The sequence below is a fragment of the Dictyoglomus sp. SSW genome (assembly GCF_055181335.1).
Map to the genome: position 1 here is coordinate 461,372 of NZ_CM143705.1, position 57,671 is coordinate 519,042.

At 33.2% G+C, this 57,671-nt stretch carries 57 protein-coding genes and 1 CRISPR repeat array (2 of these 58 running past the window's edge); of the genes, 39 read left to right on the forward strand and 18 right to left on the reverse strand.

Annotation, left to right across the window (positions count from 1 at the left end; genetic code table 11):
* Positions 1-1,949: a CRISPR direct-repeat array (repeat unit 30 nt; unit sequence GTTTCAATCCCTTATAGGTACGCTACAAAC) (it extends 2,025 nt beyond the left edge of the window).
* 419 nt (positions 1,950-2,368) lie between these two features.
* From ACY3JM_RS02095 to ACY3JM_RS02115, 5 genes are read right to left on the reverse strand one after another with little or no spacing between them, the layout of a single operon-like run.
* On the reverse strand, positions 2,369-2,518 hold the full coding sequence (locus tag ACY3JM_RS02095) for a YvrJ family protein (RefSeq protein WP_148805627.1): 150 nt from the start codon (positions 2,516-2,518) through the stop codon (positions 2,369-2,371).
* A gap of 3 nt (positions 2,519-2,521) precedes the next feature.
* Positions 2,522-2,857 (reverse strand): YcbK family protein, encoded by a 336-nt coding sequence (locus tag ACY3JM_RS02100; RefSeq protein ID WP_463111582.1) that lies wholly within the window; start codon positions 2,855-2,857, stop codon positions 2,522-2,524.
* Positions 2,850-3,080, reverse strand: coding sequence for a hypothetical protein (locus ACY3JM_RS02105; RefSeq protein ID WP_463083140.1), 231 nt, complete (start codon positions 3,078-3,080; stop codon positions 2,850-2,852). The genes ACY3JM_RS02100 and ACY3JM_RS02105 overlap by 8 nt, the downstream gene beginning before the upstream one ends.
* Before the next feature lie 50 nt (positions 3,081-3,130).
* Entirely contained in the window at positions 3,131-3,361 is a 231-nt protein-coding gene (locus ACY3JM_RS02110; protein WP_463083141.1) for a DUF2922 domain-containing protein, read from the reverse strand.
* A gap of 18 nt (positions 3,362-3,379) precedes the next feature.
* Positions 3,380-3,601: a DUF1659 domain-containing protein gene (locus tag ACY3JM_RS02115; RefSeq protein WP_463083142.1), complete on the reverse strand. Its 222-nt coding sequence runs from the start codon at positions 3,599-3,601 to the stop codon at positions 3,380-3,382.
* A gap of 105 nt (positions 3,602-3,706) precedes the next feature.
* On the opposite strand from ACY3JM_RS02115, the gene ACY3JM_RS02120 reads away from it, so the two are divergent.
* The 7 genes from ACY3JM_RS02120 to pstB all read left to right on the forward strand — a co-directional run bounded on the left by ACY3JM_RS02120 (position 3,707) and on the right by pstB (position 11,013).
* Positions 3,707-4,822 carry a DUF4139 domain-containing protein gene (locus tag ACY3JM_RS02120; RefSeq protein ID WP_463083143.1) on the forward strand — a complete coding sequence of 372 codons (1,116 nt, stop codon included), beginning with the start codon at positions 3,707-3,709 and terminating at the stop codon, positions 4,820-4,822.
* A gap of 26 nt (positions 4,823-4,848) precedes the next feature.
* Positions 4,849-5,622, forward strand: a complete 774-nt coding sequence (locus ACY3JM_RS02125; protein WP_463111583.1) for a 4Fe-4S binding protein — start codon at positions 4,849-4,851, stop codon at positions 5,620-5,622.
* A 16-nt stretch (positions 5,623-5,638) separates the two neighbouring features.
* Positions 5,639-7,186, forward strand: coding sequence for an MBL fold metallo-hydrolase RNA specificity domain-containing protein (locus ACY3JM_RS02130; RefSeq protein WP_463083145.1), 1,548 nt, complete (start codon positions 5,639-5,641; stop codon positions 7,184-7,186).
* Positions 7,183-8,430, forward strand: a complete 1,248-nt coding sequence (locus ACY3JM_RS02135; RefSeq protein ID WP_463111584.1) for a M28 family metallopeptidase — start codon at positions 7,183-7,185, stop codon at positions 8,428-8,430. Before ACY3JM_RS02130 ends, ACY3JM_RS02135 begins: the two co-directional genes overlap by 4 nt.
* Before the next feature lie 68 nt (positions 8,431-8,498).
* The gene (gene pstC, locus ACY3JM_RS02140) at positions 8,499-9,407 is read left to right on the forward strand and encodes a phosphate ABC transporter permease subunit PstC (protein ID WP_463083147.1); all 909 of its coding nucleotides are present in this window, start codon (positions 8,499-8,501) and stop codon (positions 9,405-9,407) included.
* Positions 9,404-10,240 carry a phosphate ABC transporter permease PstA gene (pstA, locus tag ACY3JM_RS02145; protein ID WP_463111585.1) on the forward strand — a complete coding sequence of 279 codons (837 nt, stop codon included), beginning with the start codon at positions 9,404-9,406 and terminating at the stop codon, positions 10,238-10,240. Before pstC ends, pstA begins: the two co-directional genes overlap by 4 nt.
* A gap of 14 nt (positions 10,241-10,254) precedes the next feature.
* Positions 10,255-11,013: a phosphate ABC transporter ATP-binding protein PstB gene (gene pstB, locus ACY3JM_RS02150; RefSeq protein WP_463083149.1), complete on the forward strand. Its 759-nt coding sequence runs from the start codon at positions 10,255-10,257 to the stop codon at positions 11,011-11,013.
* Between the two features lies 1 nt (position 11,014).
* On the opposite strand, the gene phoU is transcribed toward pstB, so the two are convergent.
* Positions 11,015-11,671, reverse strand: coding sequence for a phosphate signaling complex protein PhoU (phoU, locus tag ACY3JM_RS02155; RefSeq protein WP_463083150.1), 657 nt, complete (start codon positions 11,669-11,671; stop codon positions 11,015-11,017).
* A gap of 147 nt (positions 11,672-11,818) precedes the next feature.
* Here phoU and ACY3JM_RS02160 point away from each other — a divergent pair, with 147 nt between their 5' ends.
* The 6 genes from ACY3JM_RS02160 (at position 11,819) to ACY3JM_RS02185 (ending at position 18,070) form a co-directional block, all read left to right on the forward strand.
* Positions 11,819-12,526 (forward strand): SDR family NAD(P)-dependent oxidoreductase, encoded by a 708-nt coding sequence (locus ACY3JM_RS02160; RefSeq protein WP_463083151.1) that lies wholly within the window; start codon positions 11,819-11,821, stop codon positions 12,524-12,526.
* 42 nt (positions 12,527-12,568) lie between these two features.
* Positions 12,569-13,561, forward strand: coding sequence for a hypothetical protein (locus ACY3JM_RS02165; protein ID WP_463111586.1), 993 nt, complete (start codon positions 12,569-12,571; stop codon positions 13,559-13,561).
* 15 nt (positions 13,562-13,576) lie between these two features.
* Positions 13,577-14,338: a hypothetical protein gene (locus ACY3JM_RS02170; protein WP_463111587.1), complete on the forward strand. Its 762-nt coding sequence runs from the start codon at positions 13,577-13,579 to the stop codon at positions 14,336-14,338.
* 171 nt (positions 14,339-14,509) lie between these two features.
* The gene (locus tag ACY3JM_RS02175) at positions 14,510-16,399 is read left to right on the forward strand and encodes an ABC transporter substrate-binding protein (protein ID WP_463092152.1); all 1,890 of its coding nucleotides are present in this window, start codon (positions 14,510-14,512) and stop codon (positions 16,397-16,399) included.
* A 174-nt stretch (positions 16,400-16,573) separates the two neighbouring features.
* Positions 16,574-17,323 carry a class I SAM-dependent methyltransferase gene (locus ACY3JM_RS02180; RefSeq protein WP_463111588.1) on the forward strand — a complete coding sequence of 250 codons (750 nt, stop codon included), beginning with the start codon at positions 16,574-16,576 and terminating at the stop codon, positions 17,321-17,323.
* Positions 17,324-17,341: 18 nt separating this feature from the next.
* Positions 17,342-18,070, forward strand: coding sequence for a tetratricopeptide repeat protein (locus ACY3JM_RS02185; RefSeq protein WP_463111589.1), 729 nt, complete (start codon positions 17,342-17,344; stop codon positions 18,068-18,070).
* 44 nt (positions 18,071-18,114) lie between these two features.
* On the opposite strand, the gene ACY3JM_RS02190 is transcribed toward ACY3JM_RS02185, so the two are convergent.
* Together ACY3JM_RS02190 and ACY3JM_RS02195 are read right to left on the reverse strand one after the other, a co-directional pair.
* Positions 18,115-19,521, reverse strand: coding sequence for a glycosyl hydrolase (locus ACY3JM_RS02190; RefSeq protein WP_463083157.1), 1,407 nt, complete (start codon positions 19,519-19,521; stop codon positions 18,115-18,117).
* Between the two features lie 400 nt (positions 19,522-19,921).
* A complete protein-coding gene (locus tag ACY3JM_RS02195; RefSeq protein ID WP_463111590.1) occupies positions 19,922-20,695 on the reverse strand; it encodes a C-type lectin domain-containing protein in 774 nt (257 codons plus the stop codon).
* 794 nt (positions 20,696-21,489) lie between these two features.
* Between ACY3JM_RS02195 and ACY3JM_RS02200 the strand changes: the two genes are divergently transcribed.
* Entirely contained in the window at positions 21,490-22,362 is an 873-nt protein-coding gene (locus tag ACY3JM_RS02200) for a cation diffusion facilitator family transporter (RefSeq protein WP_463083159.1), read from the forward strand.
* Positions 22,362-24,134: a YgiQ family radical SAM protein gene (locus ACY3JM_RS02205; RefSeq protein ID WP_463083160.1), complete on the forward strand. Its 1,773-nt coding sequence runs from the start codon at positions 22,362-22,364 to the stop codon at positions 24,132-24,134. Before ACY3JM_RS02200 ends, ACY3JM_RS02205 begins: the two co-directional genes overlap by 1 nt.
* 1 nt (position 24,135) lies before the next feature.
* Here ACY3JM_RS02205 and ACY3JM_RS02210 read toward each other — a convergent pair whose 3' ends face one another.
* The gene (locus ACY3JM_RS02210; RefSeq protein ID WP_463111591.1) at positions 24,136-24,888 is read right to left on the reverse strand and encodes a glucose 1-dehydrogenase; all 753 of its coding nucleotides are present in this window, start codon (positions 24,886-24,888) and stop codon (positions 24,136-24,138) included.
* 82 nt (positions 24,889-24,970) lie between these two features.
* Here ACY3JM_RS02210 and nadE point away from each other — a divergent pair, with 82 nt between their 5' ends.
* From nadE to lpdA, 9 genes are all read left to right on the forward strand, one after another.
* The gene (gene nadE / locus ACY3JM_RS02215; protein WP_463083162.1) at positions 24,971-25,861 is read left to right on the forward strand and encodes an NAD(+) synthase; all 891 of its coding nucleotides are present in this window, start codon (positions 24,971-24,973) and stop codon (positions 25,859-25,861) included.
* Between the two features lie 25 nt (positions 25,862-25,886).
* Complete coding sequence (locus tag ACY3JM_RS02220) at positions 25,887-28,151, forward strand: glycoside hydrolase family 3 C-terminal domain-containing protein (protein ID WP_463083163.1); 2,265 nt, start codon at positions 25,887-25,889, stop codon at positions 28,149-28,151.
* Positions 28,152-28,238: 87 nt separating this feature from the next.
* Complete coding sequence (locus ACY3JM_RS02225; protein ID WP_463083164.1) at positions 28,239-29,549, forward strand: DUF3887 domain-containing protein; 1,311 nt, start codon at positions 28,239-28,241, stop codon at positions 29,547-29,549.
* A gap of 119 nt (positions 29,550-29,668) precedes the next feature.
* Positions 29,669-29,905 (forward strand): sulfurtransferase TusA family protein, encoded by a 237-nt coding sequence (locus ACY3JM_RS02230; RefSeq protein ID WP_463083165.1) that lies wholly within the window; start codon positions 29,669-29,671, stop codon positions 29,903-29,905.
* Between the two features lie 18 nt (positions 29,906-29,923).
* Positions 29,924-30,919, forward strand: a complete 996-nt coding sequence (gene tsuA / locus ACY3JM_RS02235) for a thiosulfate transporter TsuA (RefSeq protein ID WP_463083166.1) — start codon at positions 29,924-29,926, stop codon at positions 30,917-30,919.
* 19 nt (positions 30,920-30,938) lie between these two features.
* Positions 30,939-31,292 carry a DsrE/DsrF/TusD sulfur relay family protein gene (locus ACY3JM_RS02240; protein ID WP_463083167.1) on the forward strand — a complete coding sequence of 118 codons (354 nt, stop codon included), beginning with the start codon at positions 30,939-30,941 and terminating at the stop codon, positions 31,290-31,292.
* Positions 31,293-31,303: 11 nt separating this feature from the next.
* On the forward strand, positions 31,304-31,663 hold the full coding sequence (locus ACY3JM_RS02245) for a DsrE family protein (RefSeq protein WP_463083168.1): 360 nt from the start codon (positions 31,304-31,306) through the stop codon (positions 31,661-31,663).
* A gap of 15 nt (positions 31,664-31,678) precedes the next feature.
* Positions 31,679-31,957, forward strand: coding sequence for a sulfurtransferase complex subunit TusB (gene tusB, locus ACY3JM_RS02250; protein WP_463083169.1), 279 nt, complete (start codon positions 31,679-31,681; stop codon positions 31,955-31,957).
* Positions 31,958-31,971: 14 nt separating this feature from the next.
* Positions 31,972-33,363, forward strand: coding sequence for a dihydrolipoyl dehydrogenase (gene lpdA, locus ACY3JM_RS02255; RefSeq protein WP_463083170.1), 1,392 nt, complete (start codon positions 31,972-31,974; stop codon positions 33,361-33,363).
* A 36-nt stretch (positions 33,364-33,399) separates the two neighbouring features.
* Here lpdA and ACY3JM_RS02260 read toward each other — a convergent pair whose 3' ends face one another.
* The 4 genes from ACY3JM_RS02260 to ACY3JM_RS02275 form a co-directional block, all read right to left on the reverse strand.
* The gene (locus ACY3JM_RS02260) at positions 33,400-34,266 is read right to left on the reverse strand and encodes a Clp1/GlmU family protein (protein WP_463111592.1); all 867 of its coding nucleotides are present in this window, start codon (positions 34,264-34,266) and stop codon (positions 33,400-33,402) included.
* A gap of 13 nt (positions 34,267-34,279) precedes the next feature.
* A complete protein-coding gene (rsfS, locus tag ACY3JM_RS02265; RefSeq protein WP_463111593.1) occupies positions 34,280-34,630 on the reverse strand; it encodes a ribosome silencing factor in 351 nt (116 codons plus the stop codon).
* The gene (locus ACY3JM_RS02270) at positions 34,630-35,553 is read right to left on the reverse strand and encodes an LCP family protein (protein WP_463111594.1); all 924 of its coding nucleotides are present in this window, start codon (positions 35,551-35,553) and stop codon (positions 34,630-34,632) included. The genes rsfS and ACY3JM_RS02270 overlap by 1 nt, the downstream gene beginning before the upstream one ends.
* A gap of 113 nt (positions 35,554-35,666) precedes the next feature.
* On the reverse strand, positions 35,667-35,948 hold the full coding sequence (locus ACY3JM_RS02275; protein WP_148805220.1) for an RNA-binding protein: 282 nt from the start codon (positions 35,946-35,948) through the stop codon (positions 35,667-35,669).
* A gap of 323 nt (positions 35,949-36,271) precedes the next feature.
* Here ACY3JM_RS02275 and ACY3JM_RS02280 point away from each other — a divergent pair, with 323 nt between their 5' ends.
* Positions 36,272-37,165, forward strand: coding sequence for a fumarylacetoacetate hydrolase family protein (locus ACY3JM_RS02280; RefSeq protein ID WP_463111595.1), 894 nt, complete (start codon positions 36,272-36,274; stop codon positions 37,163-37,165).
* Positions 37,166-37,167: 2 nt separating this feature from the next.
* Here the strand turns inward: ACY3JM_RS02280 and ACY3JM_RS02285 are convergent, their stop codons facing one another.
* The 4 genes from ACY3JM_RS02285 to ACY3JM_RS02300 all read right to left on the reverse strand — a co-directional run bounded on the left by ACY3JM_RS02285 (position 37,168) and on the right by ACY3JM_RS02300 (position 40,319).
* Entirely contained in the window at positions 37,168-37,626 is a 459-nt protein-coding gene (locus ACY3JM_RS02285; protein WP_463083175.1) for a peroxiredoxin, read from the reverse strand.
* Complete coding sequence (locus ACY3JM_RS02290) at positions 37,623-38,696, reverse strand: NAD(P)H-dependent flavin oxidoreductase (protein ID WP_463083176.1); 1,074 nt, start codon at positions 38,694-38,696, stop codon at positions 37,623-37,625. Before ACY3JM_RS02290 ends, ACY3JM_RS02285 begins: the two co-directional genes overlap by 4 nt.
* An 18-nt stretch (positions 38,697-38,714) precedes the next feature.
* Positions 38,715-39,479, reverse strand: coding sequence for an enoyl-ACP reductase FabI (locus ACY3JM_RS02295; protein WP_463111596.1), 765 nt, complete (start codon positions 39,477-39,479; stop codon positions 38,715-38,717).
* Between the two features lie 66 nt (positions 39,480-39,545).
* Positions 39,546-40,319, reverse strand: a complete 774-nt coding sequence (locus ACY3JM_RS02300) for a DeoR/GlpR family DNA-binding transcription regulator (RefSeq protein WP_463111597.1) — start codon at positions 40,317-40,319, stop codon at positions 39,546-39,548.
* A gap of 361 nt (positions 40,320-40,680) precedes the next feature.
* Between ACY3JM_RS02300 and ACY3JM_RS02305 the strand changes: the two genes are divergently transcribed.
* From ACY3JM_RS02305 to ACY3JM_RS02325, 5 genes are all read left to right on the forward strand, one after another.
* On the forward strand, positions 40,681-41,703 hold the full coding sequence (locus ACY3JM_RS02305) for a LacI family DNA-binding transcriptional regulator (RefSeq protein WP_463111598.1): 1,023 nt from the start codon (positions 40,681-40,683) through the stop codon (positions 41,701-41,703).
* A 22-nt stretch (positions 41,704-41,725) separates the two neighbouring features.
* Positions 41,726-43,546 carry an L-fucose isomerase gene (locus ACY3JM_RS02310; RefSeq protein ID WP_463083180.1) on the forward strand — a complete coding sequence of 607 codons (1,821 nt, stop codon included), beginning with the start codon at positions 41,726-41,728 and terminating at the stop codon, positions 43,544-43,546.
* A 51-nt stretch (positions 43,547-43,597) separates the two neighbouring features.
* Positions 43,598-45,100 carry a sugar ABC transporter ATP-binding protein gene (locus tag ACY3JM_RS02315; protein ID WP_463111599.1) on the forward strand — a complete coding sequence of 501 codons (1,503 nt, stop codon included), beginning with the start codon at positions 43,598-43,600 and terminating at the stop codon, positions 45,098-45,100.
* Complete coding sequence (locus ACY3JM_RS02320) at positions 45,101-46,087, forward strand: ABC transporter permease (RefSeq protein ID WP_463083182.1); 987 nt, start codon at positions 45,101-45,103, stop codon at positions 46,085-46,087.
* 68 nt (positions 46,088-46,155) lie between these two features.
* Positions 46,156-47,094 carry a substrate-binding domain-containing protein gene (locus ACY3JM_RS02325; protein WP_463083183.1) on the forward strand — a complete coding sequence of 313 codons (939 nt, stop codon included), beginning with the start codon at positions 46,156-46,158 and terminating at the stop codon, positions 47,092-47,094.
* 69 nt (positions 47,095-47,163) lie between these two features.
* On the opposite strand, the gene ACY3JM_RS02330 is transcribed toward ACY3JM_RS02325, so the two are convergent.
* A complete protein-coding gene (locus ACY3JM_RS02330) occupies positions 47,164-47,658 on the reverse strand; it encodes an ureidoglycolate lyase (protein WP_463083184.1) in 495 nt (164 codons plus the stop codon).
* Positions 47,659-48,026: 368 nt separating this feature from the next.
* Here ACY3JM_RS02330 and rhaS point away from each other — a divergent pair, with 368 nt between their 5' ends.
* From rhaS to ACY3JM_RS02375, 9 genes are all read left to right on the forward strand, one after another.
* Positions 48,027-49,028, forward strand: coding sequence for a rhamnose ABC transporter substrate-binding protein (gene rhaS / locus ACY3JM_RS02335; protein WP_463083185.1), 1,002 nt, complete (start codon positions 48,027-48,029; stop codon positions 49,026-49,028).
* Between the two features lie 67 nt (positions 49,029-49,095).
* Positions 49,096-50,607: a sugar ABC transporter ATP-binding protein gene (locus ACY3JM_RS02340; protein WP_463111600.1), complete on the forward strand. Its 1,512-nt coding sequence runs from the start codon at positions 49,096-49,098 to the stop codon at positions 50,605-50,607.
* Positions 50,608-50,626: 19 nt separating this feature from the next.
* On the forward strand, positions 50,627-51,631 hold the full coding sequence (locus ACY3JM_RS02345) for an ABC transporter permease (protein ID WP_463083187.1): 1,005 nt from the start codon (positions 50,627-50,629) through the stop codon (positions 51,629-51,631).
* Complete coding sequence (locus ACY3JM_RS02350; protein ID WP_463083188.1) at positions 51,628-52,584, forward strand: ABC transporter permease; 957 nt, start codon at positions 51,628-51,630, stop codon at positions 52,582-52,584. The genes ACY3JM_RS02345 and ACY3JM_RS02350 overlap by 4 nt, the downstream gene beginning before the upstream one ends.
* 18 nt (positions 52,585-52,602) lie before the next feature.
* Positions 52,603-52,977, forward strand: coding sequence for a sensory rhodopsin transducer (locus tag ACY3JM_RS02355; RefSeq protein WP_463083189.1), 375 nt, complete (start codon positions 52,603-52,605; stop codon positions 52,975-52,977).
* A gap of 112 nt (positions 52,978-53,089) precedes the next feature.
* Positions 53,090-55,474, forward strand: a complete 2,385-nt coding sequence (locus tag ACY3JM_RS02360; RefSeq protein ID WP_463111601.1) for an alpha-ketoacid dehydrogenase subunit alpha/beta — start codon at positions 53,090-53,092, stop codon at positions 55,472-55,474.
* 18 nt (positions 55,475-55,492) lie between these two features.
* Complete coding sequence (locus ACY3JM_RS02365) at positions 55,493-55,753, forward strand: biotin/lipoyl-containing protein (protein WP_463083191.1); 261 nt, start codon at positions 55,493-55,495, stop codon at positions 55,751-55,753.
* Positions 55,754-55,766: 13 nt separating this feature from the next.
* Positions 55,767-56,462: a dihydrolipoamide acetyltransferase family protein gene (locus ACY3JM_RS02370; RefSeq protein ID WP_463083192.1), complete on the forward strand. Its 696-nt coding sequence runs from the start codon at positions 55,767-55,769 to the stop codon at positions 56,460-56,462.
* A 13-nt stretch (positions 56,463-56,475) separates the two neighbouring features.
* On the forward strand, positions 56,476-57,671 hold the 5' portion of the coding sequence (locus ACY3JM_RS02375; RefSeq protein WP_463111602.1) for a zinc-binding dehydrogenase. It continues 76 nt past the right edge of the window; 1,196 of the gene's 1,272 nt are visible here — the first part of the coding sequence; it begins with the start codon at positions 56,476-56,478; its stop codon lies off the right edge, out of view.

Consider the following 57,671-nt stretch of genomic DNA (forward strand, 5'->3'; position numbering starts at 1 on the left):
CCAACTTGAAGTAGTGTTTAAGGTAGGAGGGAATGGAGGTTTCAATCCCTTATAGGTACGCTACAAACGGAATACCCCTCGAGAATTTTTCAACATTCCTAATGGTTTCAATCCCTTATAGGTACGCTACAAACATACTCCTGCACCAAGTTCCCTAACCTGTTGGGTAAGTTTCAATCCCTTATAGGTACGCTACAAACAAAGAAAGAAGTTTATTATTGGGATCATAAAAAAAGAGTTTCAATCCCTTATAGGTACGCTACAAACCTCTTAGAGAGAATTACAAAAAGATACAATAGTTTTTAGTTTCAATCCCTTATAGGTACGCTACAAACAAATAGAAGAGATTTCAGAGGAAGCAGGAATAGACGGTTTCAATCCCTTATAGGTACGCTACAAACTTTTACCCATATGTTATCACACCCACATTTCATATGTGTTTCAATCCCTTATAGGTACGCTACAAACCACGCCAGGACTTCTTTGTCTTCCGAGGAGGTCTCGGGGTTTCAATCCCTTATAGGTACGCTACAAACCAAGATTTCGAAAAGGAGTTTCGGGAAAATAAAAGAGTTTCAATCCCTTATAGGTACGCTACAAACTGGGAAAAGGCGGATGAGTATGTAAGGCGCTCCAAATGTTTCAATCCCTTATAGGTACGCTACAAACTTTGTTTTTAAGCCTGAATAGTAAACTTCAAATAACGTTTCAATCCCTTATAGGTACGCTACAAACCGGTTGAGCATAGACTCGCTGATCTCTTCAAAGCTTTGTTTCAATCCCTTATAGGTACGCTACAAACATCAAATGTCTCTTCTACAAAGTCTAAGAAATAGTTGTTTCAATCCCTTATAGGTACGCTACAAACCAACTTGAAGTAGTGTTTAAGGTAGGAGGGAATGGAGGTTTCAATCCCTTATAGGTACGCTACAAACATAACAAAGTTTGGGATATTTCTGTAGAGTTCGAACGTTTCAATCCCTTATAGGTACGCTACAAACATGCGTTTCCTTTTTCCGCCCAGACAGGCGGAAAAGGGTGTTTCAATCCCTTATAGGTACGCTACAAACCATAAATACGGAAATGGGGCGTCATATGTAGCCGGGCGGTTTCAATCCCTTATAGGTACGCTACAAACAAACGCGGTGCAAGGTAATATCTATATTCGCGAGTATGTTTCAATCCCTTATAGGTACGCTACAAACCATTTTTCTATCCCTCCTTGTTTTTTTGTTTCTGTCAAGTTTCAATCCCTTATAGGTACGCTACAAACTTGAAGGGATGTGTGGATTTCTACAGGGAAGGAGGATAGTTTCAATCCCTTATAGGTACGCTACAAACGAGAGTGGAAAGATATCATTCACGGTAGCAAGAGAGAGTTTCAATCCCTTATAGGTACGCTACAAACGGGTACGAGGGTATACAGAGTCAGATTACGAGTTGCGTTTCAATCCCTTATAGGTACGCTACAAACTGTCAAGTCTTAAAATCCAAGTGCCTTTGTGATATGTGTTTCAATCCCTTATAGGTACGCTACAAACTGCTATAGAATAGTTGTAGAACAACTAAGAGGAGGGTTTCAATCCCTTATAGGTACGCTACAAACCTGGCGCAAAATCTATAAGATCTACTTCTCGGTTCATGTTTCAATCCCTTATAGGTACGCTACAAACTCTTCCATATTGCAACACTAAAAGTATTAAAATTATGTGTTTCAATCCCTTATAGGTACGCTACAAACTACTACATTTCCATTCTTCAAAATGCGCATCTGTACAGTTTCAATCCCTTATAGGTACGCTACAAACAGTAAAAAAGTAAAATATGAATATAGCATTTCGAGGATGCACGAGTTTCAATCCCTTATAGGTACGCTACAAACATGCCCACTTTTACACACCTCCTTTAGGCATGGGTATGTTTCAATCCCTTATAGGTACGCTACAAACCCGTAGAAAGGGCTAAAAAAGATCTCTCTAAAAATCACTACCCTTATAGGTACGCTACAATTTTGTTGGTAGTATAGCATGAGAAAAATTAGATGTAAATAGGTTTTGATGTGAAAATTTACATTTCTGTCGATCCTCCAGGGTTTTGGGGTTATCGGGGGTAGACTGTAAAAATAGTTTTTAAGAATAAGCTAAAATATTTTCTAATAGGGTAAAGAACTATTTATGAAAAATTTTTAGGTTAAAAATCATTAAGAAGTTAGTAAATATCAATTCTAGCAATAAAAGTGTGTTGCTCTTAATTGTTACATTTTTTGTCGATCTTAAAGAGTTTTTGAGAAATCTTATTTTTCTTTGAGTTTATATGTAACAAAATATCAGCCTGAGATATTTAATTGATCCCAGGCTGATTTTATGGTTTAATTTTTAGATAAGCTAAGTATTGCTTGGGATAGTTCATTGATAGCTTTTGTTAGGTTTTCAAGTCTTGTCTCTATTCTTAATAAAAGTATTAAAGACACAACTATGGGAAATCCAAGATTGCTTATTAATTGATATATATCTTCCAAGGCTTACACCTCCATATGGATATATTTCTTTTTTTCGTCAAGTTTAACGAAGGAGAATTTTAATTTTTTTGCTATGTTATATACTTCTTGTAGATCTGTGGCTGTGATATCACAAGCAAGTCCTTTCATATGTTTTGAATTTGGTACTCCTCCTACTTCTTTGTTGTGTTTTTCACAACGATATCCACTTGTAATTTTTATTTTACCTTTTACCATGGCAGATAATTTTTCCATTTCATCAAGAAGAGATGGGTGTATTATTACCTTTTTACAACATGGGCATTGAAAATCTTTAAGGTAGAAGTTTTTAGATATTTTAATATCATTTATTTCAGGCATTTTTGTCCTCCTTATGTTCAAGTCCTATTATTACTTTTGAGATAATCAATGGGATTAGATGTTTTTCAAAAAATATGGGTAAACATTCTGGACATACAGGATTTTCATCTATAAAAAATACAAAATTTTTCTTTTGGCCACATATTTTGCATGTATAGCTTGGAAAGGTTTGATATAAGAAGCTAAATTTAAATTGTACTCTTTTTACTAAGTTTTCAAACATATTTAACTCTCCTTTTTTTTGGGTGGAGGTATTACCTCCACCCTTTAATTTTAGTCGTAGTAATCGCTAATATTCGTTTCTATTATTCTTGCGTCAACTTTTTCTACCAGATCTCCTGTTTTTCCTTGAAATATATTTTGATTTATTATTGTGTCCATAGCGCTTAAAATCTGGGATTCTGTTAAGTCATCCTTAGGATCAGAAATTCTTATGGTAAAGTTGCTTCCTCCACTGTCTCTAAATATCATTCTCACATATTTTCTTGTGGAATAAGTGGCCATCTTTATACCTCCTTATTTTTAGATTTCAGATAACTCTTCATCATTGGTTCTTACAACTTTAACTAGTGGAAATTTTTGAAGGGATCCCAAAGCTTGAGCTACTGTATATACTGCCTCATCTGGTACATCTGCTTTTACATTGTTGAAGCTTCTGTTTCTTAATACGGGGTTTCCTTGCTGGATTCCTACCTGTACTCTAAGAATAAGTCGGGAATTATAAGGTAAACTTTGTACTGCCATTTTTTTACCTCCTTTCTTTTGGGATTCTATTAAATAAATCCTAAGAGTGGGTGACATAAAAATATGTTATAATTTAGAAAATTTCTTTATAGGGGGTAAATAATAATGAAAAAAATATCCATATTTTTGATTATTTTTATGCTTTTTATTCTCTCCTTTTCCTTTTCTCAGAATTTAATTGTTTATCAGAGAAATTTTGCTGTAGTATCTCTTGAAAAAGAGGTAAAACTAACAAAAGGAGTCAATTTTATAGCCTTAGATGAAGTTCCTCAGAGCGTAGGTGCGGGGAACTTTTTTATATATTCAAGTAAGGGAAATAGAATTTTGGAGGTATTGTATCCTCCATCTGGTATTTTTATCTATTCTTCTGAAGATATGATTGATACTTTAAAGATTGTTTATATTCTTCCAAATATTAATTGGAATGCTGTTCATTCCTTTTTTATTGATAAAGATAAATTAAGATTTTCTTCTGATATTTATCTACAAAATAAATCTGATATGAGTTTTCAAAAAATAAAGCTTTCTGTTTTGGCAGGGGAAATAAATATAGAGAGAGGACCTCAGGAAATGCTACAGGAAAAAGGTTTAAGCGTTCTTGCTATGCGGGTTCCCTCTGAGACAGAGTTAAAAGAAGTAGAAGGTTATAAATTATTTGATCTTTCAGGTGAATATAGTTTAGCTAAAGGGGGTACGAAAATTATCCCTATTATAGATGCAGAGATAAATAATGCTATTAAGAGATATGCTTTTCAAAATGGAAAAGTTTATATTTTATGGAATATAGAGAATAAAAAAGAGAATGGGCTTGGGATTCCTATACCTATGGGAAGTCTTAAAATTTTTGAAATGGTAGGAAATAAGGTAATCTTTTTAGGGGAAAGCAGTATACCCAATATAGCAGTTGGAGAAAAAATAGAAGTAATACAAGGAATTGATTTTGATATAAAAGGAGAGAGAAAGGTTTTGGAGAGTAAGCAGAGAGTTGAAGGAAAATATGAGATAAAGGAAGCAAAGGTTTCAGTAGAGATAAGAAATAGTAAAAAGGAGGATGTGACTGTAGAGGTAAAGGAATATATTTATGAAGATAGTGTGGAGATTGTTTCTTCTAATTTCTCTTATGAGAAGATAGATAAAAATACTTTTGTATTTTATGTAAAGGTGAAGGGAGAGAGTTCTGCCACATTGATTTATAATTATACTTCAAAAAGGCTTAGATAATGACTTTTTGTAGTATAATTTATCTCATGAAGAAAAAGAGTATATCTAAAAAACGGAGTCTTTGGCAGATAATAAGTCTTCTTATTGTGAATTCCTATTTTTTAGCTCCTTGGGGTAAGCATATACCTGTGCCAGTTTTTAATTGTTATTCTTGTCCATTAGCAAGTTTTGCTTGTCCTATTGGTACTCTTCAGCATTTTATAGTGCTTCATCAATTTCCCTTTTTTACTCTTGGTATTCTTTTTCTTTCGGGTTTACTTCTTGGGAGATATTTTTGTGGCTGGCTTTGTCCCTTTGGTTTTATTCAAGACCTTCTTTATAAAATTCCAGTGAGAAAGATAAGGATAGAAAATAGATTTGCTACTTTTATAAGATGGAGTATTCTTATTATTCTTGTAATTTTGATCCCCTATTTTACTCTTGAACCATGGTTTTGTAAGCTTTGTCCTGCAGGCACCTTGGAGGCAGGAATACCTCAAGTCTTAATACATCCACCTCTTAGAAATCTTATTGGTTTTTTGTTTGCCATTAAGATTCTATTTCTTATCTTATTTATTGTTTCTTCCATGTTTATATCTCGTCTTTTTTGTAGATTTATATGTCCTCTTGGTACTATCCTTTCTGTTTTCAATAAAATTTCCTTTTATCATTTAGAAGTAAAGCCCACCTGTCCTTCTTGTAGTTTATGTAAGACAAAATGTCCTGTAAATATAGAGGTTAATAAGGATCCTAATTCTCCTCATTGTATCAGATGTCATGAATGTTTCATTTGTGGACAGGTAGAATGGAAAATTAAATAGTAAAGAGGGTGATACTTTGATAATAACTTTTTTAGGGGCTGCAGGCGAGGTTACAGGCTCTTGCTTTCTCTTGGAGAATAATAAGAAATATATTGTAGATTGTGGTATATTTCAGGGAAAATCTGAAAATGAAAATGCAGTACCTTTTACTTTTGATCCTAAGGAGATTTCTGGAGTAATTCTTACTCATGCCCATTTGGATCATTCGGGAAGGATTCCTAAGCTTGTAAAGGAAGGATTCAAGGGTAAAATATACGCTACCTATCCTACTATAGAACTTTGTGAAATTCTATGGCTGGATACTGTAAAACTTATGAAAGAGGAAGTGGAAAGAATAAATAGGAAAAATCTTAGATCGGGTAAGCCTCCTATAGAGCCTCTTTATACAGAAAAAGAAGTAGAAATGGCCATGAAGCTTTTTGAACCAGTGCCTTATGATGAAATGTTAGATCTTAATGATATAAAGGTTAGGTTTAGGGATTCTGCCCATATTCTTGGCGCATCCTCCTTAGAGGTATGGGGAGATAATACTAAGATAGTTTTTTCTGGAGATATAGGGCCACAAAACAATGTAATGGAAGGAACTCCACCTATTATTGAGGGAGCAGATTATGTAGTAATTGAATCTACCTATGGTGATAGACTTCATAAGTCTTTGGAAGATACGAGAAAAGAATTTGAATCAGTTATCTTAGATGCTTTAAATAGTGGAGGTAAGGTACTTATACCTTCCTTTGTGGTAGATAGGGCTCAAAGGGTAATATATGAAATTATGCTTTTATCCTATAAATACCCAATCTTAACAAAAATTCCTATATTTTTTGATAGTCCTATGGGAAAAAAGGTAACAGAAGTTTATGAAAGGCATAGTAATCTTCTTTCGGGAGAAATTCAGAAATATTTTCTTGAAGGAATAAGCCCTTTTCAATTAAAAAATTTAAAATTTTTGTCTACTCCTGAGGAATCAAAAAGTATAAATGATCTTGATATAGGAGTTGTTATTGCAGGAAGTGGAATGTGTACGGGAGGAAGAATTCTTCACCATTTGAAACATAATTTGTGGAAAGAAAATACCCATTTGATTTTTGTAGGTTATCAGGCAGAGGGGACATTGGGAAGAAGGATTGTAGATGGCGAGAGGAAGGTACATGTGATGGGAGAGGAAATAACAGTTAGGGCTAAAATTCATACCATAAATGGATTTTCTGCTCATGCAGATCAAAAGGATCTTTTAACTTGGACAGATAATTTTCAAGGTGATCCTACTTTTATCATAGTTCATGGAGAGCCTAAGGCTTCTCAAACCCTTGGACAGTTATTACAACTTAGAGGAAGAAAGACTATTATTCCTACCTATGCCCAAACCTTAGATTTAGAAAAGAAAGAAATTATAACTCCAAGGGTTACTCCTAAAATTGATGTGTATTCTTTGATCTCTGATTTAGAGAATTACATTGAAAAATTTAAGTCTCAGACAATTCCTCAGGATATGGATACCTATTCTCTTTTAAATTCTGCCTTGATACTTCTTAAAGAGATAGATAAAAGGAGTACAAACGCATGAGAATTATAATCTTGATTTTATCCTTTTTTCTTCTTTTTATTTCCTCTTTATCTTCTTATGTTAAGGGAGATTATGCACTAAATGTGATTTATGAACTTTCTGATAAAAAATATATGGGTAGACAAGCAGGTACATTAGAAAATAGGGAGGCTATTAATTTTTTGTCTTCGGAATTAGATAAGATAAATGTTAGTAATTATTTTTTGCAAGATTTTCCTGTAGAAGTTTATGAGCTAAGGGATATGCCCGAATTTGCTATAAAGTATAATCAGGAGTTAAAGAAATTTAAATATAGGGAAGATTTTAGAGATAGATTTTCGGGAAGCTGGAAAGTAGAAGCTCCTATTGAAGGGGATGTTAAAAATATTAAAGATAGTTTTTGGCTTACAGATTATAGGAATGGAGTTACGAAGTCTCAGGTTGTTGCCTCTATTTATGGTGCAAAGGGAGTAATATTGGGTATACCAAAGGATATGACGGAATTGATTTTTGAAAAATCCTTGTTCTTTCAAAATAGTAATCTACCTGTAATCTATATTTCTTCTCAAATATTTCAGAATATAAAGGATCTTTTAGATAAGAAACAAAAAGTAATAGGTTATTATAGGATTGAATATGATAAAAGATTAGAGAAAGCCTATAATCTTATTTTTTATGTACCATCAAAGATAAAAAGTGAGAAAGTTTTATTAATTTCTGCCCATGTAGATCATGTGGGAAAAGAGCCTGATAACACCTTTTTTCCAGGTGCCAATGATAATGCCTCAGGCGTTGGGGTTTTAATGGAGATAGCAAAATTAATATTGGAAAAAGGTAATGATTATCCTTTTAATATATTATTCTTAGTGACAAATGCAGAGGAGAAGGGACTTTTAGGAGCAAAATACTTTGTGGAAAATTCTCCTATTCCTCTTGAAAATATATTTTTAAATGTAAATTTAGACTGTGTAGGAAGGGGAAAATTCTTAATAGTAGGTTATAATACGTATGCTGAGAAATATATTAAAAAATTGAGTGTACCTGCAAATTTTGTAGAGAATTATTATCTGTCCGATTCGGATCAATATATCTTTCATCTTCTTAAGATTCCTGTTTTCTTTTTTATAAGAAGTGATTCAGAGGGATATATTCCTGATCTTCATCAAAAGTCTGACACAAGAGAAAAGATAAAAAGAGAAAATTTGGTGGAGACAATGGATTTGTTTTTTAACATATTAGATGATATTACTTTAAAATTTTTTTAATTTACTTTACGATTGATTTTTCTAAAATTAAAATAAGGGTAGTTTAGTTTTTATGGGTGAAGAAATATATGAGTAAAAGTATAGGAGATAAAATTTTTAAAGGTCTTGCCATTTTTGCAAGTCTTCTACTTGTTATTCTTGTTATATCCCTCTTTATATCATTAGTTATTTATTCTATCCCCAGTATAAAGAAATTTGGATTTAAATTTGTAATAGATAAGATATGGGACCCTGTGGCAGATAAGTATGGTGCTTTACCTGCTATATATGGTACATTGGTTACATCTTTTCTTGCTCTTCTTATTGCCTTTCCTATAAGTATTGGAATTGCTATATTTATCTCGGAGCTTGCTCCTATTTTTTTAAAACGTATTTTTTCTTTTATTATTGAGCTTTTAGGGGCAATACCAAGTTTAATTTATGGTATGTGGGGACTTTTTGTTTTAGCTCCCTTACTTCAACTTAAGATAGGTCCTTTTATTCAAAGAATCCTTGGATTTTTACCATTCTTCCAAGGATATCCTATGGGAGTAGGTTATCTTACTGCTGGAGTTGTTCTTTCTATTATGATCATTCCAACCATATCTTCTTTGTCTCGTGAGATATTAATGGCAGTCCCTATGGATCAGAGGGAGGCAGGATATGCTCTTGGTATGACTAAATGGGAGGTTATATCAAAGGTAGTTTTGGGTAATGCAAAGTCAGGAATTTTTGCAGCAGGAATTTTAGGGCTTGGTAGGGCTCTTGGTGAGGCTGTAGCTGTAACTATGGTAATTGGAAATTTTCATGATATATCCATATCCCTCTTCTCTCCTGGAGTTACTATAACCAGTGTAATTATAAATCAGTTTGCAGAGGCAACAGGTGAGTTAAAGCTTTCTGTACTTATGGAACTCGCTTTAATTTTATTCTTAATCACTTTTCTAATAATGGGGTTTGCTCGATACTATATATTGAAGAGGATTGTTAAAGAATGAATTATAGGACAAGAAAGATAATAAATAGAGTAATGTTAACCATAAGCATGATAACATTCCTTATTGGATCTTTATTTCTTTTTTGGATTTTAGGGGATGTATTTATAAAGGGTATTAGATATATAAATTTCAGTCTTTTTTTAGAGCTTCCCAAGCCTCCAGGTGTTCCGGGTGGTGGAGTTGCAAATGCTATTGTAGGTACATTAATTCTTACTTTAGTGGCATCTTTAATTGGAGTGCCTATAGGTATGATGATTGCTATAGCTATTACAGAATATCATTTAGGAAAGCTTGCATGGTGGGCTAAATTTTTAACAGAGGTACTTACCAGTTTTCCAACTTTAATCATAGGTGTCTTTGTTTATACTATAATTGTTATCCCTATGAGGACCTTTTCAGCTCTTGCCGGAAGTATAGCTTTATCTATAATAATGCTTCCTGTTATAGCTAAATCTACAGAAGAATCTTTAAAAATGGTGCCTATCTCTGTAAGAGAAGCAGCTTATGCCTTGGGAGTGCCAAAGTGGAAAACAATTTTGAGAGTGGTTATTCCTTCTGCATCCAGTGGTATAGTAACAGGAATAATGATCGCAGTAGCAAGAGTTATGGGAGAAACTGCGCCTTTACTTTTTACTTCATTTAATAATGTATATTGGAGTCTTAGCTTGACTAAGCCAATTGGAAGCCTTACTGTAACCATCTTTAATTATGCCACATCTCCATATGATGATTGGAGAAATAAAGCTTTTGCATCAGCCCTTGTTCTTGTTACTATTATTTTGATTTTAAATATAATTGCCCGAATATATGCGAGTAAAAAAGGAAAACATTAAGGGAGGAATGTGCATTGGATAAGATAAGGGTCGAAAATTTAAATGCATGGTTTGGGTCTATGCATGTCCTTAAAAATATTAATCTTTCTATTAAAGAGAAATATATTTCAGCTATTATTGGACCATCAGGTTGTGGAAAGACCACTCTTCTTAGATGTTTTAATAGATTGCATGAATTGTCTCCTGGTGCAAGAGTTGAAGGTAACATCTTTTTGGGTAATTTAAATATATATGGTAAGGATGTGGATCCTGTTATTGTAAGAAGAAGAATTGGAATGGTTTTTCAAAGACCAAATCTTTTTTCTAATATGACTATTTATGATAATGTAATTGCAGGATATATCTTGAACAATAAAAGACTTTCAAAATCAGAAAAGGATGAAATTGTGGAAAGAAGTTTAAGACTTGCTGGAATTTGGGAAGAGGTTAAGAATAGATTAAGGGAGTATCCTTCTAGCCTATCAGGCGGGCAACAACAAAGAGTTTGTATAGCAAGAGCCTTAGCTGTGCAACCCGAGGTATTACTTATGGATGAGCCTACATCAGCTTTAGACCCCATATCTACATATAGAATAGAAGAGACTATAAGGGAATTGAAAAAGGAAGTCACAATAATAATTGTTACTCACAATATGCAACAAGCAGCAAGAGTATCAGATGAGACGGTATTCATGTACCTTGGAGAAGTTATTGAGATAGGACCTACTGCTGAGATTTTTACAAATCCAAAGAAAAAGCTTACTGAAGAGTATATTACAGGAAAGTTTGGCTAATTTATTCGTGAAGCTCTTTTAATTCTCCTGTTTCCATATAATATATTCTTTCTGCTATATTGGTTATATGGTCTGCTATTCTTTCTAAGAATCTTGCAATCATAAGATATTTTACTTGCTGAGGGGCAGTCTCAGGTGCATGTTCGATCTCTTCTATAACCTCATCATATATTCGGTAATATGTTCTATCAATAGCGTCATCTTGGTCTACCACACTTAGTATAAAGTTAATATCTCTGTTAATAAAGGCATCCAGTGAATCACAGAGCATTTTTTCAACTAGTTCAAACATGTTTGTTAAATTTTTGTTTAATGGCAATAGGGGTAACTTGATTAGTTCAATAGTGAATTTGGCTATATCTACACAATAATCTCCCATTCTTTCTATATCACTTATAATTTTCATTGCAGCAGCAATTACTCTAAGATCATGAGCCATAGGTTGCTGAAGAGCAAGAAGCTTGAGACAGTTGTTCTCTATACTCCAATTGTATTTGTCTACAATATCATCCATATCTATAACTTGTTTTGCTAAAGCCTCATCTTTATCTATTATGGCTTTTTTACTTTTTTCAAGCATATCCTTTACAGTAGAGCCCATTTCTACAAGTGAGTTTTCTAATTTTTTAAGTTCTTCTAAGAAATTCTGTCTAAGCAAAGCTTCTTATCCTCCTTAGAACCCATTTTGAATTTTAGTAATTATACCAATAAGATTTTATTTTTTCAATTGTAAAAGAAATTATAAGGTAATGTGTTATAATGATGTTAGTATATAAGTTAGAGAATGATTGGAGGTAAATATATAATGGGTAGAGTACTTGAGGGGAAAAGGGTGTTGATAACAGGAGCTTCCCGAGGTGTTGGTTATGAGATTGTAAAGTTATTTTTAGAAGAAGGGGCAAGTATAATTGGTATTTCGAGGGATGAGAAGAGATTAAGAGAAGCAGAGTCAGAATTTAAGAAATTGGGGGATTTTGAAGGTCTTGTATTAGATATATCCCAAATGGGTTTTGAAGAAAAGGTGGTAGAGTTTGTCAAAAATAAATGGAATGCTTTGGATATTCTTATTAATAATGCTGGGGTAATGTTAGCTTATGGAGGATTTTTAGAAGAAGATAAGGATATATTGGAAAAAACTTTTCAAGTGAATCTTTATGCTCCGTATTATCTTATAAGGGCTATGGTACCTTTTCTTCTTAAAGGTAATGAGCCAAGAATAGTGAATGTTAGCTCTGGAGCAGGTACTTTTTCAGCTTTAAGAGAGATGTATGATATTGCAAGCTATAGATTAAGTAAATTTGCACTAAATGGTCTTACCGTGCTTCTTGCTAATGAATTGAAAGGAAAGGTTGCTGTCAATGCTTTAGATCCTGGATGGGTAAAGACGGATATGGGTGGGCCTAATGCCCCTGGAAGCCCAAAAGATTCTGCAAAGGGAGCTTTGGCTCTTGTTACTATGCCTTTTGAAGTAACAGGAAAATTTTTCAAAGATGGTAAGGAAATTCCCTTTTAGGATATAGATATTTATTGAATAAGGGGAAGGGGATGTATTAAGGTGAAGTTTCCTATTGGGAAAGAGATTTATATTAAGACCCCTGCATTTCTGATAAATATTAAAGAACTTATTTCATGGTTTAGATTGGAAAAATTTAATGGTGTGCTTTGGGGGGAAAGCTCTAATTTTATAACAGAGATATTAATTTATAATGGTGTTGTACCTAAAGCATACACTATTAGAGAAACAGAGATTTTGGCAGAAGATAATGCTTCTATTGAGATATTTGTAAATGATTTTATTGCAAGATCCAATTTAATATCTCTTTATTCTCTTGAAAAAGAGATAGTTTTGTCTATTTTAATAAGTTATTTTTCTACTCCTAAAATTTTTCAGGAAGAAACCTATCTCTTTGTGGCCGATAAATTAGTGGAGGAAGCCAAAAAAGAAAACACCATATCTCATATATTGATTGAAAGTCCTTCTGATAAGATTCATTTTTTATTTAGTAAAGGTAAATTTTTAGGTTGTTATCAAGAAAGGGATGGGATTTTAAAAGATGAACTTTCTATTTCTGAGTTTTTTGAGAATAAAGAAAATCTTCTTAGTTTCTATCAAGTAAGAGAAGAGGAATTTGAAAGATTAAATATTCCTTCTTTGAAGTTTAGCTTTATAGAAGAAGATATAACTTCTTGGACAAAAAAGTTATTGGAATATGTTAATTACGTGATTAATTACTACACTGAATTTGGAATGTATATTAAAAATATGGAAAGTTTATTAAAAAATTTAAAGATATTAGAGAAATCATTAATATGTTCAAATAACAATTTTACAGTTAAAAATGAAATTATGGAAAGTTATGATGAGGTAGAGAAGGAGGTTGTTGAACTTATAGCAAGAATAAATAGAGAGCTTGCTGGTATATGGGGTGAGAAATTCGTTAAGCAAAAATATATGCAAGCTTATAAGAAGTTTTTGGAAGGAAATCAGAATGATAAGGTAATAATTGAGCTTCTTGATAGGTTGAATCCAGAGAATATTGAGTTTTGAAAGGGGGAAGGGATTTTGAATACGACATATAAAAGGCTTAGTATTTTATTTATTATTCTCTTTTTACTTCCATTTTTAGTATTTTTAGGTGTAAGTTTCTTGTTGGTGGAACAAAGATTCTATCCAATTCTTTATCAGTTTTCCATTACTCTCTCTTTGGGAATTGCCCTTTATTACTTTCTTAAAGTGGACCGTAGATGGAAAGGTTGGATTGGCTGGTTTTTCTTGGTTTTGAGCTTAATCTTTCTCTTCGTAGGTGATACAATTTGGAATTTTTATGCCATATTTTTGAATCAAGAGGCTCCTTTTCCTGGTATATCTGATATTTTTTATGCTCTTTTTTATCTTCTTGCCTTCATGTTTCTTTCCTATTTTATAAGGCTTTTGAGGATTGAGTTAAATCCTTCTGAAAAGTTTATGATTATAATAATATCATTGGTATTTTTAGGCCTTCTTATTCAGCAAGTTGTACTTCCGATTTTAGTTTCTAACACTCATTGGCTTGAGAAGACCTTAAATGTTTTTTATCTTCTTGGTGATTTTATTTTACTGGTTTTAGCTTTTGTGCTTATGATTCAATTTTGGGGTGGTAAAGTAGCGAAGAGTTATGCTTACTTTATTCTTGGTATATCTGCATGTACAATTGCTGATATTGTTTTTTCATATATATTTGGGAATTATGGTATATCTAATTGGGTAGATATTTTTTATCTTTTATCCTTTCTTTTACTTTCCTTTTCTGTAATTATTGAGAGTATGTTGTATATAAATAAGTAAAGTATTTTTTGATTAAAAATTTTATTGTATTTTTTTAATTTTAGGTATATAATATTCTACAAACGATTGCGTATAAGTTTTTAAAGGGAGGTGGAAAAAGAAGAAAAAAAGGTTTTTTCTCTATGTATCAAAACGTTTCTCAAAAAATTAAGTTAGGGGGTTAGTGATTTTATGAAGAAGTTAGTTTTCTTGAGTTTAGTGTTGTTAATGGTATTCACATTATCTCAAACAGCCTTTTCACAATTAGGACCAAATGTACCAAGAAATGAAACTATAGTAGCTAATATATTGAGTGGAAGAATTGGATCACCAGACAACTTCAATGTATGGCCAGCCACATGGAGATCACCCGATAGAGGAATACAACAATTAATGCTTGAACCAATATGGATAGTAGATCCAGCAACTGGAAAGGTTATAAATGCTCTTGCAAAAGAAAAGCCAATATATAACAGTGATTTTACAAAGATGGTAGTAAAATTAAGAGAGGGATGCTACTGGAGTGATGGAGTAGAATTCACAGCTGATGACTTGGTGTATACTGTAGAACTTATTATGAAATATCAGGAATTAGGATACAATGCTACTTTTACTGAATATGTAAAAAGAGTATACAAAACAGACAAATATACTGTAGTATTTGAATTGAAGAAGCCCAATGCCAGATTCCATGCCTATTTCTTAGATAGATGGGGAGCTTGTAGGCCATTACCCAAACATGTTTTTGAGAAAGTAAAAGATCCTATATCCTTTGATTTCAAACCACCAATAAGTTCTGGACCATATGTATTACATAGCTATGATCCAGGTGGATACTGGGTACTCTGGCAGAGAAGAGAAGACTGGCAAAGGACACCAACAGGAAAACTCTTTGGAATGCCACAACCTAAATATGTACTCTTCTATTACTATGGACCAACAGAAAAACAAGTACTTGCAATGAATAACCATCAATTAGACATGGCAGATCTAACTATGGAAGGATTGAGATCGGTATTATCAACAAATAAATATGCAAGGGCATATAGAAAAGAATTTCCATACATAGTGAACGTAGACCCATGTGTAAGTGGAGTAATATTTAACAATGCAAAGGCTCCATGGAATAATAAGGAAGTGAGATGGGCATTAACATTAGCAATAGATATAGTAGAGTATGTAGGACTTGCTTATGACGGAGCAGTAACAGTATCAGCCTTACATATACCTGCAACTCCAGCTTATATGGAATGGTACTTCAAGCCACTTGAACCATGGTTAAAGAATCTAACAATTACAGTAGACGGAAAACCATTTAAAGTATATGATCCAGATGTACCAATGAGGATAGCAGAATATGCAAAGAAGAGAGGATACAATGTACCAAGTGATCCTAATGAAATTAGAAAGATATTTGGATTAGGTTGGTATAAGTATGCACCAGATGTGGCGGAGAAATTACTTATAAAGAATGGATTCAAGAGAGATAAAGATGGAAAATGGTTAACACCAGAAGGTAAACCATGGAAGATCACCATATTAACACCACCCAACCCAGCATCAGTTAACTTCAGGAATGCCTTTGCATTATCTCAAGTGTGGAAGAAGTTTGGAATAGATACTGAGGTATATGCTACAGAAAATGACGGAACATTAATGAACGTAGGTGATTTTGAAGTATCCACATCAGGACAATGGCCAGCAAGAGAGCCATGGGGTGGACATCCAGACTTATACAGAACTCTTGAGCAATTTGATTCAGCATATTACAGACCACTTGGTGAATACTATCCAGGCCATCAATGTAGATGGACCAATCCAAAACTTGACCAAATCATAAAAGAAATGCAAAAAGTAAGTTGGGATTCTCCAAAGAACAAGGCATTAGGAATGGAAGGATTAAAGATAGTAGCTCAAGATATGCCAACAATTCCAACATTCACATATCCAGGAGTAGTAGGGTATGATGAATACTACTGGACCAATTATCCAACAGCGGAAAATCCATATTGTATACCATATCATCATTGGCCTAACTTCAAGTACATGTTACCATTCTTGAAGCCAACAGGAAGGAAGTAAAAAATAAGCCCCCCGAAAGGGGGGCTTTTTATTTTTGCCTCTCTATAAAGAACCTTTTACACCTTAAAGTGTATAAATAGTTAATATACTCATTAATAGAATAGATGGTTTTTTATAGTTTTTATTGTATAATTTTTTAGAATTATAGCCTTCAAAAGGGAGGTTATTTTTTTTATGGAGAAAAGTTTTAAGCCTAACTGGGAGGAAATTTTCGACCCAGAAGACTACATATATTTTTATGAAGATATGCTTAATGAGGAAATGACACAAATAGAGGTAGATTTTATAAGAAGGGAACTTGATTTAAAAGAACAAAAAAAGATTCTTGATATGGCTTGTGGATATGGAAGGCATGCAAATAGACTTGCATTATTAGGGCATGATGTTACTGGATTGGATATAAATGAGAAATTTTTGGATATGGCAAAAAAGGATGCAGAAAGGTTGGGAGTGAAGGTTAATTATATTTTAAAGGATGTTAGAGATATGGATTATAATGAAGAGTTTGATGTGATAATATCTATGTTTACTTCCTTTGGATATTATGAAGATGAGGAAAATTTTAAGATTCTTAAAAATACTGCAAGATCACTTAAAAAAGGTGGAAAATTTTTGCTTGATATAAGTAATAGGGATTTTATTCTTAGGAATTTTTTACCTTATACTGTTATAGAAAAAGAAGGGAATTATATGATTGATTTTAATTTTATAGATATTACGGAGAGTAGAATTTATGCAAGGAGAATAATAATAAGAGATGGTAAGATAAAGGAAAAGCCATTTTTTATAAGAGTATATACACCTACAGAGATTAAACTACTTTTGGAGATGGTAGGATTAAAAGTGATAAAATTCTTGGGAGGATATGATAGTAGTTCTCTTTCTATTTCTTCCCGTAGAATGATTGTTATCTCTGAAAAATAGTTTAGGGGGAGGTAGTATATGAGAAAAATCTTTTTTGTAATTCTCTCTTTAATATTACTTTTTAATATCTCACTTTCTATGGATTTTCAGACTGCTAATAATCTTTTTTATGAGGCAAGAAGAGATAGAGATGTAAACAAAATCATATCTCTTATCTCTGAACTTGAAAAGGACTCTAATCTTCAAAAAGATTCTTATCTTCTTACGGTACTTGCAGATGCATATTTAGAGTATGGACATTGGGGAGTTATTGGAAAGGATAAAGAAAAAATGTATGAAAAAGCAAGGAGTTATGCGGAAAAAGCAATAAAACTTGATGACAAAAATGGAAGAGCCTGGTATATCGCAGGTGCAGCTATTGGTAGGCTTGCCCAATATAAAGGTATTATACAAAGCCTTTTTATGTTGGGAGACTTTGATAGGTATATAAGCAAAGCAATAGAGATTCTTGAAGATCCTTTATATAAAACTTTTGCCCTTCTTGCTATGGGAATGAGATATAGGGATGTACCATTTCCCCTATATAATTATGGAAAGGCAGAATATTATATGAAAGAAGCCTTAAAATATACTCCTATTTATCCTAATATTTACTTAGAGCTTGGTTATTTGTATCTTAAAAATAAAAAGGATCTGGCAAAAGAAATGTTTCAAAAGGTTATAGATAGCCCTCCTCATCCATGGCTCTTAAAAACTCATGAAGAGTCAGTATCTTTAGCAAAACAAGAACTTTCTAAATTAAAATAGATTAAGAAAAAGTTCCCCAAGGCTAAAAAGCCTTGGGGATTTTTTTATTCTTCTATAAATTTAGGAAGCTCGTCTTTTGTTATAACGAAAGGATGATTGAAGACTTTTTTGATATGAGAGGGCTCATTTTTATTTGGATCACTTTCGAATCCACTCCAAGTCATAAACCATGCCCAGTAAGCTTTCTCCTTAACCATAGCATCAGGATCTGGTATAGTTCCTGTTTCCGTCATGGCTACTAATTTTTTACCACCAAAAAGTTTTACAATATTGTAGAACATGCCTGTAGAGGGTGAATAATCTTTGTCTTTTAGATATATATCAGCTCCGACTATATCTACGTATACATCTCCAGGGTACCAGTCAAGGGCAGAAGGAGAATCAGTAGTGGTCCAGATCCATATTAGATTGTTTATTTTATGATAATTAACAAGTCTATCAAAAAGAAGTCTCCATAATTTTTTGCATGGTTCTGGACCTTTTGCTCCCCACCAAAACCATCTTCCTTCAGCTTCATGGAGAGGTCTCCAAAGGACGGGAACCTTTGCTTCTTGTAGTCTCTTTAGTTGTACTGCTATAGCATCTATATCTCTTATTAAAAGCTTGTAATCTTCAGATTCTGGATGATTCATCGCATATTCAAGATCGAAACTTGTGGCTTGCGTATAAAAGCCTCTCCACCATTCCTTTCCAGGTACATCATAGAGTCCCTTTGGAGCATTCCAATGCCATTGAAATTGTACAATTCCTCCCATTTTCCACCAATCTATAGCATCTTCAACATCCCTGGAAGATGCTCCTCTTTCAACTCTTGAGGGAGAGTAATCTATCATATCAAAACCACATATGGCTGGAAATTTATCAGTTAAGGTCCAGATATAAAAGGAGTCTTTATAGCCTTGTTGTCCTGATAAGGTATATTTTCCATAAATATTTATTAGGTAATCCATTAATTTCTGAGCTTCAGGAGATGGATTTGGAGTTATCAGCTTATTAGTAGGATTTAATGCTGGGATTTCCGCCTTTTTTATCTTAAAATAATCCAGCAAAAACCATCCCCAACTTTTTACAATACTTATGGTATTTTTCCCTTTCTTCAATGGTATTAATCCTCCTGATACAGTAGTGAAGCTTTGAGATGGGTTAAATTTTATATTTGTTTGGAAGGCTCCATTTACGTAGAGGGAATTTTCTTTATATCCATATGGAGCTGCATATCCAATTATAATCTCATACATACCATCTTCTGGTACCTCTACAGTGACGGTGCAAGAATCACCATCTTGATCGAACCCATCCACATATCCACTGCCTTGATATCCTGAAATTGTTTTTGCTACGAAAGTACCTTTCAATATTCCATTTTCTGCTTGGATAGTTATTTCTGATTGAGAAATAGATATGGAAATAGTTAAGAGCAGTATAAAGATAAGAGTAATATATTTTTGCAATAAAATGCCCCCTTTCTTTTTTTTGTAATTATTTTACATTTAATAACACATTTATACAATAATAAATATTTATTTTATATAATTGTAACCGTTATTATAAAAAGAAAGCCTCGGATTTGAATCCGAGGCTTTATAATGATTACAAATTTCGCTTGTTATCTATTCCCATTCACAGATAAAGCCCTTTTGGATAGTTGGCACATTTCCCCATTTTCCAAATTTTTCTAACGTTTTATATATTATTAAATATTTTTCTACTTCCAAGTTATTGGGCTCCCCAGTGTCCCAATTGTAGAATACAAATGGTTCTTCAGTTACCCATTTAAATTTTCTTTCTCTTTCTTCATATTTAGCTCCTAAGAAGTAATCATTTTGTTTACCATAAATAGATAGGAGAAATTCAATAAATCTTTGTTCTTCTTAAGGATGTAATAGTGGCGAGATGTCCTCCCATATTTTCGCAAAAATCTTTTGCTTCTTCCCAGCTTAGATTTTTATCTATAACTGCATATGTATGATTATTGATAGGATTTGTTATTTTTATTATATTTGCTGTTTCTTCTTCTGCTTTTTTAGGAGTTTCTATAAAAAGGGATGGAACTTGTCTATTTAATCCTATGTAGTATCCACCATAAAGGTGGTTTCCTATGCTATTTACTTGTATATAGTATGTGCCAGGTTTTAATTTTAAAGAGATTTGGTAATCAGAAACTCCTATGTCATTTCTTGCTATTTCTTGTTTATTTTCATTATAAATGAAGATGTAAGTAATCAATGTGGGTTCTTCTGTAAGATATATATCTAAGTCCATTTCTTGAGGAATATGGAATTTGAAGAAGTCATCTCTATCTTGTTTTTCATTTCCATAATATCCTAAAGTTCCTGAGATTACAGATGGAATACTTACATCTACAGCATTATTAATGTTATCGTTTGGTTCTTTGTCTCCTTTAATGTTTTGAGGTATAAATTTATTTTCTATAGTATAGCCACCGTAATGGATGTCCCAAAGACTTGATATTAATAAATAATATGTTCCAGCTTTTAGATTGGGATATATTAGTTTATAACTCCTATTTCTTGTTTCATTTCTCAAAATTTCTCTTTTTCCATTTACATCATAGAGGAAAGCATAAGTAGTTAAAGAATCATCGTTTGTGATAGTTATTTCCAAATAACCATCTGAAGGTAGGGTTATTTTAAATCTATCATTTCTATCCTGACTACCATTTCCATAATATCCTAAATGCCCTGTGATTTCGGAATTTATTTCAATATTTTTTGCCTCGTCTATTCCTTGTTTTAGGTCTACATTATCATTGGGCTCAATATCATTTTTTAAAGGATCCTTTTCGAATTTGTTTGTTAGCGTGTAATTTCCTTGATGTTCTTCATACCATCGGGTTACCTTTACATAATACTTACCTTGTTTTAAAGCTTTTCTTATTACCAGTTTTTCATTTCTTATACTATCTTCTGCCCGAGCAATTTCTTTTTTACCATCAGTATCATATAAGAATATATTTACATTTAGAGTTTTGTCCGATGTTAATGTTAATATAAGGAGGCCATCAGAACTTAGGGAAATTTCCCATATGTCAGTTTTTATGGGTGATTTTAAATTACTTATAACAGCTCCATTTAAAGGTAAATTCCCTTTAATTATTTCCTGGGTCTGAGCTAAAGAAAGTTTTAATGATAGGGAGAATAGGATTAGAATAATTAAGACAAAAAGAAAAAATTTTTAAACATTTTAAATTTCCTCCTTTTAATAGTGATATTTCAATAGGGTAATAGGAGAAGAGAAATTAATTTTTCACCTCCCCCTAAAATTCTTAATACTATCATAACATAATTTTTTTTAATGGTGAAAAATTAAATTGGTATATAATAAAAGAATCTCTTGATTACAAAGAGAATATTTGTAGATAATACTAAGGAATATTTACAATATTGGAGGTAAATTTTATGGCAAGAAAGATTTTAATTGCTATGTTTTTAAATCTGTCCATGGCACTTTTAGAGATTATAGGGGGTGTTATCTCTGGAAGTCTTGCTTTAGTAAGTGATGCTTTACATAACGTAAATGATTTTTTTGCTTTAGTGATAAGTTATCTTGCAGAACTTATTTCAAAAAATAAAAAGAGTAACAAATACCATACTTACGGATACAGAAGGATTGAAATTCTTGCTGCTCTTTTAAATGGGATTTTACTAGTTATTATATTTTTATTTTTGATTTTAGAGGCTTTTCATAGATGGAGATCTCCCAAGGAAGTACAGGGTTTACAAACATTTATTATAGGTATTATTGGACTTGTAGGTAATATTTTGGGAGCTTATGTTCTTCATGAGGATTCCAAACGTAATTTAAATGTTAAAGGGGCTTTTTTACATCTTTTATCTGATGCTTTGTCTTCTGTTGGAGTTATAGTTGGAGCTATTTTTATAATTTTTTATAAACTATATTATATAGATACTATAATATCTCTTCTCATAGCAGTTTTCATTTTTTATAATTCAATATATCTTTTAAAGGATACTATTCATATTTTGATGGAAGGTACTCCAAAAGGCATAAATATAGAAAGTGTTGTTTCAGAGATATCAAAGATACCAGGAGTTAAGAATGTACATCATATTCATTTATGGCAGATATCAAGTAAAGATTTGCTTTTTTCTGCTCATGTAGTATTAGAGGATCAAATGCTTTCTAAGGCTGAAAGGATTGCGGAAGAGGTAAGAAAGCTTTTAAAATGTAAATTTGAGATAGATCACTCAACTATTGAACTTGAGACTGAAGATAGAAACATAGATAAGAATTGTAGGTGTGAGTACTGATGTTTAATTTTTTACCTGTAAATCTTGATGAGGTAAGGAGAAAAGGTTGGGATGAATTGGATGTAATAATTGTTACAGGAGATGCTTATGTGGATCATCCTTCTTTTGGATCTTCTGTGATTGGTAGAGTTCTAGAGTATCATGGCTTTAAGGTTGGTATAATTCCTCAGCCTGACTGGAGAGATAAAAACTCTTTTAAAATACTTGGGAGGCCAAGACTTTTTTTTGGTATTACTTCAGGTTCTGTAGATTCTATGGTGGCTAATTGTACTCCAAATAAATTAAGACGTAAGGAAGATGCCTATACTCCATCAGGAACTTATGGTAAAAGGCCTGATAGAGCAGTTATTGTATATGCTAATGTAGTACATGAATTGTATCCTGATGTACCTATTGTATTAGGGGGACTTGAAGCAAGCTTAAGACGATTTTCTCATTATGATTATTGGGATGACAAGATTAGACATTCTATTTTGTTAGATTCGAGAGCAAAGATTATTGTTTATGGAATGGGGGAAAAACAAGTAGTAGAGATTGCAAAACTTCTTGCAAAGGGTAAATCTTGGCATGATATATATATTGTGCCAGGAATTCTTTATTCCCTTAGTGAGAAAGAGTTTAAAGAGTTTGTAGAAAAAGGAATATTAAAAGATTATGTAATGCTTCCCTCCTTTGAAGAGGTCTCTCAGGATAAAGATAGATATCATGATTTTAATAGAATGTTATTAAATGGGATGAAAAAGAGAAAGACTTTGATACAAAGGGATGGAAAAAGATATATTGTACAAAATCCTCCTATGGAATATTCGGAGAAAGATTTAGATTTAATATATTCTCTACCTTTTCAAAGACTTCCTCATCCTTCATATAAAGAAAAGATTCCAGCTTTTGAAACAGTAAAAACTTCTATAATTTCCCATAGAGGTTGTTTTGGAAGTTGTACTTTTTGTTCTCTTAATCTTCACCAAGGATGGCAAGTAATATCTCGTAGTGAAGACTCTATATTAAAGGAAGCCTATAATCTTTCTCAACATAAGATATTCAATGGAACAATTTCAGATGTTGGTGGACCTACTGCCAATATGTATAGTTTGAGATGTAAGGTTTATGGTATACCTGGATCTTGCACTAACAGAGATTGTTTATTTCCTGAGATATGTCCAAGTCTTGTAGTTGACTTTTCTCCTCAGCTAAGACTTCTTAAAAAGATAAAAGATATTCCTAAAATAAAACATGTCTTCATAGCATCAGGAATAAGATATGATCTTGCATTAAAGGATACAGATTATATAAGAGAGATCATAAAAGAAGGATATATTGGAGGACATATGTCTGTAGCACCAGAACATGTGAAAAATAATGTCCTTGAGATTATGAAGAAGCCTAAGTTTGAGGTTTATGAAAGTTTTATAGCAGTATTTGAAGGAATAAAAAGAAAATTGAAGAAAGAGATATATGCTATTCCATATTTTATATCTTCTCATCCTGGAGCTACACTGAAGGATGCATGGGATCTTGCTATTTATGTGAAAGGATTGGGCCATTATTTAGAGCAAATTCAGGATTATACTCCATTGCCACTAACTCCAGCATCTTGTGCATTTTATACGGAGTATCATCCTGATAGAAAGGAAAAAATATATGTGGCAAAAACCTATGAAGAAAGAAGACTTCAAAGAGCTTTGGTACAATATAGAGATAGGAAAAATAGGGAATTTATTTTGAAAAATAAAAACAAGATACCTTTTCCCATTGATAAGTTGTTAAAGTAGTTCATAAATAAATCATTTTTCTTGTCATTCCACCATCAACTATAAAGTTTGCTCCTGTAATAAATCCTGCGTCATCTGATATTAGGTATAGGACAAGACTTGCTATATCTTCAGGTCTTCCTACTCTTCCTACGGGATGTTGTTTGTGATCAAGCTCTGTAAGCTCTGCGGGTTTTCTTAAGCTCTTTTTCTTCCACTCTGATACTTCAATCCAGCCAGGACTTATACAATTTACCCTTATATCAGGACCAAGACTTATAGCAAGGGCGTGAGTTAATGCATAAATTCCACCTTTTGAGGCTGAATAAGCTTCCGTATTTGGCTCTGACATAAAAGCTCTTGTGGATGCAATATTTATAATTACCCCTTTTTCCTTTTTGAGATAAGGATAGGCATATTTACTACATAAAAAGGCTCCTGTTAGGTTTACTCCTAAGACTCTATTCCATTCTTCTAAAGTGAGTTCTGATATATGTTTGTTTATTCCAATTCCAGCATTATTGATAAGATAGTTAATCCTTCCAAAGATTTTGATAGTCTCTTCTATCATATTTCTGACTTCTTCTTCATTGGATACATCAGTCTTAATAAATTTTATCTCTCCCAAGGATGAATATTCTTCTTCCGTTTCTCTTCCTGCTTCTTCATCAATCTCTGCGATTACTACTGAGATGCTATTTTCCAAGAATTTTTTGGCTATGGCTTTTCCAATTCCTTGCCCTCCTCCAGTTACAATAGCAACTTTTTTATACATACTTTCCAAACCTCCTTATTGTGGTTAAGAACTTTCAATATTATATTATTGTTAAAGGGAAGATATAAAGAGATTTCTTAAGATGAATTTATTAGAAGAGAAAAACAGAATAATAAAGTTTTTAAGAGAAAAGTTAGACGAAGAGGGAAAGAATGGATATGTTATAGGGGTTAGTGGAGGACTTGATTCTGCTGTTGTATTGTATCTTTTATTGGAAGCTGTAGGCAAAGATAAGATTTTTGCTCTTATTATGCCTGAAATGGATTCTGAGCCTTCTTCCCTTAGAGATGCCTTATTTTTAGTTAGAAACTTAGATGTTCCCTACAAAGTATTTAGTTTGACAAATACTCTTTGGGTGCTAGGGGTATACAAGATTATTCCTCTTTTTTGGCTTCTTTTAAGACCACTTAAGAAAAAAGCGGTAAGATATCTCTATGAGGAGTATTCTAAATCCTTAGGTAAACCTATATTTTTTGCCCAAAGAGGTAAAGTGAATAGTAAAAGATTTAGGTGGTTTTATGAGGGTATTGCGTACTATAGGATAAAGCATAGATTGAGGATGATTCTCCTATATTTTTATGCAGAAAAAAAGAATTTTCTCGTAGTAGGTTGTACTAATCTTACAGAGGAACTTTTAGGATACTATGTAAAGTATGGGGATGATGCTGCTGATGTAGCACCATTATCTCATCTATATAAGACGGAAGTCAGAGAGCTCGCAAAGTTGTTGAAGGTCCCAGAAAAGATTATTAATAAACCTCCTTCTCCAGATCTATTACCAGGAATTACAGATGAATTTTCTTTGGGAGTTGACTATGAGACTATTGATAAAGTTTTAGTATCTTTTGAAGAAGGTATAAGCCCAGAGTATGTTGAGGGGGTTGATAGATCTTTTGTAGAGCTTATTTATGATCAATATATTTTTATGAAAAAAGAAAAGAGCAAACCTTTAAAGTTAGCAAGAAAAGAATAGTTTAAATTGTAAGGAGGTATATTAAATGGAGAGGGATATAAAAAAACTTATCTCACAGATGACTCTTGAAGAAAAAGCCTCTTTATGCTCTGGACTTGATTTCTGGCACACAAAACCCATTGAAAGACTTGGCATACCATCAATAAGAATGTCTGATGGTCCCCATGGACTTAGAAAAGAAGAGACCATGTTCAGCAAGACTGTACCTGCCACCTGTTTTCCACCAGCATCATGCCTTTCTGCCTCTTGGGATAGGGATCTAATTGAGAGAGTAGGAAAAGCTATTGGAGAAGAATGCCAGGCAGAAAATGTACAAATTCTACTTGGACCTGGAGTAAATATAAAAAGATCTCCCCTTTGTGGAAGAAACTTTGAATACTATTCTGAAGATCCACTTCTCTCATCAGAGATGGCCAAACACTTCATAAAAGGAGTACAAAGTGAAGGAGTAGGAACATCTATAAAACACTTTGCAGCTAACAACCAAGAACACAGAAGACTTACAGTAAGTGCAGAAGTAGATGAAAGAACATTAAGAGAGATCTACTTAGCCAGTTTTGAGAAGGCAGTAAAAGAAGCAAAACCATGGACAGTAATGTGCTCTTACAACCGAGTAAATGGAGTATATGCCTCTGAAAATGAATTTCTTTTAACAAAGGTATTAAGAGAAGAATGGGGATTTGAAGGATTTGTAGTATCAGACTGGGGAGCTGTAAATGACAGAGTAAAAGGACTATCAGCAGGACTTGATTTACAGATGCCTTATGATGGAGGTTGGGGAGACAAAAAGATCATAGAAGCAGTAAAGAAAGGAGAACTAAAAGAAGAGATTTTGGACGAAGCAGTAGAAAGAATACTAAGCATTGTCTTCAAGGCTATAGAGAATAAAAAAGAGAATGCCACATATGACAAAGAAGCCCATCATAGGCTTGCCAGAGAAGTAGCAAGAGAATGCTTTGTCCTTCTTAAGAATGAAGAAAAGATCTTACCATTAAAGAAAGAAGGAAGGATAGGTTTAATAGGAGCCTTTGCAAGAAAACCTCAAATACAAGGAGGAGGAAGTGCCCACGTAAACCCAACCATGGTAGATGATGCAGTAGAAGAGATAAAGAAACTTTTGGAAGGAAAAGCAGAGACACTTTATGCAGATGGATACAAAATAGAGACTGATGAAGTAGATGAAAACCTCATAGAAGAAGCAAAAGAAGTAGCAAAGAAATCAGATGTAGTAGTAATCTTTGCAGGACTTCCTGAAAGATACGAATCGGAAGGATTTGACAGGCCTAACATGAAGATGCCCGAGAATCACAACAGATTAATAGAGGAGATAGCAAAGATAAACAAAAATGTAGTAGTGGTACTAAGCAATGGAGCACCAGTAGAGATGCCATGGGTAGATAAGGTAAAGGCAATACTTGAGACCTACAGAGGAGGACAAGCCTGGGGAGGAGCAGTGGCAGATGTACTTTTTGGAGTTGTAAGTCCATCAGGAAAGCTTCCTGAAACCTTCCCAAAGAAATTAAGTGATAATCCCTCCTATCTCTTTTTCCCAGGGGAAGGAGACAAGGTAGAGTATAGAGAAGGAATCTTTGTAGGATACAGATACTATGACAAGAAGGAGATGGAAGTACTCTTTCCCTTTGGACATGGCCTCTCTTATACAACTTTTGAATATTCAGATCTAATTTTAGACAAGAAAGAGATGACTGATGAAGAGATATTGAAGGTAAGGGTAAAGGTAAAGAATACAGGAGGGATGAAAGGTAAAGAAGTAGTACAGCTTTACGTAAGGGATGTAAAAAGTAGTGTAATAAGACCAGATAAAGAGCTAAAAGGATTTGTAAAGGTAGAGCTTGAGCCAAAGGAAGAAAAAGAGGTTACTTTTGAACTTGATAAGAGAGCTTTTGCTTACTATAACGTAGAGATAAAGGACTGGTACGTAGAGACAGGAGAGTTTGAGATACTAATAGGAAGATCATCCAGGGATATAGTACTCAAAGATACAGTATTTGTGAAATCTACAAAACAAATTAAGAGAAAGTATCATATTAATTCCACTATTGGTGATATCTTAGATGATCCTGTGGCATGGGAAAAACTTCAAAAATTTTTATTGGAACTTGAAAACAGATTTTCTATACCATCATATATATCTGCGATAAATAGGCCAGAAAATTATTTAAGAAATGATTGTTTGAGAAGAATGATATTCTATTATGTAAGAAGAGGGGCAGATCCAGAAGAGGTAGAAAAACTTTTTTATAAATTAGTAGAGGACCTTAATAGCTGATTGAAGGAGTATTTGGGAGGGAGAGGGGAAAAATTATAAGGAGTATAATAGGTTATTGAACATATAATTTTAAAGGGGGAATATTTTATGAGAAGATATATTATCCTTATTCTTTCTCTTATTACTATTATAACTATGACCTTTGCCCAAGAAGAGATATCCATAGCCAAGGATTTTGTATATCTTATGTCTCAAGGTGATTATGAAAAGACGGTAGGATATTTTGATTCTTCAGTATCTGCTGTTATCTCTTCTTCGTTGAAAGAGATATGGGAGAGTCTAATAAAAGGAGTAGGAAATTATGAGGGTATAATTGAGGAAAGAACTGAAGAATCTGGAAATTATAAAATTATATACTTAACAACAAAATTTTCTAATGCTTATATAGATATCAAGATGGTTTTTCTAAATAAAAATATTGTTGGTTTATTCTTTTTACCCGCCCAAATAAAAAGCTTTAACACTCCACCACCATATGTAAATCTTGAGGCTTTTGAAGAAAAGGATTTAAAAATTGGTAAAGATTTTGTTCTCCCTGGAAAGCTTACTATACCAAAAGGAGAAGGGCCATTCCCAGTAGTCATATTTGTCCATGGAAGTGGTCCAAATGATATGGATGAGACGATAGGACCTAATAAGATATTTAGGGATTTGGCATGGGGGCTTTCAAGTTTTGGGATTGCTACTTTGAGATATGATAAAAGAACAAAGGTATATCCTCAAGAATTTTCTAAGTATGAAGATGGTTTCACAGTAATGGAAGAAGTGATAGAAGATGTTCTTTATGCCATAGAGTTTGTTAAGACTCAAGAAGAAATTGATAAATCAAAGATATTTATTTTAGGACATAGCTTAGGAGGAATGCTTGCACCAAGAATAGCAAGCCTAAGTAAGGATGTGAAGGGAATTATTATCATGGCAGGACCTACAAGACCATTAGAAGATTTAATATGGGAACAAATTAATTATATTGCTAATTTAGATGGCAAAATAGATGAGAAGGAGAAGGAGCAACTTGAATTGATAAAAAAGGAAATTGAAAAATTAAAGGATCCAGAAATAGCAACAAAATACCCTTTATCCATGAATATATTAGGTGCTCCTGTTAAATACTTTTTGGATTTAAAAAATCATGACCCAGTTAAAACTCTTTCTGAATTAAATATTTCTGCCATAATTATGCAAGGAGAAAGGGATTATCAAGTAACTATAAAAGACTTTGAGGGTTGGAGTGTATTATCTAACAAAGAGAATATTACATTAAAGTTATATCCTAAATTAAATCACTTATTCATGGAAGGTACGGGAAAAAGTACGCCAGATGAATATAACAAGGTAGGGAACATACCAGAATATGTAATTAAAGATATAGCTTTGTGGATAAAAGATCAAAAATAAATGTATATTTCTATAGAATTTGTGAAATTTAATAAGTGTTGTATTATTGAAATGCTATAATTTCTATTGTAATATATGTATTGTTAAATTTTTAACAATATTAAAGGAGGGATTTTAGAATGGATGTAAAACCTAATTATACCTTGGATGTCAGAGGAGAAGTTTGTCCTGTACCAGATGTGGAAACAAAGAGAAAGTTAAAGACGATGCAATCTGGAGAGGTTCTTGAAGTACTTATCGATTACGCTCTTTCAAAAGAAAGAATTCCTCAAGGGGTAAAAGAGGTTGGAGGGGAAGTCCTTACAATTGAAGAGATAGGTCCCAGTGAATGGAGAATTCTTATTAAAAAACTATAGAAGGAGGTTGTGAGATTTATGATTTGGCAAGGGCTTTTAGTAGGAATACTTTTTGGAGTTGTTTTACAGAGATCAAGAATGTGTTTTAATTCTGCTTTTAGAGATGTTAAATTTAGTAAGGATAATTATCTACTTAAAATGGCAGCATTAGCTATATTAGTAGAAACTATAGGATTTCATTTGGTAGCTTCCTTAGGATTTATTAAACTTAATCCCTTACCCTTTATCCCACTTGCTCAGATTGTAGGTGGATTCTTATTTGGAATGGGAATGGTACTGGCTGGTGGTTGTGCAAGTGGTGTTACATATAGAATTGGAGAGGGTTATATAACCTCTATATTAGCAGGTCTTTCCTTTGGAATAACAGCTTCTGCTGTAAGAGGAGGAAAATTAAATTTTGTGAATTCATGGTTTGGTAAGCCCATAACTGTTAACTTACAAGATCCAGGTATATATAATGCAGTAGATGGAAAGGTAAATCCTACTCTTGCAACTCTTTTGGGGATTAATCCATGGATTATAGCTATAATTTGGGCAATTATTTTAGCTATCTATATATGGGGTACCAAGACTACTGAAAGACAAACTACAGGGCTTAATTATATTACAGGTGGTATAGCTCTTGGAATAGTAGGAATCATTGGTTATCTTTCTCAAAAGACATATGCTTTAGGTATTACTGGAGGATGGATCAATTTGTTAAGGGCAACGACAACAGAAACAAGCTATAATTGGATAGGAATGGAAGTTCTCGGCATAATTGTTGGAGCATTTATATCTACTTTAGCTTATAAGGAGTTCAAATTAAGGGTTCCAAAAGATCCTAAGACTTATGTTCAGGTTATAGCGGGTGGTATTTTAATGGGATTTGGAGCAGGAGTTGCTGCAGGGTGTAATATAGGTCATGTTCTTTCTGGTCTTCCTCATCTTGCTTTAAGTTCTATTTTGGCTACTATTTTCTTTGTTTTAGGAAATTGGTTTATGTATTGGTATCTATATCAAAGGAAACAATGAGTGAGGTGAATAAAATACTATGCATATTGCTATACAAGTAAATGTTCCCCCCTATACATATGAGGATTTAGATACAGCAATCCATTTAGCAGAAGCAGCTTTGAATAGAGGGCATAAAGTATCCATATTTCTTTTTGCTGATTCAGTTCTTTCTGTAAATTCAAAAGTTAAACCTCTTAGAGTAGATAGAAATATTCCTTTAAAGATGAAAGAGTTGTCAGAAAAAGGGGTAGAGATTCATATTTGTGGATTGTGTGCTGATTATAGAGGTTTATCTTCTGAGAATACTGTTGAAGGTCCTAAATTTTCTGGGGTTCCTGAAATGGCATCTTTAATTTTTAATGCAGATAGATATATAAATTTGATGCCGTAGGAGGAATAGAAATGAAAAAGGTTTTATTGGTCGTATATCAAAGTCCAGGAGGATCTATTTGGGTAAACGAAGCTCTTCGTAGTGCTTTTGGTATGTATGGTGAAGATTTAGAGCCTTCTATTCTATTAATGGAAGATGCTGTGGTTGCAGTCAACCAAAATACTCACCCTGAGAATCTTGGATGTCTTTCTCTTTCTCTCTCTTTTAAATATTTGGAGAGGTATGGAACTCCTGTATATGTAGTGAAGGAAGATTTGGAGAGTAGAAAGGTAAAGGAAGAAGATCTGGAACCTAAATGGAAGGTAAATATCATTTCAAAGGATAATCTTTCTGATTTTATACATTCTTTTGATAGAGTAATTTTCTTCTAAATGAGGTGGTAAAAAATGGCACTTATAGTAATTAAGAAAAGTCCTGTTGAAAATATAAGCAAAAGGATGTGGGAAATTACAAAACCAGGAGATGTTATTATTTTGGTGCAAGATGGGATATTTTGGGCTATAAATGAAAAAAGTAAAGAATATTTAAAAGATGGTGTTTCTGTGTATACATTAAAGGAAGACTTAGAAGCCAGGGGATATAGGGAAGAAGATAGCATATACAGTTGTATAGATTATAATGGTTGGGTAGAATTAATTGAAAAGAACGAATTGATTATATCTTAAGGAGGCCCAAGTAAATGGAAAAGTATGATGTAATTTTTTTAGGCGGAGGCTCTGGAGGTTATGTAGGAGCAATTAGAGCAGCAGATTTAGGAAAGAAAGTATGTGTGATAGAAGAAAGAGATTTAGGGGGAACTTGCTTAAATAGAGGTTGTATACCTACAAAAGCTCTTTTAAAGAGTGCAGAGATTTATAACAGTATTAAAGAAGGACATATACTTGGAATAAAGGTTGATTCTTTTGGATATGATGTGAATGGAATATATGATTGGAAAGAAAATGTAGTTAAGAAATTAGTAACAGGTATAGAATACCTATTCAAGTCAAGAAAAATTACTTTGAAAAAAGGAAAGGGGAAAATTCTTGATAATACCACAGTAGAAGTAGAAACAAAGGAAGGAAAAGAATTAATTAAAGGAGATAATATTGTTATTGCTACAGGATCAGAGCCTGCTATAATTCCATCTTTTAAGATTGATGGTGTAAATGTACTCACATCCGATGATGCTTTAAGATTAAGAGAAATCCCTAAGGATATACTCATTGTAGGGGCAGGAGCTATCGGTATAGAGTTTGCAAACTTTTATAATGCTTTTGGTTCCAAAGTAACTATTGTGGAAATGATGCCTCAAGTAGTACCTACTTTGAAGGATAAGAAGATTGCTGCTCTTCTACAAAGAATTTTAAGTAAAAAGGGAATTGAGATTAAGACAGGGGCAAAAATAGAGAATATAGAGGTTAAGGATAGTAAAGTATATTCTACTTTATCCACAGGAGAAACTATAGAAAGTGAGAAAGTGCTTGTCTCTATTGGAAGAAAATTAAATTCGGATAATATAGGTCTTGAAAATGTAGGAATAAATACTGAAAAAGGTAGAATAGTAGTTAACGAATATCTAAGAACAAATGTGGATAATATATATGCTATTGGAGATGTGATAGGTGGTCTTTTACTTGCTCATAAGGCCATGAAAGAAGGAGAAGTAGTTGCTGAGATTATTGCGGGGGAAGAAAAGAAAATGGATTATAGAGTACTACCATGGGCTATATTCTCTAATCCAGAAATTGCAGTTTGTGGTTTAACTGAGGAAGAAGCAAAGGAACAAGGTATGGAAGTGCTAATAGGAGAATTTCCATTTACTGCTAATGGTAAGGCTGTTACCATGAATGCTACTGATGGACTTGTAAAGGTGGTTGCAAGAAAAGAGGATAAGGTACTTATAGGAGCTCAAATAGTGGGTCCAGAAGCCTCTGTAATGATAGCAGAACTTGCTCTTGCTATTAAGAACAATCTTACTCTTGATGATGTGGCAGATACCATACATACCCATCCTACTCTTCCAGAGGCTATTATGGAGGCAGTAAAGGTACCTTTAGGAAGTGTAGTACATATTGCTTTAAGAAGATAGAGAAATATAAGGAGGAAGGCTTTTTGCCTTCCTCCTTTATTGTGTTTCTTTAATAATTTTAAGTTTTATTCCTCCAATTTCAATTCTTTTTACTTCTTGAGGATTTTTTAAAGGTGTAAATATATATATGATTCTTTTTTCCAGATCTATGTTCTTCACAATTCCTAAGGAAAGTAATTTCTCCCTTTTATCTAAAAGACCTACCAACCTTTCTCTATAATCTTCTTTTGTGAAATCCACATGTTTGTCTATTGAGTAAACTAAGAAAAGAGGAAAAACTAAGATTTTGCTATCTTGAAAATATTTTTCATATCTTTTTTCCCTGAATTCTTTTCTTTCTTCTGGCCCTCTTTCTCTTGCATATGGACTTCTTGGTACTTTATAAACCTTTTTGGCAAATCTTCCTATAATTTTTAATAATGAGTCTAATTCATTTAAAAAGTATATTCCTACAATAAAATCTGGATTAATAAGAGAGGTTTTGTAGTATTTTAAAATTTTTCCTAATCTTCCTTGTACAAGGCCACAGGTATTTATAATTATCAAATCTGCCTTTTCTTTTGCTTCATCAAGAAGCTTTCTTACTCCTGTTATTACTTGTAAAAATTTTCCTACAGGGGTAATTTCCCCTACAAAGTACCAACTATCTACAAATATATTTTCTGAGCTTGATAGTTCTCCTTCTGGATAGATAAGAGAAATGGTACCTGGTAAACCAATATCCGCTTGTCCTAAATCGGAATTAATTACTGCTACTTTTAATCCATTCTGAATTCCCAAATCTGCAAGATATTTTACAAATGTACTTTTACCAGCATTTGTGAGTCCTAAGACAAGAATAGTACCCTTCTTATTTAGGAGCTCTCTTGCGGTCTCTTCCCATTCTATAGGGATATGAAACATTTAATCTCTTATTCTAAAATTCTGTTATTTTCGGTAGATTCTGGTAAAGTTCCTCAAGACCATAAAACTCTCTTGCTCTGGGAGAGAAAATATGAACTATGAGATCGTAGTAATCAAGAAGGGTCCATCCAGTACCTTCTCTTCCTTCTACTCCTCTTGGTGTAAATCCAAGTTTTTCCATTTCTTCTTCTATAGTTCTCTGAATTGCTTTTCTTTGAAGTGGAGTAGCACCTGTGCATATTATTATAAAATCGGTTATACCTAATGCTTTTGAGACATCAATAATTACTATATTCTCTCCCTTTTTCTCCGATACAATCTGAGCAACTCTTAAGGCTTTTTCTCTGCTTTCCAAGAAATTCATCACCCCTCCTTTGTATTATTAACTCTAAAATATTGATTTAATATCTCATCTAACTTGTTTCTATCGGGAATTATATAACTTATTCCATTAATATTTTCTGGAGTTCCAGGCATTAGAAAAGTATTAATATCTTCTTCAGTTATATCCAAGAACTTACTTGCTATCACTAAACCCTCCATAAGAGAGATATTGGTAGAAAGAATAGAGCCAGCAAGTGATATGTAATAGGGAAGATTAATAAGGTTTACCTTCTCTTTTGCTTGTTTAAATAAGGCTTTTAAAAATTTTTGTTGTCTTTCTATTCTTCCTAAGTCTCCCATTAAATCATGTCTAAATCTTACATATCCTAAAGCCTCTTTACCATTTAAATGATGAAGACCAGGATTAAGATCTACAAGGAATTTATCTGTTTTATCCCTATAATACATCCTTTTTTCTACTTCTATATCTATACCGCCTATGGCATCTATAAACTTTTCAAATTGTTGAAAGTTTACCTTTACATAGTAATGTATAGGAATACCGATAAATTCTTCAATGGTTTTCAGAGATAGATCAATTCCTCCATAAGCATAGGCATGATTAATCTTTGTATATCCATAATTAGGTATATTTACCCTTGTATCTCTTGGAATAGATAGTATATATACCTTTTTATTTTTAAGATCTAAGGAAGAAATCATTATGGTATCTGATCTTCCAGGATCATCTTTCCTTTCATCTACACCGAGCAGAACCACATTTATTTTATCCACATGATTTAGAGCTACATCTAAGAGATCTACTTTATCCAAAGAAGGATAATTTTTAGTAGGAGTGTAGTTATAACTTCCTTGGATATAATAATATCCACCAACTCCTACTGCTATAAGTACTAATAGGAGTATTAGAATTCCTATTGAAAATATTTTCCACTTCTTCATATATGTCTCTTACCTCCAATTTTTACTTCTTTTATTAATATTATTATATACCTAAATAAAAGACCCCTCCTTTGGGAGGGGTCTTTTATTTTAATATTTTAGATTAGTCTAAACTATTGACCACGATTTCTTCTTTCGCGTGGTCTTTCTTCCCTTGGTTTTGCTTCATTAACAACAATTTTTCTTCCTTTTACTTCTGTGTTGTTAAGTTCAGCTATCATTTTTGCAGCAGAATTGTCATCTACTTCAACAAATCCAAATCCCTTAGATCTTCCCGTATTTCTGTCAGAGATAATTCTTGCAGAATATACAGTCCCGTGATTTGAGAATATAGATTTTAGCTCTTCTTCTGTTGTAGACCAAGGTAAATTACCAACATACAAAGTCTTACTCATTTTTTCACCTCATGGAAAGTTTTAGATTTTTTAAATTGGGAAAGCTTTTTACGGGAGCGTTTCCAGAACCCCTGAGAACTTGGAACAATAGGATACTGCTCGGTACACTTCACCTCTCTTTCTGGAAAATAAAAATGCTTGAGAACTCATTTGGTGGGTCCAAAGGATTCTCAAGCATTTTCTTTTACTTTTGTCTTCTTTTTTCAAAAATCTAAACATATAGATAACCTTAGTTGCAGGATTAACTATACCATATAAATTTATAAATGTAAAGTATATGATATAATTATCTTCAAGTTTTAGATAAAAAAGGAGGAAGGCTTATGAAGATTGCCAATTGTAAGGCTGGAGAGAGAAATTTTGTTGGCCTTTTTTATGAAGATAAAATGTTAAACATTTCTAAAGCTATCCATATATATTCATCCATATATGAAAAGACTTCTAAGAATGTGGATAAAATTGATGATCTTCTTTATATAGATGATCTTCGTGAATATTTGAGGAAAGTGTTTGATTTTATTCTTGAGCATAATTTTATTTATACCCTTACAGAAGAAAAATTTAAGTACCTTCCTCCCATATTAAAGCCTCAAAAAATTCTTGCCTTAGGCAGAAATTATTCTGAACATGCAAAAGAGTTAGGACATAAAATACCTAAGGAGCCTGTCTTTTTTAGTAAAGCACCATCTTCCCTTATTGGACACGAGGATAAAATAGTTTATCCCTCATTCCTTACAAGGGTAGATCCTGAAGTAGAATTAGGAGTGATAATAAAGAAGAAAGGTAAATATATTAAAGAAGAGGATGCTTGGGACTATGTTCTTGGCTATACTATAGTAAATGATGTTACTGCTAGAGACATGCAGGCAGAAGATTTTCAAAATACTAATCCTTGGTTTAGATCCAAAAGTTTTGATACTTTTTGTCCTATAGGCCCTTTTTTAGTATTCAAAGAGGATTTAAAAGAACCTCATAACCTAAATATAGAACTTAGGGTAAATGGGGAAGTAAGACAGAAGGATAATACTAAAAATATGCTCTTTAAAATTCCCCAAATTATTTCTTACATTTCCAAACATCTAACCTTAGAGGCTGGAGATATTATAGCTACTGGTACACCTTCAGGTATTGCTCCTATAAATCCTGGAGATGTGGTGGAGTGTTTAGTAGAAAAAGTAGGTGTATTAAGGAATAAAGTAGTAGAGGAAAAATTATAACGTTATTTCTTTTCTATCAGTTCGTCTAATTTACTGAGTACCTCTTCTACGTGTCCATCTACTTTTACATTTTTCCATGAATATACAATCTCTCCCTCTGGAGAGATAATAAAGGTGCTTCTTATTGGGCCTTCCGTCTCTTTACCATACATTTTCTTCTTTCCCCATGCCCCATATAGTTTAATTACCTCTACATTTGGATCAGAAAGGAGAGTAATTTTTAAATTATTTTTTTCCACAAACTTTTTATGACTTTCTATAGAATCTTTGCTTATTCCCACGACTTCTACATTCCTTTTATTGAATTCTTCGATCTTTTCTGAGAAATTTACAGCTTCTTTTGTACAACCTGATGTCATATCTTTTGGATAAAAATACAGTACTACCCATTTACCCTTAAAGTCTGAGAGACGCCAATCTTTTCCATTTTGATCTTTTAATGTAAAATCTATAGCTTTCATAAATTCTCTTCCGCCTCTTTTACTAATTCATTAATCAGATCTTTTACACTTACAATTTTGTCAACCCTGTAAGCATTAGCTCCTGCAAAAGCAAATCCTGCTTTTAAGTTTCCCTTTTTGGCATTTAGTAATGCCAAGGCTATGCAATATGGAGTATTTTTATAATCACATGTCCTTATGCATTGAAATACACATTTGTATGGTTTCTTTTCTCCCCTTTCAACTGCCTCTAAAAACTCATTTTTTATGGCTCTTCCAGGAAGCCCTACTGGACTTTTTATAATAACTACGTCCTCTTTTTTAGCCCTTAAGTATTCTTGTTTGAATTTTTCATCCGCATCGCATTCATAGGTAGCTACAAACCTTGTAGCTATCTGTACGCCACTCGCCCCTAATTTAATGAATTTTGCTATATCTTTTCCATCATATATACCACCACCTGCAATTACAGGAATTTCTTTATCATATTTTTCTTCTAAGATTTTTATCTCATCTAATACTTCTTTTAATCTATTCTCTAAGGTTACATTAGGGTCTTCTAATTCTTCCTTCTTAAATCCTAAATGACCCCCTGCTAATGGCCCCTCTACTACAAAGGCATCAGGTACATAATTGTACTTTTCAATCCAGCTTTTGGCTATGATTTTAGCTGCCCTTGCCGAGGAGACAATTGGGACCAATTTTGTAACTGCTCCTTTTATAAGATATTTAGGAAGGTCTAAAGGAAGACCGGCCCCTGAAAAAATAATATCTACCTTTTCTTCTATTGAAGTTTTTACCATATCTGCAAAATTAGAAAGGGCTACCATTATATTTACTCCAATTATACCCTTTGTTTTTTCTTTTGCTTTTCTTATTTCATTTCTTAACGCTCTAATATTAGCTTCAATAAAATTTTCAAAAAAATCTGGTTCATCCATACCAATACCTGCTGTACCAATTACGCCTATACCTCCTGCCTCTGCTACAGCTGATGCAAGTCCTGAAAGAGATATTCCAACAGCCATACCTCCTTGTACTATTGGTATTTTGGCTACTAAATCCCCAATTCTAAGTTCTGGTAATTTCATTTATTTCTTCCTCAAAATTTATATACCCATAATATTGTATCCTGCATCTACATAGAGAACTTCTCCTGTAATTCCAGATGCAAGATCGCTTAAAAGAAAAACTGCAGAATCTCCTACTTCTCTATGTTCAATATTTCTTTTTAAAGGTGCTTTTTCTCTGTGATATTCAAGCATGTCACTAAATTTAGCTATACCTCTTGCAGCTAAGGTGTTTAATGGTCCTGCTGAGATAGCATTTACCCTTATATTTTCTTCTCCTAAATCATAGGCTAAATATCTAACTGAAGCTTCTAATGCTGCTTTTGCAACTCCCATCACATTATAATTAGGAACTACCTTTTCAGCCCCATAATAGCTTAGGGTAATTATACTGGCAGGTTTGTTTAATATTCTTTTGAATATTCTGGTCATAGCTACAAAGGAATATACACTTATTTCTATGGCAGTTAAGAAAGCATCTTTAGAGGTTTCAACAAAGGGATTTTTTAAAGCATCTGATGGTGCATAGGCTATAGAATGTACAAATCCATCTATCTTCCCTACATTTTTCTCAATTTCCTCAGCTACCTTTTCAATATTTTCATCTTTTGATACATCACATTCTACAATAAGTGGTTTTGGATTTAAGCCAGCTATTAATTCTTCTACATTTTCTCTTAATCTTTCATTTTGATACCCAATAATTACCTCTCCTCCAAATTTCATTATAGATTGAGAAATAGCCCAAGCAATACTTTTCTTATTTGCTACATTAAAAACAGCAAATTTTTTCCCCTCTAACATAAGACATACTCCTTTCTTTTTAGGGTTTATTTTAAAAAATTATACCATAGTGGGGTTATGGGTTTATTATTCTTCGGGATGTACAGTTATAACTTCTATTCCTTCTTTTTTAAGCTCTTCTATATAATGGGGTGGAACATTATCATCAATGATAATTTTATGCATAACATTTGTGGGTGCTACGAATGAGAAACATTCCTTTCCAAATTTACTATGATCTGCTACTCCTATAATTTCTCTTCCCATCTCTATGATTAATTTTTTAATTTGGGATTCAGCTATACTTGCTGTATACATACCTTTTGAAGGTATAATTCCAGATATACCTAAAAATACCTTATCAACTCTAAATTCTCTTAAAACCCTTTCTGCCAATGGTCCAATGAGAGCAATAGTCTCTTTTCTAAGAACACCGCCTGTTAGTATTACTTCTACGCCTCTTGCGTTCAGAAGTTCTCTTGCTACTTCTATTGAATTGGTAAGCACTGTAAGATCATGTTTATTTTTTATATTTTTTGCTATTTGTAATGTAGTACTTCCTGCTTCAATAAATATGGATTCACCATCGTTTATGATCTCTGCAGCCTTTTTCCCAATTGCCATTTTTTCTTTAAGGTTTTGTCTTTTTTTAGTAGTAAAAAGAGGTTCAAAGGAAAAACTATGAGGTAGTATTGCTCCACCATGTGTTCTCTTAAGAAAACCCTCTTTTTCTAAGGCTTCAAGGTCTCTTCTTATTGTAGCTCCTGTTACATTAAATAATTTAACTAAGTCGTTAACTTTGATACTTCTTTCTTTTTCTAAAAGCTCAAGTATTTTGGATCTTCTTTCATCAGGAAGCATAATTTATATCACCTAATTATTTTATTTCTGGATAATAACATAAAAAATTGGTGATTGTCAAAAAAGGGGAAATTCCCTTACGTATCAGATTCTTCTTAACCTTTAGCCATATTTTTCTGGAATAAATTATAAAAAGTTTTTGTTCAAAAGTTATATAATTTCATCTTGTATATTTAGATGTATAGGTCCCATCTAAGTTATGCTTTATGGAGAATAATATTTATCTTTGTTATAGCTTTAAATAAGCTATATTTAAGGATTCGCTAATTTTTAATTTTTTAATCTTATTGACGATTTTTAATTTTTATAGTATTATGTTACCGTTAACATAAAAGTAGTAAATGAATAGGGGGATCTAAGATTGGTAACTATTAAAGATGTGGCTAAAAGGGCTGGAGTATCAGTAATGACCGTTTCAAGGGTTATTAATGGGAGTAAAAATGTAAGTGAAAGTACCCGAAAGAAGGTCTTAAAAGCTATTGAAGAATTAGGCTATGTTCCTAATTCTGTTGCAAGAAGCTTGGTATTAAAGAAAACTTCTACTATAGGACTTGTGATCTCTGATATAACAAACCCATTTTTTACAACAATTGCTCGTGGTGTAGAGGATACTGCAATTTCTGAACATTACACAGTAATAATATGTAGTACAGATGAAAATCCTGAAAAAGAATTAATGTATGTAGAAGTTTTGGCTAAAAGTAAAGTAGATGGTGTTATCTATGCCTCTGCGTCTGGGAAAAGAGCTCCCTTAAAATCTTTATTCCTTAAAAATATACCTATAGTCTTGATTGATAGAACGATTGAAGGTGTTAATGACTTAGATATTGTAAGAGGAGATAGTGTATATGGGGCATATTTGTTAACAAAACATTTAATTGAATTAGGGCATAAGAGAATAGGAATTGTGGTTGGAAGTACATTTATTTCTACAGCAAGAGATAGAGTAGAAGGATATAAAAAGGCTTTGAACGAGGCAAAAATTCCTATTGATGATAGTTTAATAAAAATTAGCGAGAGATCTAAATTCTCTAAGGAAGATGGATATAGATTAACAAAAGAGTTATTAGAGATAAAAGATCCTCCAACAGCTGTTTTTGGGGGTAACAATTTAATGGCTATTGGTGCTATGTTGGCAATTAAAGAAAAAGGATTGGAAATTCCAGATGATATTTCTCTTGTTTCTTTTGATGATATTGAGAGTTTGTCTGAGGTATATCCTTTTCTTACTGTAGTAAAACAGCCAGCCTATACAATGGGAGTTTTGGCTGCGGAACTTTTAATAAGGAGAATAGAGAATATAGATAAGATACAAGAAAAAAGAGAGATTATGTTGACTCCTGAATTAATTATAAGGAAGTCTACAGCTCCACCTAAGAATTAATTAAGAGGGGAGGATATTTTCTATGAGTAGATTATTTCCTATTAGAGTTGGTGAAAAAAGGTTTATAGAGGATTACCCTAAGGTAGGAATTCGTCCAACTATAGATGGAAGATATGGGGGTGTAAGAGAGACTTTAGAAGATCAAACTATGAATCTTGCAAAGGCAGTTGCAGAGTTTATTGAAAATAATGTTTATCTTCTCAATGGAGAAAAAGTTAAATGTGTAATCCCAGAAAGATGTATTGGAGGAGTTGCAGAAGCAAGAATGGCAGATGAGCTCTTTAGAAAAGAAGGAGTGGGAGTATCTATAACTGTTACTCCTTGTTGGTGTTATGGAGCGGAAACAATGGATATGAGTCTTGATATTCCAAAGGCTGTTTGGGGATTTAATGGTACAGAAAGACCAGGAGCAGTTTATCTTGCAGCAGTTTCAGCTGCTCACAATCAAAAAGGGCTTCCAGTATTTAAGATTTATGGAAAAGACGTTCAAGATAGAGATGATTACACTATCCCCTCTGACGTAAAAGAAAAGATAATTAAGTTTGTAAAGAGTGCTTTAGCAGTAGCTATTATGAAAAACAAGTCTTATCTTTCTATAGGTAGTGTCTCTATGGGAATTGCAGGATCTATTGTTGATCCTGACTTCTTTGAGGATTATTTAGGGATGAGGGTTGAGTATGTTGATATGACAGAAATAATTCGTAGGATTGAAAGAAAGATTTATGATGAAGAAGAATTCAACAGAGCAATGGAGTGGGTTAAAAAATATTTGAAAGAGGGGGAAGATCCTAATCCACCTGAAAAAAGGGTTGATGAGAAGAAAAAGCAGGAAGTATGGGAATTTGTAGTGAAGATGACGTTAATAATCAGAGATTTAATGGTTGGAAATAAAAAGTTAGAAGAACTTGGTTATCCTGAAGAAAGTTTAGGACATAATGCTATTGTAGCGGGATTTCAAGGGCAAAGACAATGGACAGATCATTTTCCAAATGGTGATTTTCCAGAGGCTATTTTAAATTCATCTTTTGATTGGAATGGATTAAGACAACCTTATATATTGGCAACAGAGAATGATAGTCTCAATGGAGTATGTATGTTATTTGGTCATCTTCTAACTAACACTGCTCAGATTTTTGCTGATGTTAGAACTTATTGGAGCCCTGAAGCAATATATAGGGTTACAGGATGGAAGCCTGAAGGTTTAGCCCAAAATGGAGTAATTCATTTAATAAATTCTGGACCTGCTGCTCTTGACGGTACAGGAGAACAAGAAATAGATGGAAAACCAGCTATAAAGCCATTCTGGGAGATAACTGATGAGGAAGTTTTGAAATGTATTAATGTCACTAAATTCTGTTATGCTAACCTTGGATATTTTAGGGGTGGTGGTTTTTCTACGGACTTTACTACAAGAGGAGGCATGCCAGTAACTATAAGTAGATTAAATATAGTTAAGGGGCTTGGCCCTGTTTTACAGATTGCAGAGGGTTACACAGTGGAACTTCCTCCCCATGTTCATGATATTCTGGATAGAAGAACAGATCCAACTTGGCCAACTACATGGTTTGTGCCTAAGCTTACTGGAAAGGGTGCCTTTAAAAGTGTTTACTCAGTAATGGAAAATTGGGGGGCAAATCACTGTGCTATTACTTATGGGCATGTGGGTGATCTTTTCATAACCCTTGCTTCCATTTTAAGGATTCCTGTTTGTATGCATAATGTGGAGGAAGATAGAATATTTAGACCAAGTGCTTGGTCTATGTTTGGTACTCAAGATTTAGAAGGAGCTGATTTCAGAGCCTGTTTAAACTTTGGACCACTCTATAAAAAAGTAAGAGGATAATAAATTTTAAATAAGGGGGATGAAACTATAAATACTGAAACCTTAGTCTTAATGGAAAATATAAATAAAAGCTTTCCTGGGGTACAAGCTTTAAAGAATGCTTATTTTGAGCTGAAACGTGGTGAGGTACATGCATTGGTTGGAGAAAATGGAGCGGGGAAGTCTACATTAATGAAGATATTAGTTGGAGCTTATAGAAAGGATTCAGGAAGGATTGTATATAAAGGAAAAGAGGTAGACATTCCTAATCCTCGTGTTGCACAAGAGATGGGTATAAGTATGGTTTTCCAAGAATTAAATTTAATGCCTCATCTCACAGTAGCTCAAAATATTTTTATAGGTAGAGAACCAAAAAAGAAAAATATACCAATATTCTTAGATGATGACGAGATTAATAAAAGAACAAAAGAACTTTTAGATATGCTTCATTTAAAAGTGGATCCAAAAGTAAAAGTTTCAGAATTAACTGTTGGTAAACAGCAAATGGTTGAAATTGCTAAAGCCTTATCATTTAATTCAGAGGTAATAATTTTTGATGAGCCAACAGCTGCTTTAAGTGAAGCGGAAACAGAAGAGTTATTTAGTATCATAAGAAAGTTAAAATCTCAAGGAATAGGGATAATTTATATTTCCCATAGATTGGAAGAATTAAAACAAATAGCTGATAGAGTAACTGTAATGAGAGATGGACAATATATAGGAACAGAAAACATAGAAAATGTGACCATTGATAAGATTATAAGCATGATGGTGGGTAGAGAGATTTATGAGACTCTTAGAGAAAAAGAAGTAGAGGAAGGGGCTGAAATTGTCTTAGCTGTTAGAAACTTAAGAAGAGGAAAGATATTAAAAAATATTAATTTTGAATTAAGAAAAGGGGAAATCTTAGGATTTGCAGGATTAATAGGAGCTGGAAGGACAGAGTTAGCAAGAGCAATATTTGGTGCCGATCCTATCAATTCCGGAGAAATATACGTAAAATCTAAAAAAGTTAATATTAAAAATCCATGGGATGCTATAAAGCACGGTATTGGATATCTATCTGAGGATAGGAAAAGATATGGTTTAATGCCAAATTTGGATGTGAAGACAAATATAATTTTGCCTTCTATGAGTGAATTTTTAAAAGCATTAGGTTTTGTTGATGATAAAAAGGCAGAGAAAGTTTCAAATGAATATGTTCAGAGGTTAAAGATAAGGACACCATCTATTAGGCAAAAGGTTATGAATTTATCTGGAGGAAATCAACAAAAGGTTGTAGTCGCAAAATGGCTTTTAAGAAATTGTGACATACTCATCTTTGATGAACCTACGAGAGGTATAGATGTGGGAGCGAAAAATGAAATATATAAGCTTATTAATGAATTAATAAAAGAAGGAAAATCAATTATAATGATCTCCTCGGAGCTTCCTGAAATATTAAGAATGAGTCATAGAATTGCGGTTATGTGTGAAGGCAGAATAACAGGGATTCTGAATTCTGATGAAGCCACTGAGGAGAAAATATTGAAATATGCTACCATGTATGAAGACCAAAAGGAGGTTTTAATTTAAATGGTTAATAAATTATCAACTATTTTCTCTAAGAGTGGACTAAGACAAATTTTAATGTTTGCAAGTCTCTTTTTGCTTTTTACCTTTTTCTCAATTGCATCACCTAATTTTTTGACTTATGAAAATGTGGTTGCGATTTTGCTTGCTACTTGTGTAAATGGTCTTCTCGCTCTTGGTGTAACCTTTGTTATTATAACAGGTGGTATTGACCTTTCTATAGGTACTGTTATGACTATATCCTCTGTGATGAGTGGTGTTTTTATATCTTTTTGGAAATTACCAGTATTTATTGGTGTTTTAGGGGGAATATTAACAGGTACCTTAGCTGGTTTTATTAATGGGTTTGTTATATCAAAAATGAAATTACCTCCTTTTATTGCAACTCTGGGTATGATGATGATTGCAAAAGGTTTGGCTTTGGTTATATCAGGCTGTAAACCAATTTACTTTATGGATGCTCCTATATTTAATAAGATTGCTATGGGTTCTATTATAGGAAAAATAATACCAGGTATCGGAGAATTCCCTAATGCGATTTTGTGGTTTATCCTTTTCATAATTATTGCGAATATTCTTCTCAACAGAACCGCTCTTGGAAGATATACCTTTGCTATAGGAAGCAATGAAGATGCAGCAAGATTATCAGGTCTGAATGTTGATAAATGGAAGATAATAATATACTCCTTATGTGGAACTTTTGTGGGTATTGCTGGTGTCATAATGGCTTCAAGATTAAATTCTGCACAACCAGCTTTAGGTCAAGGATATGAATTGGATGCTATTGCAGCTGTAGTAATAGGAGGCACATCATTGAGGGGTGGAGAGGGCTCTATAATAGGAACAGTCATAGGTGCATTAATTATGAGTACTTTAACTAATGGTTTAAGAATTCTCTCTGTACCTCAAGAATGGCAGATTGTAGTAAGTGGAATTATAGTTATTGGTGCTGTTTATCTTGATATGATGAGAAGGAGCAGAGAGATATGATAATCTGGGTAATATTTGCCCAAAAGGCAAATATTATAAAAAATCCTTTAACGGGGGAGGTTTAAAAAATGAAGCGCTTCCTAATTGTATCCTTAATGTTCATTTTCCTTATTGGTCTTTCCATTACGTCCGCCCAAAGACCATACATTGCTATGGTCTCCAAAGGGTTCCAGCATCAGTTCTGGCAAGCAGTAAAAAGTGGTGCTGAAAAAGCAGCAAAGGATTTAGGCGTAACTATAACCTTTGAAGGTCCAGAATCTGAAGCAATGGTAGATAAACAGATTGAAATGCTTCAAGCAGCTCTTGCTAAGAAACCTGCAGCTCTTTGTATTGCAGCTCTTGATAGCAAAGCAGTTATACCATATCTTGAGAAAGCACGTCAAATGGGTATTCCTGTAATTGGATTTGACTCTGGAGTAGATAGTGATATTCCTGTAACAACAGTTGCAACAGATAATATAAAGGCTGCGGGTCATGCTGCTGATAAGATGGCAGAATTTATAGGAAGGATTGGTGAAGTTGCTTTAGTAGTACATGACCAAACAAGTAGAACTGGAATTGATAGAAGAGATGGATTTGTAAATAGGATTAAACAAAAGTATCCATTAATAAAAATAGTTGATATTCAATATGGTGGTGGTGATCATCTTAAATCTACAGATCTAACAAAAGCTATTATACAAGCTCATCCAAGATTGAAGGGTATTTTTGGAGCGAATGAAGGGTCTGCTATTGGAGTAATTAATGCAGTTAGAGAGATGAATAAGGTAGGAAAGATAGTAGTGATAGGATATGACTCTGGAAAACTGCAGATTGAAGCAATTAAATCTGGTTTAATGAAAGGTGCTATAACCCAAAATCCAGTTGGAATGGGTTATATGGCTGTTGAGGCTGCTGTAAAAGCGATTAAGGGTGAAAAGTTACCAAAATTCATAGACAGTGGTTTCTATTGGTATGATAAGACAAATATTGATGATCCTAAGATAAGAGAGTGTCTATACGAGTAAGAGATAGAAAAAGGTAAATAAAGAAGGGGAAGGCAAAAAAGCCTTCCCCTTCTTTATTACTATCTTTTTTTAGAGATTTATTTTTATTTTATTAGGCAAATCTACAATTTCAATATCTTTTTCTACTGTTGGCTTTTTTAATACCAATATAAATCTTAGCTCAGGAGTAATAGGATAAGGTAACCAGTGCCATACTCCCTCATTAAGGACAAAAGATACTGTGCTGTCTATCCAGAAAGCTTCTATGGAATTTAAATCAGGTATATTTTTCCCATGAGTTGCAGGAGCAAGGCAAATTATTCCAACTCCCGATATAGGAATAAAGGCTTCCAAGGTTTGCTTATGTCTTTCTATTTTTTCTAAGATAAAATCTCTATTGAAATCTCTTCTGATTTCTAAATATCCTAAACATCCCTCACTTCCGAGAGATGAAATGTCAGCGATGTTGTGATAATAGTTAAAGACTTCTGATTTTGCTGCAGGAGGATTATTAAAAGGAGGAACTATTAAGGTTCCAAATTTTTTGAAATTCTCTTGATTAGGGTATTTAACTTTAATCTCCATTTTTCCCTCCACAATATGTTTTTTTATATATTTTGAATTATTTTTAATTATACTGTTTATTTAATATCATTTTTAACTTATTTTGTCAATGAATATAAAAACTTTATAGATAAAATAGATAAACTAATCTAAATGTTTTTTTCCTTTTCTATGAAAAATATATTCTTATTGTTAAGATTCTTACTGTTTTTTGATGTCTTTCAATTTTTTGACAAAAATACATATTATATGTAAAATAAAAAATAAAAATAAATGAAAGAAAAAGATAAAAGAAGATGAAAATTTATGCTAAAGAGGGGAGGTGAGTAGTTAAGTATCTAAGATTTCAAGCGGATATATAAAAATCTTTTAATTAGGGGGGATTATTTATGAAAAAGTTTTTGACCGTTTTATTAATTGTTCTTCTTACCTTAGGTACACAAGGATTTTCTCAAAAAAAATTTGTTATTGGGTTAGTATGTAAAACTGCTGGTAACCCATTTTTTGAAGCAGTAAATAAAGGAGCTCAAGAGGCTGCAAAAGAATTAGGAATTACTGTTTTATATCAATCTCCAGCTGCGTCAAGCGTTCAAGGGCAAATTGATATTATTAACTCAATGATTGCTCAAAAAGTTAGTGCAATTTGTGTTTCTGCCAATGATCCCGATGCTTTAGTTCCAGTATGTAGAAAGGCTCAACTCAGAGGTATTCCAATTGTGACTTTTGATTCTGCTGTGAAACCTCAAGGAAGAAAGCTTTTTGTAAATCAGGCAGATATGGAGCAAATAGGAAGAATTCAAGTTCAACTTTTAGCTAAGATGATAAATTATGAGGGCGAAATTGCTGTACTAAGTGCTGCCTCTACCATGGCTAATCAAAATACGTGGATAGAATGGATGAAAGAAGAACTCAAAAAACCAGAATATAGTAAGATGAAGCTTGTGGCCATAGTGTATGGAGATGATATTAGAGAGAAAAGTTATAATGAAGCAATGGGATTATTTAAATCTTATCCAAACTTAAAGGGAATAATTGCACCAACGACAGTGGGTATTGCAGCTGCTGCTCGTGCTATTGAAGATGCAGGACTCTCTGGAAAAGTGCAGTTGACAGGTCTTGGTTTACCAAGTGAAATGGCTGAATATGTGAAGAGGGGAACATGTAAAGCTTTTGCTTTATGGAATCCTATAGATTTAGGTTATGCAACAATATATGCTACTTATCGTTTGTTAACAAAAGAGATAAAGGGTAATGTAGGAGAGAAAGTTAATTTGGGTAGGCTTGGAGAAAGAAAAATAGTTGATGAAGGCAATGGTGGAAGAATGATAATTCTTGGACCTCCATTTGTATTTGATGCATCTAATATAGATTATTGGTCAAAAGTATACTAATTAAAAAGGAGGGGGAGAATCTCTCCCCTTCTTATATTTTTATTGAAAGAAGGGGTTAATAAAGCATATGAGCGATTATGTATTAGAGGTTTTTGGAATATATAAAACTTATACAGGAACAAAACCAGTTTTACAAAATGTTGATTTTAATTTAAAAAGAGGAGAAATTCATGCTTTATTGGGAGAAAATGGGGCTGGAAAGTCTACTTTGATTAAAATTATAAGTGGTGTATTGCAACCTGATAGTGGAGAGATTATTTTAGAAGGAAAGAAAATCCATCTGAAAAATTCTATGGATGCTCAAAAATATGGTATTGCTGCTGTTTTCCAGGAGCTTGCCTTATTTCCGGAATTGAGTGTGGCTGAGAATATATTTATAGGCCATTATAAATATAGTCCATTTTTTAAAAATATTGATTGGAAGAACCTATATAAAGAAGCTGAGAATTTATTAAACTCCTTAGGGATAGAATTGAATCCTAAGGTTCCTGTAAAAAATCTCAGTATAGCTGAAAGGCAATTGGTAGAAATTGCAAGAGTTTTATCCATAAATCCTAAGATTTTAATTATGGATGAACCTACTTCTTCCTTGACCTTAGAAGAAACCCAAAGACTTTTTAATATTATAAGAAATCTTAAGCATAAGGGCACTTCTATTATATTTATTTCTCATAGGTTGGAAGAGGTTTTTGAAATAGCTGATAGAGTAACAGTACTAAGAGATGGACAGTATATAGGAACAAGAGATGTAAAAGATACAAATATGGATGAGTTGATTCAAATGATGGTAGGAAGAAAATTAGAGGATATGTATCCTAAGGTAGAAGCTAAAAAGGGTAATATTCTGCTTAAGGTAGAAGGATTAACAAAACATGGGGAATTTTATGATATTTCCTTTGAACTTTATGAAGGAGAGGTTTTAGGAATAGCAGGACTCGTAGGTTCTGGAAGAACAGAGGTTGCTCAAACTTTATTTGGAATAAGAAAAAAAGACAGAGGTAGGATATATATAAGAGAAAAAGAGGTAGAAATAAGTAGTCCTAAAGATGCTATAACTCATGGAATAGTCTATGTTCCTGAAGACAGGCATCAGCATGGACTACTTTTACCTATGGATATTGTATGTAATGTTACTCTTCCTATTTTACAAAGTTTAGCCAATAAAGGAGTTATTAATAAACAAGAAGAAGAAACTCTTACAAAAAGATACTATGAATTGTTAGATATTAGAGCTACTGGATTCAGACAAAAAGTTATGAATTTATCTGGAGGAAATCAACAAAAGGTTGTCCTTGCTAAGTGGCTTGCTACAAATCCAAGGATTCTTATTTTGGATGAACCTACAAGAGGTGTAGATGTGGGAGCTAAAGTAGCTATTTATAACCTAATCAATAAATTGGTTAAAGAAGGTTATGGAATAATACTTATTTCTTCAGAAATGCCTGAGGTAATAGGTATGAGTGATAGGATTTTGGTGATGCATGAGGGAAGATTAGTGGGAAGTCTTTCAAGAAAGGAAGCAACTCAAGAAAAGATTTTGTCATTAGCTCTGGGAAGAGGACATCTGGTAAAGAGTTAACGATAAAAGGAGGCTGTTTATGACAGAGTTAGATACTATGAGTGGAATAAAGAAAGATAGTAATATATCAAGGTTGAGAGAGATAGGCATAATATTTCCTCTTTTCTTTTTTGGTCTAATTATAGCCATAAGAAATCCATATTTTGTGACCTGGGAGAATATTCGTTATATTCTTCTTGATGCATCTATATTGAACATTGTGGCTATAGGAGAAATGATGGTAATTTTGACTGGGGGAATAGATCTTTCTGTTGGCTCTAATCTTGCCTTGACAGGTATGATTGTCTCTATGCTATATAGAGATTTGCCTAATCTTCCGGTTATTTTAGCACCAATTTTAGGTATTATTATTGGGGGTATATGTGGGGCTATAAACGGTTTATTTGTAGCAAAAGGTAGGGTAATCCCGATTATAGCCACTCTCTCTACCATGTATATTTTTAGAGGACTTGTTTATATTATAAGTCAGGGAAAGTGGGTTAATGCTCATGAAATGCCTGAAGGTTATAAGCTCTTAACAAGGGTGGAAGTTTTTGGTATTCCTATATTGATTATTTATGCTTTTATAGTTTTTCTTCTTTTTTACTATATACTTAACTACAAATCTATAGGAAGAAGTATATATGCAGTAGGTAATAATCCCCAATCTGCGGTCTATATTGGTATAGATAAAACAAAAGTGCTTTTTTTAGTCTATCTAATATCAGGAATTTTATCAGGTCTAAGTGGTGTTTTATATACATCAAGATTTGCCTCTGCCGAAAGTAGTGCTGCTGTAGGGTTTGAATTATCTGCTATTTCGGCTGTAGTTATAGGTGGAGCAAAAACTACTGGAGGATCAGGAAAAATAGGAGGGGTTGTTTTAGGGGTATTATTGTTGACCATGATAGTAAATGGATTAAATATTATGAGAATTTCTCCCTTCTATAAGCTTGCTCTACAAGGACTTATGTTTTTGACTGCAATAGTAATAGATTCCTTGATAGCAGAAAGAACTCAAAAAAGGTATAGGAGGAGATCATGAAGTTAAAAATTAAAATTACTTGGGAAATAATCTTACTTATATTGATTATATTAGTATTTGTAATAAGCAGTATTTTGTCTCCTTATTTTTTAGATATAGTAAACCTACTTGATAACACCACTAATTTTATGGAGAAAGGATTAATCTCCCTTGCTATGGCGTATATTATTATTAGTGGAAATATAGATATCTCAGTAGCATCAAATATGGGAATGACATCTGCTTTTATGGGTGTCCTTCATAGAGCAGGTACTAATATTTGGATTTGTGTTTTAATAGGGCTACTAATAGCTACTTTAGGAGGATTTTTAAATGGTTATCTAATTGTTAGATTTAGGTTACCTGCTATAGCAATAACTCTTGGTACTTATGCTCTCTATAGAGGAATAGCTTATATTTTATTACAAGACACAGCAGTAGGAATTGAATCTGAAAGTTTTATGTACTTAGGACAAGGGTACATAGGAAACACTCCCATCCCCTTTTCATTAGTAGTATATATTATTTTTGCTTTTATTTTTGGCTTTATATTACATAAAACCACTTTGGGAAGATACATATATGCTACAGGGAACAATGAGCAAGCATGTAAATTTTCAGGTATACCAGTAGAAAAAATAAAAATAATATTATTCACTCTTATAGGTTTTATGTCAGGTTTAGGAACTATATTTTTAACATCAAGATTAAGCAGTATAAGGCCTGACATAGGTAGTGGTTTAGAACTTGAAGTTATAGCAACGGTGGTTTTAGGGGGAGTAAGCATATTGGGTGGATCTGGAAATATGATTGGGGTTGTACTTTCTCTATTCTTACTTGGATATCTCACTTATAGTCTTAATCTTTTAAATATACCAAGCCAAGTGATAACTATTATACTTGGATTATTATTAGTATCAACGATTTTAATTTCTAACTTTATAGAGCAAAGAAGAAAACTTGTAAAATCTTGAAAAAGGGGTGTTTAATAAATGGAGAGAGAACTTGGTGCTAAGATTTGGCTTATACCAGATGCATATTTACCGGGTGTGGGTGATGTTAATTTACCAAGTCATGAGTCTACATGTATTTTAAATGTAAATGATAAACCTGCTACTGTTAAATTCACCTTCTATTTTGAAGATAGAGATCCAATAGAGTCAAAGGAGATAGTTGTGCCTGCAAAGAGAACATGGCATGTAAGATTGGATAGATCAGAAGAAATTCTTGGGGTGAAGCTAGAAAGAGATGTACCTTTTGCAATTAAAGTGGAGAGTAATGTAAAAATTGTAGTGCAACATTCAAGATTAGACACAAGACAACCCAATCTTGCCTATATGACTGCTATTCCTTGGAATATCGATTAATTAATATTTCTTTAATGTTTTTATGCTTGACATTTAAGGGGGTAATGTTAATATAAAAGAAAAAGAAATGAAAATGAAGAATGAAAATAAATAAAAGAAAAATAAAAAGGAGGTGCTAAAGTTGCCAAAAGAGATAAAAGTATTCCCAGAATTTGAACCAGGATATATTGAGGTTGGTGGGAAAGTCCCAAAGTTTCAATATAATAAATCCCTTAAGGATGAATTAAAAGAGGGAACAATAACAAGGGAAGAAAGTATTGATCTTTTTAAATGTATGCTTATGATTAGAAATTTTGAAGAGATGATATATGAATTAAGGGCAAATAAAGGGAAGTATGGGAATATACGCTATTTATATATAGGAGCCACTCATCTATCTATAGGACAGGAAGCAGTACCTACAGGTGGAATATCAGTTATTAAGAAGGATGATTATATAACAAGTACTCATAGAGGACATGGGGATGCAATAGCTAAAAGTTACTTTGGATTAAAAGATATGTCAGAAGAGGAGCTTTTTTCTTTTATAGAAAGTAACAAAGAGATTGCCAATTTTTTAGGTTATGACTGGAAGAACAAAAATAAAAATATTTTATATCAATACGCTCTTGATATAGAACTCTTTAAGGCTATAGGAGAACTATTTGGAAAGGAATGGGGGGCATGTAAGGGAAGAGGAGGATCCATGCATATTGCGGACTTCAGTGTAGGTCATTTAGGGGCGAATGCCATAGTTGGAGGTAGTATGGGAATTGCAGTAGGATCTGCTATGGCGTCAAGATATATGGAGGATGGAAAAGTAACCCTATGTTTTATTGGAGATGGGGCTATGAATACGGGTATAGCTCATGAGGCATTGAATATGTCTTGTATGGCTCAATTCACTAATGGATTGATGAAGAAAAAGTTTGGTGTACCAGTCATATTTATGGTTATGAATAACCAATATGGAGAATCAGGTCAACAAAAGGGAGAGGTCACGGGAATAGATTATATTGCAGAAAGAGGATTTGCTTATAACAAAAAGGGAATGCATGCTGAAGTTGTAAATGCTATGAATGTGCTTGCTGTAAGAGATGCGGTAAAAAGAGCAGTGGAAAAGGCAAGAAATGGTGATGGACCTATTTTGCTTGAGTTTTGGGGATATAGATTTGTGGGACATTCTTTAAGTGATACATTGGAAAAACCAGAAGATGGTACATATCGTACATATGATGAGCTTCAAGAATGGAAAAAATATGATCCTGTAGAAAATTTTGCAAAGGAATTGATAAGGGCTGAGGTACTTACAGAAGAAGAAGTAGAAAATCTCAAGAGAGAGGCTCGCAAAAAGAATGAAGAAATAGCAGGAAAGGTAATAGAATCTCCCAATCCTGATCCTAAACAAATGACTCTATATGTATTTAATGATGCTCCTATTGACGATTATGTACCTGAAAAGTTTAGAAACGTTACTGTGTTAAAAGAACCAGCCTTTAAAGATAGGGATCCAGAGATAGAGATAAATTATAAAGAGGCTATAATTGAAGCCTTGTATCAAGAAATGAAGAGAGATGCAAGGATACTCATGTGGGGAGAGGATATTGCGGATTATGGTGGTTCTTTTGGAGAAACAAAAGGTTTATTGGAAATATTTGGGAGAGATAGGATATTTAACACTGCTATATCAGAAGCTGCAATAGTAGGAACAGGAATTGGTGCTGCTATGAGAGGATTGAGACCTATTGTTGAGATCATGTATATTGATTTTATTTTAATTGCTTTAGATCAAGTGGCAAACCAAGCTGCTAAGATGCGTTATATGACTGGTGGTCAAGCAGAAATACCTCTTACTATAATAACTACTATTGGTGGTGGTAAAGGATATGCTGGACAACACTCTCAAAGTATTGAGTCCATATTAACCCATTTTCCAGGATTGAAAATTGTTGCTCCATCAGATGCTTATGATGCAAAGGGGCTTTTAATATCAGCTATAAGGGATAAAAATCCTGTGATTTATATAGAGCATCAAAATCTTCTTCAAGATCCATTACTTCTATCTCTTTCGAAAAGAAAAGTACCAAAAGAGGATTACATAATTCCATTAGGGAAGGCAGATATTAAAAGAAAAGCTAAGAATTACGATAAAAGTGTAACGGTAGTTTCATGGTCAGCCATGTTATATGCGGTTTTAAAGGCATCAGAAGAGTTAGAAAAGGAAGGAATTGAATTGGAGGTTATAGATTTAAGAAGTCTCTATCCTTTGGATATGGATACTATAATAGATTCGGTAAAAAGGACAAGAAGATTTGCGATTGTAACTCAAGCAGTAGAGTTTATGTCATTATCAGCTGAAATAATTACTCAACTTTTTGAAAAAGCAAATTCATATTTGGAGAGACCACCATTGAGGATAGGGGCTCCTTATTGTCCCCCCCCAGCCTCTCCAGTTCTTGAAAAAGCTTACCTTCCCAATGATAAGAGAATAATAGATGAGATTAAACAGTTATTTTAGAAAGGAGGAAGGATAAGGATGGTGAAGAACATTGTTATGCCAAAGGTTAGTGATGTAATGGAAAATGGAACTGTCACTACTTGGCTTAAGAAAGAAGGAGAAAAAATACAGAAAGGAGAACCATTATTAGAGATAGAGGTGGAAAAGGCAATAATGGAGATAGAGAGTGAATATGATGGTTATTTAAGAAAAATATTAGTAAAAGAAGGAGAGACAGTTCCTGTAGGTACTGTTCTTGCTTATGTTACTGATACCTTAGATGAGGAAATTCCAGAGTAAGGGGGCATAAATTTTGAGTGGAGATAATGAGATTAAAAAGATACTTTTGGGTACTACAAGAAGGACTATAGCTGAGAGACTTTTGAAGAGTAAGCAAAATATACCTCATTTTTATGCTGAGTTAGAGACGGATGCTACAAACTTAGTGAATGTGAGAGAAGAGTTTATAAATAAAAATAATGTAAAAATATCTTATGATGATTTTATTATCAAGGCTGTAGCATCCTCTATAAAGGATTTCCCTTTAATAAATTCTCGTTTTAAGGAAACAGAAATAGAACTTTTAGAGGAGATAAATGTTGGTTTTGCGGTCGCTTTAGGGGATGAAGGTGTAGTGGTGCCTGTAATTAAAAATGCTGATAAGAAAAATATTCTTCAGATATATGAAGAAAGGATTTTATTGATAGAGAAGGCAAGAAATAGAAAACTGAGAGTTGAAGATATATCTAATAGAAGTATAACAGTAAATAATGTAGGAGTTTTTGGAATAAAGTCCATATTAGCTATAATTAATCCACCTGAAGTTGCTATAGTTACTTTTGGGGCTATTCAAGATAGAGTGGTTCCTGTAAATGGTGAGATAATGATTAGGAAAATGATGGATATTACACTTTCAGCAGACCATAGAGTAATAGATGGGGCTTATGGTGCTAAATTTCTTGTAAAGATAAAAGAATTTCTTGAGAATCCTAATCTGTTATTAACTTAGGAGGATAATAAAAATGGAAACCATAGCTTTAAGAATGTATGGAAAGATGGATCTTAGGCTTGAAAAATTTGGGCTTCCCGATATTAAAGAAGATGAAATACTTGCAGAGATAATTTCAGATACCAGCTGTCCATCTACTTATAAAGAGATAGTGCAGGGGTCAGAGCATCCGAGAGTACCAAAGGATATTGATAAAAACCCTGTTATTGTGGGACATGAAATGGCAGGTATTATTTTAAAAATTGGAGAAAAATGGAAAGATAAATATAAAGAAGGACAAAAGTTTACTATTCAACCTGCCCTTTTATATGAAAAAGGTCCTGTAGGTGTATTAAGTGCTCCTGGTTATTCATACAAATATTTAGGGGGGCTTGCTACAAGGGTCATTATTCCTAATGAAGTGATGGAACAAGATTGTCTTTTAATATATGAAGGAGATGCTTTCTATAAGGCATCCTTAGTGGAACCTCTGTCTTGTGTGGTTGGTGCTGTTAATGCTCAATATCATACAAAGGAAAATTCATATGAGCATATAATGGGTATAAAGCCTGGAGGTAAAACTGCGATTTTAGGTGGAGCAGGTCCTATGGGTCTTGCTTTTCTTGCTTATCTTATTTATGGTCCTCAAAATCCCGGATTGTTAATTATTACTGATATTGATGATTCTAAGCTTCAAAGGGCTGTTAGAGCTTTTCCTGTAGATAAGATTAAAGAAAAGGGCATAGATATTAGATTTATTAATCCTACAAAAGATCAATCATATAAAGAAGTGAAATATGATGATATCTTTGTATTATATCCCAGTCCTAAATTAGTTGAGGAAGCAGACTCTCTACTTGACAGAGATGGATGTCTAAACTTTTTTGCAGGACCAACAGACCATAATTTTACCGCATGTGTTAATTTCTATAAGGTTCATTATGATAAGCATCATTTTGTGGCTACATCTGGGGGAAATGCTAATGATATGAAGATAGCTTTAGATCTTATTCAGAAAGGCATTATAGATCCTTCTCCTATGATTACACATGTTGGGGGTTTGAATGTGGCAAGGGATGTGCTTTTAAATTTTCCCAATATTCCTGGAGGAAAGAAATTAATCTACACCCACATAAAGTTTCCTTTGTCAGATATTGATGATTTTGAAAGATTAAGCATTGAAGGTCCTACCGAATTAAGAGATATTTATAGAGATCTATATCAAATTGT

Coding starts and splice junctions, on each gene's coding strand:
- ACY3JM_RS02100 (WP_463111582.1), bottom strand. CDS start 2,857: ATGCCTGAAATAAATGATATTAAAATATCTAAAAACTTCTACCTTAAA.
- ACY3JM_RS02105 (WP_463083140.1), bottom strand. CDS start 3,080: ATGTTTGAAAACTTAGTAAAAAGAGTACAATTTAAATTTAGCTTCTTA.
- ACY3JM_RS02110 (WP_463083141.1), bottom strand. CDS start 3,361: ATGGCCACTTATTCCACAAGAAAATATGTGAGAATGATATTTAGAGAC.
- ACY3JM_RS02115 (WP_463083142.1), bottom strand. CDS start 3,601: ATGGCAGTACAAAGTTTACCTTATAATTCCCGACTTATTCTTAGAGTA.
- ACY3JM_RS02120 (WP_463083143.1), top strand. CDS start 3,707: ATGAAAAAAATATCCATATTTTTGATTATTTTTATGCTTTTTATTCTC.
- ACY3JM_RS02125 (WP_463111583.1), top strand. CDS start 4,849: ATGAAGAAAAAGAGTATATCTAAAAAACGGAGTCTTTGGCAGATAATA.
- ACY3JM_RS02135 (WP_463111584.1), top strand. CDS start 7,183: ATGAGAATTATAATCTTGATTTTATCCTTTTTTCTTCTTTTTATTTCC.
- pstC (WP_463083147.1), top strand. CDS start 8,499: ATGAGTAAAAGTATAGGAGATAAAATTTTTAAAGGTCTTGCCATTTTT.
- pstA (WP_463111585.1), top strand. CDS start 9,404: ATGAATTATAGGACAAGAAAGATAATAAATAGAGTAATGTTAACCATA.
- ACY3JM_RS02160 (WP_463083151.1), top strand. CDS start 11,819: ATGGGTAGAGTACTTGAGGGGAAAAGGGTGTTGATAACAGGAGCTTCC.
- ACY3JM_RS02175 (WP_463092152.1), top strand. CDS start 14,510: ATGAAGAAGTTAGTTTTCTTGAGTTTAGTGTTGTTAATGGTATTCACA.
- ACY3JM_RS02180 (WP_463111588.1), top strand. CDS start 16,574: ATGGAGAAAAGTTTTAAGCCTAACTGGGAGGAAATTTTCGACCCAGAA.
- ACY3JM_RS02185 (WP_463111589.1), top strand. CDS start 17,342: ATGAGAAAAATCTTTTTTGTAATTCTCTCTTTAATATTACTTTTTAAT.
- ACY3JM_RS02200 (WP_463083159.1), top strand. CDS start 21,490: ATGGCAAGAAAGATTTTAATTGCTATGTTTTTAAATCTGTCCATGGCA.
- ACY3JM_RS02205 (WP_463083160.1), top strand. CDS start 22,362: ATGTTTAATTTTTTACCTGTAAATCTTGATGAGGTAAGGAGAAAAGGT.
- ACY3JM_RS02210 (WP_463111591.1), bottom strand. CDS start 24,888: ATGTATAAAAAAGTTGCTATTGTAACTGGAGGAGGGCAAGGAATTGGA.
- nadE (WP_463083162.1), top strand. CDS start 24,971: ATGAATTTATTAGAAGAGAAAAACAGAATAATAAAGTTTTTAAGAGAA.
- ACY3JM_RS02220 (WP_463083163.1), top strand. CDS start 25,887: ATGGAGAGGGATATAAAAAAACTTATCTCACAGATGACTCTTGAAGAA.
- ACY3JM_RS02225 (WP_463083164.1), top strand. CDS start 28,239: ATGAGAAGATATATTATCCTTATTCTTTCTCTTATTACTATTATAACT.
- ACY3JM_RS02230 (WP_463083165.1), top strand. CDS start 29,669: ATGGATGTAAAACCTAATTATACCTTGGATGTCAGAGGAGAAGTTTGT.
- tsuA (WP_463083166.1), top strand. CDS start 29,924: ATGATTTGGCAAGGGCTTTTAGTAGGAATACTTTTTGGAGTTGTTTTA.
- ACY3JM_RS02240 (WP_463083167.1), top strand. CDS start 30,939: ATGCATATTGCTATACAAGTAAATGTTCCCCCCTATACATATGAGGAT.
- ACY3JM_RS02245 (WP_463083168.1), top strand. CDS start 31,304: ATGAAAAAGGTTTTATTGGTCGTATATCAAAGTCCAGGAGGATCTATT.
- tusB (WP_463083169.1), top strand. CDS start 31,679: ATGGCACTTATAGTAATTAAGAAAAGTCCTGTTGAAAATATAAGCAAA.
- lpdA (WP_463083170.1), top strand. CDS start 31,972: ATGGAAAAGTATGATGTAATTTTTTTAGGCGGAGGCTCTGGAGGTTAT.
- ACY3JM_RS02260 (WP_463111592.1), bottom strand. CDS start 34,266: ATGTTTCATATCCCTATAGAATGGGAAGAGACCGCAAGAGAGCTCCTA.
- rsfS (WP_463111593.1), bottom strand. CDS start 34,630: ATGAATTTCTTGGAAAGCAGAGAAAAAGCCTTAAGAGTTGCTCAGATT.
- ACY3JM_RS02270 (WP_463111594.1), bottom strand. CDS start 35,553: ATGAAGAAGTGGAAAATATTTTCAATAGGAATTCTAATACTCCTATTA.
- ACY3JM_RS02275 (WP_148805220.1), bottom strand. CDS start 35,948: ATGAGTAAGACTTTGTATGTTGGTAATTTACCTTGGTCTACAACAGAA.
- ACY3JM_RS02280 (WP_463111595.1), top strand. CDS start 36,272: ATGAAGATTGCCAATTGTAAGGCTGGAGAGAGAAATTTTGTTGGCCTT.
- ACY3JM_RS02285 (WP_463083175.1), bottom strand. CDS start 37,626: ATGAAAGCTATAGATTTTACATTAAAAGATCAAAATGGAAAAGATTGG.
- ACY3JM_RS02290 (WP_463083176.1), bottom strand. CDS start 38,696: ATGAAATTACCAGAACTTAGAATTGGGGATTTAGTAGCCAAAATACCA.
- ACY3JM_RS02295 (WP_463111596.1), bottom strand. CDS start 39,479: ATGTTAGAGGGGAAAAAATTTGCTGTTTTTAATGTAGCAAATAAGAAA.
- ACY3JM_RS02300 (WP_463111597.1), bottom strand. CDS start 40,319: ATGCTTCCTGATGAAAGAAGATCCAAAATACTTGAGCTTTTAGAAAAA.
- ACY3JM_RS02310 (WP_463083180.1), top strand. CDS start 41,726: ATGAGTAGATTATTTCCTATTAGAGTTGGTGAAAAAAGGTTTATAGAG.
- ACY3JM_RS02315 (WP_463111599.1), top strand. CDS start 43,598: ATGGAAAATATAAATAAAAGCTTTCCTGGGGTACAAGCTTTAAAGAAT.
- ACY3JM_RS02320 (WP_463083182.1), top strand. CDS start 45,101: ATGGTTAATAAATTATCAACTATTTTCTCTAAGAGTGGACTAAGACAA.
- ACY3JM_RS02325 (WP_463083183.1), top strand. CDS start 46,156: ATGAAGCGCTTCCTAATTGTATCCTTAATGTTCATTTTCCTTATTGGT.
- ACY3JM_RS02330 (WP_463083184.1), bottom strand. CDS start 47,658: ATGGAGATTAAAGTTAAATACCCTAATCAAGAGAATTTCAAAAAATTT.
- rhaS (WP_463083185.1), top strand. CDS start 48,027: ATGAAAAAGTTTTTGACCGTTTTATTAATTGTTCTTCTTACCTTAGGT.
- ACY3JM_RS02340 (WP_463111600.1), top strand. CDS start 49,096: ATGAGCGATTATGTATTAGAGGTTTTTGGAATATATAAAACTTATACA.
- ACY3JM_RS02345 (WP_463083187.1), top strand. CDS start 50,627: ATGACAGAGTTAGATACTATGAGTGGAATAAAGAAAGATAGTAATATA.
- ACY3JM_RS02350 (WP_463083188.1), top strand. CDS start 51,628: ATGAAGTTAAAAATTAAAATTACTTGGGAAATAATCTTACTTATATTG.
- ACY3JM_RS02355 (WP_463083189.1), top strand. CDS start 52,603: ATGGAGAGAGAACTTGGTGCTAAGATTTGGCTTATACCAGATGCATAT.
- ACY3JM_RS02365 (WP_463083191.1), top strand. CDS start 55,493: ATGGTGAAGAACATTGTTATGCCAAAGGTTAGTGATGTAATGGAAAAT.